Here is a 55,669-nt window from a genome sequence, read left to right as displayed (position 1 = left end):
GCCGCGTCCTGGGCTGCTGGCGCCCCGGCCCAGCGTCAAGGTGCTGCACGACATCTGCTTTTCCATCTGGCCCGGCCAGAGTGTCGGCATCGTCGGGGAGTCCGGCGCGGGCAAATCCACGCTGGCGCGATTGATCATGGCCTTGGAGACTCCCACCAGCGGACGCGTGCGCCTGCTCGGACGCGACCTGCATGCCATGCCTGCCGCGCAGTTGCGGCTGGCGCGCGCTGACTTCCAAATGGTATTTCAGGACCCGTACAGCTCTCTGGATCCGCGCCAGCGCATCTGGCGCATCGTCACCGAGCCGTTGCGCGCATTGGGCCAGCGCGACCATGCGCTGCTGCAGCACAAGGCGGCTGAGATGCTTGAGCGCGTCGGACTGCAGGCGCGTGACCTGCAGCGCTACCCGCACGAGTTCTCCGGCGGGCAGCGCCAGCGCATCGCCATCGCGCGCGCGCTGATCACGCGGCCGCGCCTGATCGTTGCCGACGAGCCCGTCTCCGCGCTGGACGTCACCATCCAGACCCAGGTGCTGGACCTGATGCTGGAACTCAAGCAAACCGTCGGCGTTTCCTTCCTGCTCATCAGCCATGACGTGGCCGTCATCCATCACCTTTGCGAGGAGCTGCTGGTCATGCACCGTGGCCGCATCGTCGAGCGCGGCAGCCCCGCGCAGGTCGTGCAGGCGCCTCGCCACCCCTACACCAAGGCGCTGATCGCCGCCATGCCGCGCATTGGCCAGGGCCGCCGTCACGCCACTACTGCAGAACACGACGATGACCTCATCTGAAACCCTTGCGCCGCTCGGCGACGACCTGTTTGCCCGCGCCGGTCTGGAGCAGCAGCTGCAAATCGGCCCCCAGGCCTGGCTGCTGCGCGGCCTGGCGCTGGCGCACGAGGCCGAGCTGCTGGCTGACCTCGCCACAGTGCTGCAGCAGGCGCCGCTGCGCCACATGGTCACCCGCGGCGGCCGCCGCATGTCGGTGCAGACCAGCAGCTGCGGCGCCTGGGGCTGGACTTCCTCGCCCAATGGCTATGCCTACAGCGCCGTGGACCCGCAATCGGGCCTGCCCTGGCCGGCCATGCCCGATAGCATGCGACAACTGGGCACCATGGCCGCGCAGGCCGCAGGCTTTGCCGGCTTCGCACCCGACTCCTGCCTGATCAACCAGTATCTGCCCGAGAGCAAAATGGGCCTGCATCAGGACCGCGACGAGAGCGATTTCACACAGCCCATCGTCTCTGTCTCGCTGGGCATGTCGGCGCTGTTCATGTGGGGCGGCTTGGCGCGCAGCGACAAGGTGCAAACGGTGCACCTGCACCACGGTGACGTGGTGGTCTGGGGCGGGCAGGACCGGCTGCGCTTTCACGGCGTGCGCCGCCTGCTGGGTCCGGCCCATCCACAGCTGGGCCCGCGCCGCATCAATCTGACACTGCGTCGTGCACGCGGCTGAGAAGCGCTGCGGCACTTCGCTGCAGCGCTTCCCGTACGCTACTTCCACATTCCGTCTCGGTTGCCTCTATGTCCGCCCTGCTGGTTTCCCTCTGGCCGCTGTTTGCATTGATCGTGCTTGGCTACGTGCTCAGGCGCATCGACTTCCCAGGTGATGCATTTTGGTCCGGTGCGGAGCGGCTCAACTACTACATTCTCTTTCCCGCGCTGCTGTTTTCCAGCCTCTCCACGGCGACGCTCAACAGCCCGGCGCTGCCGCGCCTGGCTGCCGCCATTGCGGCCGTGCTTGCGGTCGGCTGGCTGGCGTTGCTGGTAACGCGACGGCTGCGCAATTGGCCCGCCGGGCGCTTTGGCGCACTCACGCAGGGCCTGCTGCGCTTTAACACCTACCTCGGACTTGCCACCGTCAGCAGCCTGTATGGCAACGAGGGCCTGGCCGTTGCGGCATTGCTGCTGGCCGTGAAAGTGCCTGCCATCAACGTACTGTCGGTGTGGGCGCTGTCAGCAAGCTCTGGGCGTGATCTGCGCACCATGCTCGCGCCGGTCATCAAAAATCCGCTCATCCTCTCGTGCCTAATCGGCGCCGCGGCCAATTTCATGGGGCTGCGCCCGACGCTGGGACTGGATCAACTGTTGAAGATGATGGCCGCCACCAGCCTGCCGCTGGGCCTGCTGTGCGTGGGCGCGGCATTGCGTGTGCGCGAAATGGGCGGCGCGCTGGCCCCCCTGGGCTGGAACACGACCCTGCGTCTGCTACTCATGCCCACAGTGGCGCTGTTCATCGCCACGCTGCTGCACCTTCCCACGCTGGAGACGCAAGTGCTGGTGCTGTTCTTTGCGCTGCCCACCGCCCCCAGCGCCTATGTGCTGACGCGCCAGCTCGGTGGCGAGGGCCAGCTCATGGCCGCACTGATCACGGTGCAGACGCTGGCAGCGGCCATCACCCTGCCGCTGATGCTCGCCCTGCTGCTGGGTGGCTGAAATCCTGCGTCGGATGGATCAGTCCTCGGCCAGCGGCGTCGCAAGCCCGAGCTCCCGGGCCAGCCACGACTGGAATACGCCAATGGCATGGGTGCGTCGACTGGCACGCGAATAAGTCAGGTGGTGGCCCGCGTAAAAGATGTCCCGCTCCACGCCCGCCAGCGGCCTGACCAGCCGCCCGCTGGCCAGTTCCCGCTCGGCCAGCAGGGTTGACTCCAGCGCCACCCCCAGGCCATCGACGGCGGCTGCGATAGCCATGAAGCTGCGGTCAAAGCGCGCGCCCTTGAGCACCGGCGGTGGCAGACCCTGCTCGGCAAACCAGCCGGCCCAGCGAATCTGTTTGACATCGCTCTGAATCAGCGGCATGTCGTACAGATCGCTGATGCGCCGGATGCGGCCGGCCAGCGCCGGTGCGCACATCGGCGTGATGAGCTCCTGCGCCAGGGGAATCACCACCTGTGCGTCCGAGCGTGGCTTGCCATAAACGATGTCCAAGTCAAACTCGTTGTACTCAAAACGCACGTAGTCGGTGTTCGCTGCCAGACGCAAGTCGATCTGGGGATGACTCTGGAGAAAGTCTCGCAGGCGCGGCAGCAGCCACTGGGCGGCAAAGCTTGGCGCGGAGTGCAGACGCAAGATGGTGGGCCCCTTGGTGGCGACCTGATCAATGCCCTGGCGCAGTTCGTCAAGCGCGCGGGAGACATGGCCGTACAGCGTCTCGCCGGCAGGGGTGAGCGTGATCGAGCGCGTCGTGCGCTTGAACAGCGACGTGCCCAGACTGTCTTCCAGCCGCCGGATTGCATGACTGACCGCACTGGGCGAGAGAAACAGCTCGCTGGCCGCCGCCCTGAACGAGCCGGTGCGCGCTGCTGCCTCGAAAGTGCGCAGAACGGAAATAGGGAAAGTCCGGATCATTGGTGATATCTACTCATTAATGCATGCAATTATCCCGTTTGTTATCCGGAAGAATAATTCATAGCATTCATCGATCAACGAAATCGGTGACGCATGTGCGTAACGCCGCCAGGCCGTTGCAGCCAGCAGCCGGTGCCCCGCCCCTTGCGGGCGAACCATTGGAGACAAACAGCATGTTGCTCAAGGACAGAATTGCAGTGATTTCCGGCGCGGCCAGCCCCCGCGGCATCGGTCTGGCAACCGCCAGAACATTCGCAGCGCACGGCGCGAAGGTCGTGATCCTGGATCTGGATGCGCAAGCGGCACACACGGCTGCTGCCAGCCTGGAAGGCGCAGGCCACCTCGGGCTGGCCTGCGACGTGACCGACAAGTCCGCCTGCGAACAGGCCGCCGCACAGGTGTTGCAGCACTATCAGCGCATCGACGTGCTGGTCAACAATGCCGGCGTGACGCAGCCGGTCAAGATCATGGAAATCGACCCCGCCAGTTGGGACCGCATCATGGACGTCAACCTGCGCGGCGTGCTGTACCTGAGCCAGGCTTTCATTCCGACGTTCCGCGCGCAGCGCAGTGGCGCCATCGCCTGCATGTCTTCGGTGTCGGCGCAGCGCGGCGGGGGCATTTTCGGCGGGCCGCACTATTCGGCCGCCAAGGCCGGCGTGCTGGGGCTGGCCAAGGCCATGGCGCGCGAGCTGGGGCCGGACAACGTGCGCGTCAACTGCGTCACGCCGGGCCTTATCCAGACCGACATCACGGGCGACAAGCTCACGCCACAGCTGCGTGGCGAGATCCTCAAGGGCATTCCGCTGGCACGCCTGGGTCAGGCGCAGGACGTGGCCAACGCCTACCTCTTTCTGGCCTCGGACCTTTCGTCCTACATCACTGGCGCTGTCATCGATGTCAACGGCGGCATGCTGATCCATGGCTGAAGCAACTGCAAAGGACCATCGCATGACAACCACCACATCCGCCGACAAGCTGGCGCAGCTGCGCGCTGCAGCCTATCGCATCCGCCGCTATGCGCTGCGCATGGGCGAAGTACAGGGCCAGGGCTACATCGGCCAGGCACTGGGTCTGGCCGACATGCTCGCCGTCGCCTATCGCCACGCACTGCGCTACGACCCCACCAATCCGCAGTGGGAACAGCGCGACCGCTTCCTGCTCTCGCACGGCCACTACGCCATTGCCCTCTACGCAGCGCTGCTGGAAGCGGGCATCATCGCGCAGGAAGAACTGGAGAGCTACGGCAGCGACGACAGCCGCCTGCCCATGTCCGGCATGGCCTGCTACACGCCGGGAATGGAGATCTCCGGCGGATCGCTGGGCCAGGGTCTGGCAATTGCCGTGGGCACCGCCCTGGGCCTGCGCCACAAGGGCAATCCGGCATTCGTCTACAACTCGATGTCCGATGGCGAACTTGACGAAGGTGCCGTCTGGGAGGCCGCGCTGTCGGCTGCGCACCATCAGCTGGGCAACCTGATCTGCCTGGTCGACATCAACAACCAGCAGGCCGATGGCCCTTCCAGCCAGGTGCTGGGATTTGAGCCGCTGCAGGACAAGTGGGCCGCATTCGGCTGGCACGTACAGCGCGTCGATGGCAACGACCTGTCCGCACTGGTGCAGGCCTTCGACAGTGCCCGCCAGCATGCTGCGCCGCAGCCGCGCGTGATCCTGCTCGACACGCTGATGGGCAAGGGCGTGCCGTTTCTCGAACAGCGCGAGAAGAACCATTTCATCCGCGTCGAGGAAGCCGAATGGCAACAGGCCATCGCCATTCTCGATGCTGCCTACCAGCAAGGAGAGCCCGCATGAACCAGAGCGCATCCACTTCCGTCAAGCCGCGGCTGAAGACGTCGGCCATGATCGCCTCCATCGCCGGTGATGACCAGCGCACCGAGAACGCGCCCTTCGGTTTTGCCCTCAAGGCGCTGGCCGAACAGCGCCCGGATGTGGTCGGCATGACGGCCGATCTGGCCAAGTACACCGATCTGCACATCTTCGCGCAGGCCTGGCCGGAACGCTTCTTCCAGATGGGCATGGCCGAACAGCTGTTGATGGGCGCAGCCGGCGGCATGGCCAAGGAAGGCTTCACGCCTTTCGTCACCACTTACGCGGTGTTTGCCTCGCGGCGCGCCTATGACTTCATCCACCAGGTCATCGCCGAGGAGAACCTCGACGTCAAGATCGCCTGCGCCCTGCCCGGCCTGACCACCGGCTATGGGCCCAGCCACCAGGCGACCGAGGACGTCGCCATCTTCCGGGGCATTCCCGGCCTGACCATCATCGACCCCTGCGATGCGCTGGACATCCGTGAGGCCGTGCCGGCCATGGCGGCACACCGCGGTCCGGTCTACCTGCGGCTGTTGCGCGGCAAGGTCCCGCTGGTGCTCGACGAATACGATTACCACTTCGAGATCGGCAAGGCCAAACTGCTGCGCGATGGCAATGACGTGCTCATCATTTCCAGCGGACTGCTGACCATGCGTGCACTGGAGGTTGCCAAGCAGCTCGCTGGTGACAGCGTGGATGTCGCCGTGCTGCACTCGCCCACCATCAAGCCGCTGGATGTCAAGACCATTCTCGCCGAGGTGCAGCGCAAGCCCCGGCTGGTCGTCGTGGCCGAAAACCACGCCAGCGTGGGAGGGCTGGGCGAGGCCGTGGCCTATGCGCTGCTCAGCGCCGGCGTACAGCCGACTGGCCCGTTGCGGCACATCGCGCTGCCCGATGCCTTCCTGGATGCCGGCGCCCTGCCGACATTGCACGATCGCTACGGTATCTCGACCGACCGGATGGCCCAAGCGATCAAGGCCTGGCTGTAGCCACGCTGCCGCAGCAGCGTGGGCCGCTTGCCAATATCCTCACACCATAAAAATCTTCAGGAGACAAGCCATGACAGTGACCCGTAGAACCTTTGTTGCCGCCGCCGTAGCCGCGCCGCTGGCGCCTGCATTCCTGCGCTCGGCCAACGCAGCCGTGACGCTGACACTGGGCCACGGCGCAGCGCCAGGCAACCCGCGTGCCCGCGGCGCCGAACTGTTTGCACAGCTGGTGCACGAGAAAACCGCCGGCGCGGTCAAGATCAACATCGCCGGCTCGGAGCAACTGGGCAGCGATGCGGCCATGCTCACCAGCCTGCGCACCGGGGTGCTGGACTTCTGCATCAACAGCCAGGGGGCCAGCGCCGCCGTGTCCCCGGAGCTCAACGCACTGGGCTTGCCGTTTCTTTTTCGGGATGCATCCCACGCCTTCAAGGTGCTGCAGGGCCCGATTGGTGCGCAACTGGCCGACGCCTTCACGAGCAAAGGATTGACGCTGCTGAGCTGGTGGGACAACGGCGTGCGCCACTGCACCAACAGCCGGCGGCCGATCGAGCGCCCTGAGGACCTGCGCGGCATGAAAATCCGCGTACCCGCCGATGCGATGCTCATGGACATCTTCCGCGCGCTGGGTGCCAGCCCCGAACAGATTGCCTTTGGCGAGCTGTATCTCGCGCTGCAACAGGGCGTTGTGGATGGGCAGGAGAACCCGCTGGCGAACATCGACAGTTCCAAGCTGTACGAAGTCAACCCCTATATCAGCCTGACGGGCCATGTGTGGCAATGCAACCCGTTCTTCGTCGCCCGCATGACGCAGGGCAAGGTCGGTCAGCCGGAATTCGAAGCCATCCGCGCCGCCGCCGAGGAAGCCGGTGTACGCCAGCGTCAATGGATGCGAGAAGCCGATCAGCAGTTGCTAACCGAATTCGCCCAGCGCCCCGGTGTGCAAATCAACGAGGTGGATCGCCCCGCCTTCCAGGAAGCGACGGCATCCGTCGGGCAGGCATGGAAGCAAAAGCCATTTGGCAAGCTGGTTGCCAGCTTGATCGACGCGGCAGCCGCTACCTGACATGCGTGGCGCGGACAAGGAGACTGCGATGGTGCATCAACCATCCTGGCGGCACAGGCTTGCAAGCGCAAGCCGCTGTATCGACATTGCGATCAGCGGACTGTGCAAACTGATCATCGGCAGCACCATTGTGGTGTTGCTGGTGGGCCTGGCGTGCAACGTTGCCGTGCGCTACTTTCTGCACGGCGGCAGCATTGACTGGGTAGCGGAACTGCCCGCGCTGCTCTTTCCCTGGATGATTGCCGCAGGCATCGTGCTGGCCGTGCAGAACGGCGGCCACATCAACATCGACCTGGCGGGCCACCATCTGGGCGCGCGTGGGCGCAGCGCACTGACGGCGCTGGTGCACCTGCTGCTGGTCGCCGCCTATGTGGTGCTGTTCAAGGTCATCGTGGAAATGATGCACATCGTCGCCATTGAGCGCAGCCCCATGCTGGCGACACCGTTGAGCTGGCCCTACGCCGCCATCGCATTCGCCGCATGCAGCACCGCGCTGTGCAGTCTGCTCATTGCCCTGCGCGCAGTGCTGGAGGGTGGCTCCGGCCTGGCCGCACCAACCGCTCGTGAGGAGATCGCGCCATGATTGCTGTACTGGTGCTCGCTTTTGTCATCCTATTGCTGCTGTCCGTGCCGATCGGTCATGCGCTGGTGATCGCCGGACTGCTGGCGCTGACCACCAGCGAATTCCTGCCCATGAATCTGGTGGCGCAGCAGATGTTCGCGCCCACGCAGTCCTTCCCGATGCTGGCGCTGCCGTTTTTTATCCTGGCGGGCTCACTGATGATGAGCGGCGAGCTGGGGCGCAACCTGATCGACTTCGCCAAACTGCTGGTGCAGCGTTACCGGGGCGGGCTGGCCTCCGTCACCGTACTGGGTTCGGCAACCGTGGGCGGGGTATCAGGCTCGGCCGTGGCCGACGCCACCGCCATGGGCTCAATCCTCATTCCCTGGCAGACGCGCGAAGGCTATCCAGCGGCATTCAACGCGGCCAACAATGCCGCCACGTCGATGATCGCGGTGCTGATTCCGCCCTCGATACCGTTGATTCTGTATTCGCTCGTCTCGGGAGTCTCCATCGGCGACCTCTTCATCGCCGGCGTGCTTCCCGGACTGACGATTACCGCAGCGTTCATCGCCGTTTGTTATGTCTCGGCGCGCCTGCGCGGCTTCCCCTGTCATCGTGCGCCGTTCGACTGGCGCCGCTTCTGGCCCCTTCTGCTCAAGGCCATTCCTGCCTTGGCTCTGCCCGTCATGATCCTGGTATTGCTGCGCTTTGGCATCGCGACCCCGACCGAGGTCTCCGTGCTGGCCACGCTGTACGCACTCTGCATGGGCCTGTTCGTCTACCGCGACCTGAGCCTTGCGCGCATCAAAGATGCCGTACTGGCGGCCGGCATCTCCACCGGTGTGGTCATGCTGGTCATCATGGGATCGTCCGTGGTTGCCTGGCTGCTGACCTACGCGCAGATTCCCCAGACATTTACCGCCTGGTGCCTGGAAACCCTGCGCGAACCCTGGGCAATCATTTTGGTCATGAACGCCATCATGCTGCTGGTCGGCATGTTCATCGACCTGCCAGCAGCCATCCTGCTGCTCGGGCCGATCTTCGTGCCGCTGGCGCAGCAGATCGGGCTCGACCCCCTGCAACTGGGCATCGTCATGGTGCTCAATCTGAGCATCGGGCTGTACACGCCACCGGCAGGCACTACGCTGTTCATCTCCAGCACCATTGCACGTGTGCCGGTGTTGCGCGTCGTGCGGGAGCTGCTGCCGTTTTATCTGGCAGCCCTGCTGGTGCTGCTGCTGTTCAGTTACGTGCCGGCGTTGACGCTGCGGGTGGGCTGACCTGGCACACCCACATGCCTGTCAGGGCGTGTTCACGCGCTTTTCGTGCGCGGGCGCCAGAGCAGCAACCCCAGCAAGGTCAGCACCAACACTGCAATGGCGGCGGCAGTGACCACCGCAAAGGCGTGGCTGAAGGCGGTGCTGGCCAAGCCGGCCAGTTCCTGCGCCAACGTCAGTGGCAGTGACTCGGCAACCAGGTAGGCTTCATCGATGCTCTCGCGCGCCTGCGGGTAGGACTGCAGGTAATCGGGCAACTGCAGGGTGGAAGCATAGGCGGCCGTCATCAGGCTGCCCATCAGGGCGACGCCAAACGAGCCTCCCAGTTCGTAGGACACCTCCTCAATGGAAGCGGCCATGCCTGCCTTCTCCGCAGGGGCGTTGAACATGATGGCCGAAGACGCGCCTGTCACCGCTGCGCCATACCCCCCACCGAACAGCGCCAGTGCCGCCAGCAAGGGCCAGCCCATGCCCTGGTAGGTTGCCATGATCGCCAGCAATCCGACGATGCTCATCGCAATGCCCGCAAGAATCACGTTGCGCGTGCCGGCGCGCTCCATCCAGCGCCCGGCCACCGGTCCGGCGACGAACGACGCCAGCGCCAAAGGCACCACCTGCAGCCCGGCCTGCAGCGGCGTGAGCTGGCGCACCAGCTGCAGCCATTGCGTGAACACCAGCTGAAAGCCGATGAAGGCCACCGAACACATGACGGCGGCGACCACCCCGACAGTAAAGAAGCGGTCATGCAGCAGCGTGAAATCGATGAGCGGGTGGGCGATGCGCCGCTGGCGACGCATGAACAGTGCCAGCAGCACCACGCCGGCAATCCCGGCCGCGGCTACGCTTGGCCAATCCGCACGGGGCTGCGCCGCCGCCTTGACGGCATAGGTGGCACCCATCAATCCCAGCAGCGCCAGTACGGAGCCCTGCCAGTCCCACTTGCGCGCCTTGTTGCTGCGCGTGGGGGCAATCAGCCAGAGCACCAGCACAATGGTCACCAGCACCACCGGCACGTTGATGAGAAACACCGAGCCCCACCAGAAGTGCATCAGCAGGAACCCGCCGAGCACCGGCCCCAGCGCCGCGCCGCCTGACGCCACCGCAGCCCAGACGCCGATAGCAATGCCCCGTTCCGCACCATCGGTGAAGGTGTGCCGGATGATGGCCAGCGTCGCGGGCATCATCAGCGCGGCGCCCACGGCCAGCGCTGCGCGCGCGGCAATCAGCGACTGCGCAGTCGGTGAGTAGGCGGCCCACAGCGAGGCGATGCCAAACACTGCCAGCCCGGCCAGAAAGGTACGCCTATGCCCATAGCGATCGCCCAGCGTTCCCGCGCCGGGCAGCAGACCCGCCACGACCAGCGGATACATGTTGACGATCCACAGCTTCTGCTTTCCCGTGGCGTGCAGGTCGTGCGTGAGCACCGGCAGGGCTGTGTAAAGCACGGTCATGTCGATGACGATGAGCAGCAGCGCAATAGACACTATCGCCAGCACCAGCCAGCGATTGCCGTCAGCGCGCACGGCGCCTGGAGGGGAAGACCCGGTCGAATACATAGAAAAGCACATCAAGGAAAAAGCGTCCGCGCGCGCCACTGCGACCAGACGCCGCTGGCGGCATTGACCATCCGCTGCAATTGCGCTATATCGCGGCTGAAGCTGCGCCAAACACGTCTTGCGCCTCAGAACCTGTTTACGATCTTTTTATGCACCGCGCAGTCAGGCAAAGGCGCGGCGGGCAAGGCGCCTGCCGCAGCCCAGACTGGGCGTCTGCGCAAGGCGGGCAACGCAGTCCAGTGCGCCTTTGCCTGGCTGCCCTTGGGGTTGCCTCGCCAGACGCACGCTGCGGCGTTGCCAATCCTCGTCGGGCCACCAGCCCGACTGCGGTTTGCGCCTTGCATCGCATCGCCTGGTGAGGCAACGCGGTGCATAAAAAGATCGTAAACAGGTTCTCACTCAGCCTCGCACCACGTATGTCGGCACATCGCATTGCAGTGTCCCGGCCACGCCGGGGCCGCCATCCTATCGCACGGCGAGAGCCCGCACGCCCTTCGGGCATTGGCCTGACATTGCTGGAGAGCATGGTGGCACTGGCCATCGTGGCCATCGCCGCCACGTTGGCATTGCCTTCCTTGCAGCGCATGCTGGACCGCTACCACGTCCGCATGGCCGCCGAAGCCCTGACGGCTACGCTGTACCTGGCGCGCTCGGAAGCCATCCGCCACGCCGGCAACGTCGTGCTGGCCCGCTCAGGGCCTCCAGGTGAAGATTGCACCAGCGCCTTGCCGGCGGGACGCTGGGACTGCGGCTGGCAGCTGTTCATCGATCGCAACAGCAATGGCGTGCGCGATGGGGAGGAGCCGATGCTGCAGCAGGTTGCCGCACAGCGGCATGTGATCGTACAAAGGCGCCCAGTGCAGAACCTGATGCGGTTCGACGGCTGGGGCAACGCCACCGGCCTGGGCGCATTCAGCTTTGCCATTCGCCCGGCCCGGGATGCCGCCGAAGATCCCGAGAACTATGCCAACGCCACCCTGCTGTGCGTCAGCGCCGGTGGCCGCATCCGTGCGGTAAGCGGCAAGCCGCCACCCTGCTGAAGCCGAACCCCGCGCAGCCGGCTCAACGCCAACAATCACTGGCAGACAGTGTGGCGCCCTCAACGTCCTGATGGCCATTGCTGGCCAGCGTCAATGTCCCGCACCTGTCGCCGACCTGTGCATTCTGCGGTTGCGCTTGAAGCGTATAGCTGGTGGTTGTCGCCGTGCCAGCCTTGAAGTCAATGCTGTAACCGCCTGACTCGACCGACTTGAACACGGCAGGCAGCGTCGTCGGATAGCTGCCCGTTGCCGTCATGCCCTGCTCCAGCCACTGCGCAGCCTTCATCAGCACGGCCCGGGCCTCGGCGCGCCGCCCCTTGCGCACGTATTCCTGGTAGCTCGGGATGGCAATGGCAGCGAGGATGCCAATGATGGCCACCACGATCATGACTTCGATCAGTGTGAAGCCGCGCCCCGGCCTTGCGCTGCTTCGCATGGCGTGGCGCGGGTGGAGGGGAAAAGATAGTTGCTGCATGGTGATCAGACAGACACGCCGCCTGCCTTGGCAGCAAGGCGGCTGGGTTGGGCAATGGCGCTTTACTGCACGTGACGCCAGGTCGGGATCAGGCCGGTAAAGCCTTCACCGGGCAGGTTGTCCTCCTTACCAAAGCCTGGCGGAGCGACCGATACATCGCCGCCTTCGCCATCGCTCAAATAGTGCGACAGGCCCTCGGCTGGATCCTCATAAAAGGTGTAAGGATCGCGCTCGCCATTGGGCAGTGGTTTTCGCCAGCTGTTGCCGCTGACCGCGTCGAAGTAGCCCAGGAAGTCCCGCCGCTCGCTGTAGACGGGCTCGCAGCTTTCCTGCTGCGTCTCAACGCCACCTGCGCCGCCTTCGGCCGGAACCTGAAAGCGCACGCGAAAGATCGCCGGATCACGGAACCACTCGACGTTGGCCAGCACCCGTGATTTCACCACTGGAAGATTGATGTACCAGCCCTTGTCCGGCGTGACGGAGACCGTCTCGCCGTTGACCCACTGCTTCGTCGCATAGCTGACCTGCTCGTCGGCATCGTCCGCATCGGTTTTCCAGACGCTATCCTGCGTGGCGTGCGCCAGCAGCGACTTGTTGACCAGATCGTCGCGCTCGACGCGGTTCGCGGCATCGTCCTGCACGCTGGCAATGCCGTTCGAGATCGTCCAGCCGCTGCGGTCGTGGATGCCGTAGATCGTCTGTGGATCGTCCGATCTGCGATCCTCGTTGGTCAGGTTGCGGCCTGTCCCAAAGGTGAGAATCAACCCCGGCTCGCTCGGATGGCGCACAAAACCCGGCGCCGTGGTAATCGGCTGCGGCTGCGGCTGCCCCAGCCCATCCGTAGCCGTGAAAAGCGGCTGACCGGCAAAGCTGACCTTCCACTTGGACTCATCCTTGCTGCTGATGTCAAATTTCCAGAGATTGCCGCTCAAGTCGCCCGCGTACGCCACATCCGGCACGCCGTCGCCGGTCAGGTCCACCAGGCGCGGTGCAGACAGTCCATTGCCCGGCACCTTGCTAGCAGGCTCCGCTGTGAGCTTGCCTAATTGCCCATCCAAATACTGGATCAGCAGCACGGAGTTCTGGTTGACGCTGTTGTAGCCATTGCCCGTCACGAATGCCCACTTCCCGTTGTTGAGCTGGGTCAGCTGCGTTGCGCGGGTGGGCGTGACCTGATCGGTCACCGGCGCGCTGAAGATGTGGCCGATGTCCGCATCAACATCCGCTCCCGTCTTATCCAGCTTGACGTTGGTGGCGGAGAAACTGTCCGGGTCAGTCACATCCAGGATGAAATAGCCCTTGCCACCTGCGCCCAGGGTGCCCACCAGATAGTCGCGCCATTGCGGAGCGTCCTTACTGCCCGCATTCACCTCGGCCACGAAGGGCGAGCCATCGACGAAATAGCGATGCACGTAGTCGGGGCGGATCAGCTCCGCGAGATGGTCGTAGACACCACGCGGCACATAGGCAAAGGCCTCGGAGCCATTGTCCGCATCAAAGGCATGCAGCATGCCGTCGTTGGCGCCCACATACACCATGCGCCGCTGCGCAGCGCCGGTTTTCTTGTTCGGCTTGCGCAGATTGGCCGCATCGCCGTTGTAGTACCAGACTTGGGAGTTGACGATGTCGCCATGGACTGAGCGGCGCTGGCGGTAATTGCCATCAGGGCCGCCGCGCAGATAGTCCACGGTGGCCCGCGAACCGTTCAGCTTCTGGCGTTGCTCGGCGCTCAGTGACTCCCACAGGAAAGACACGCCCGCGACCCCATCGTGCGTGAACACTGCGCGGTTCTCGGCAAACGTTTTCTGCGCATCCTCCCCGACTCCCCGCGCCTCATCCAGCTTGCTCGCGCTATTCCACCCCGACCCTGTGGCAACGGCGCCACTGGCGGCACTGACCTTGTATGCGGACACCGCCCCCGTCCAACTGGACGGATCGTAAGTCGTCACATACATCTGGGACTCCAGGCGCACGGTGCTGGCTGTCAACGCGACAGACGTCGTAGGCGTCGAGTTATCGGAGATGATCTTGTTCAGGATTTTCTGGAACTCCTGCGCCAGCTGGGTTGGCTCATCCACCGGAACGAACGTCCCCCGGCTGTTGATGGCGGCGTGCCACATCTCCGCACGGCGCGCCTCGGATTCGTAGTTACCGCTGGTGCTTTGCTCCAGGTTTGGGTTGCCCCACTCCTTCCTGCCGAGCAACAGACGCTGGTAGTCCACACCATCCCAGGTATGGCTGCCGAACGCAGGCGTCGAAAGCTTGGCGCCAGAGCCGAAACCCACGGTGAACATGGTCATGTGCGGCCAGGTTGCCGGATTGTTCTTGGGATTCCAATACTCTTGAAGACTCATCTGCCTGCCATCGGCAGCAATCTGCTCCACACCACTGAAGGTAATCTGCTGGGGCAACGTGTACTCGCCGTTTCGTTCCCGGATATGGGGCTGCAGATCGGTCGCCCAGTAGTAGAACGCCAAATCTGATAACGTGGGATAGCTCCTGTAACCGGTAACATTTTCTCTGCGGTCAGTGATGGCATTCATTGCGCCGTATTGATCGCGGTAAATCCGTACCTGATCGGAATCGGCGTCGTACGCCACGCCAGAGGGCAGCACGCGGTCCGTCCCGTCCGCATTGCCGATTTCCGCCACTTCCTCGGGCGTCATCAAGTCCCGCAGCCAGCTGGGGCCATAAGTGGCCCTGTTGCCGTCATCCATATCCGGAAAGTTCCAGGAACCGTCCGTTAGAAACACGTTGTAGGAGCGACGGCATCCGAGGTATTCCCCCTCTTCAACACCCGGATTGCTGGCCCACGGGTTGTCGATCCCTGGCGCCCGACGCAGATACTCCCCAGCCCGGTAAAGCATGCGATGCGCGGGCGTTCCGCCCTCCGCATGGAGTCCATCCACCCAGGAGATGAACTGCTGCCGAAGATTGGCATCCAGCACCCGGATACTCGGCTCTTCTGTCCCGCGGCATTGCAGTGAGGAACCCCTCCCCCTGCAGGCATTCATACTCATCCACCCGAGTCGGATGGACCTGTCTGGCACGTTGCTTTCCTTGAAAGTTTCCTTCAGGGCGCTTTTCAGGATGTCGATCTTGGTTTCATTGCTGCCATCGCGCTGCGCCATACTCCCAGAATCATCCACCGAGATGATCACATTCGGCGCTGGCGGGCGATGGGTATTGGTTGCGGGCGCCGTGCTGAAGGCAAGACTGTTTTCCTGCGCTGCCAGCTCTGCGCCATACAGCGCGAGGATGGCCACGCAAAGAACATGCAGCGCGAATCCACCTGAAGACGTTTTGTTCATTGTTGTTGCTCCCGTCACTTGCATCAATGCCACTCTCGATAGGCGTGATCAGCCATCCGCCGCAACCGCCTGCTTGACGAATATGCTCTGCAACACCACCCGCGTGCCCGGCTTGCGCCCCTCGGCCAGGGCGGTGATGCGAAACACAATGCCGGAAGCATTGCCGGCCAGGCTGCCACGGGGCGCGAACCGGCTGGCCGCGTCACTGGCCAGGCTGGCCTCAAACAGCAGCGGCTCGACCCAGTACCAGGCACGCTGGTCGCTGGCGCTGGTGCGGCGCAGCAAGGGATTGCCCTCCCCTTCCGTGCCCGCTTTGGCTTTGGTGTACTGACCGTAGTAGGCACCAGCGGCCTTCATGGCTTCCAGCAGGTCTTCGTCTTCCCAGAAAGGTGGCTCATCCTCATCTTCCGGAATGGCCGTGACACCGAATACACAGATCGCGGCGGCGCAGTCGGTGGACCGCCCCTGAAACTTGGAGATCTTGTCCTCCAACACCACCAGATCGCCGCCATCCTCGTCATCCAGGCTGGCACTGGTGGGGAAGTACACCTTCGCTGCGCCGTTGCCGGTCACATCAACGTTGTCCGGCAGTGCTCGTGGCCGGCAGCGGCCATTCTCTGCGTCCGCCTCACCACAACGCGGCACGGCAGCGCCGCTGGCGGTCATACCAAGAATGTCGAATTCCGCGTCACGCAGCATGGCCTGCGCAGCTTCAAAGGCACGCTGGTAATCAGCATCGTTGCCGGTGACCATTTCGTGCAGCAGCGCGCTGCGGCTGGCCCACAGCACCAGCAGCGAGGTCAGCAGCACGATAATCATGACAATGAACAAGGCCACGCCCCGTTGCGCGCGGCGGTGCCGGGCAGAGGCGATTCGGGCAGCAGCACCATCGATCCATCGCAGTTGCATGGCGACTCCCTCCGTCATGCGCCGCGTACGCGCAGGCTATAGGTGTTGTGGAACACACGGCGAATGCGATCGCCCATTGGCACGGCTTGACCGTCGCAATTGACGTATTTGCCTCCGGCACCGGCGTCCGGCACCGGCTCGTCGCCCTGCAGCTCCAGGCACACCTCCACGGCAGCGACACCGGCGGTGGCCGAGCTTGGCTGTGGCGCCTCGGCAATCTGGAAGCTGTAATTGCCCGCGCCGTTGACCGTGAAATTGCGGTAGCGCACGCGGAAATCCGTGACGTTGCCGATGATGGGCTGCGTCTGCGCGCCATTGCCACATAGCAAGCTGGCGCTATCGGCATCGAACGCAAGCGTGCTCAGAAACTCGCTGGTCATGACCGCGTTGCCCAGGCAGTCGCGCCGCAGCCGCATAGCCATCGGTGTCTGTGTGGCTACGGTGAACGATGCCTCATCGCCCGTCACTACCGCCGAGGTGTAATCCTTGAACGTGATCGCGTCACCGGAACCGAAGCCACCCGTCGCTGCAACGGGTTCATAACTGCCGGCCTGGCGAATCTGCACGCCGATCACGCGCAGCGCATAGGCCGCTGTCTGCTGCAGCTGCGTCAGATCGCTGGTGACCGCGGAGGTCGAGCGCGTCAGCAGCAGCGAGCCCAGCGCTGCCGCGATGACGAGCAGTCCCAACACCATGCCGACGATCAGCTCCAGCAACGTAAAGCCCTGCTGACCGACCGGGGCTGGCCGGCGCGCCGAGTGCTTGCCTTTCCTGATGCTCATCGGTGCTTCTCCCCCCTCATGGCTGCACGTAGATCACATGGCACAACAGATCGTCAGGACATTCCTGATTGCTGGCCTCGACATTGAACCGCTCTATTGAAGAAGCCGGGTCAGTCTCACCGGGCTGGTACTCGCGCAGCGGCCAGCCGATCATGATGCCGAGCTGGCGGCGGTTGCCCGCGTCCTCGGCGGCAGACAGAAAGGTGATCAGCTCGGAACGCGGCGGCAGCAGGTTCAGTGCCGTTCGGGCCCATTGCGACACGTCCCAGGCGGCCATCTGCTGCGCCGTACAACTGGCCGCCGCACAGTCAACGCCGGCCGCAGGCAGGTTGGCGGTATTCGTCCACGCGGACAGCACGTAATCGTCCAGCCGATCAAAACCACCGGGATTGCTTTTGATGCGCTCCGAGAGGTCCTCCATGATGCGGATGGCCTGGGCACGGCGCGCGGTGTTCTGGGTTTCTGCCAATGTTGACAGCTGCACGCCCAGCAGCGCCAAAACGCCCAGCGCCAGCACCAGAATGGCCACCAGGGCTTCCAGCAGCGTCAGGCCTTGCTGCCGACGTGAAGCAGGCATCGCCATGGCGGGCCGGACAACCGGAAAACACTGCGTCATCATGAACATGCGGCCTCCCCAATTGCGCCAGCGGGCTGCAGGTGAAAGGTGCGGGTGGCGGCACTGTTACGCACCGATGTCGCGGTAAAGTCCACACAGCCGCCGGCAAGCCCCCAGCCGTCAAACTGCACGCCGTCATCTGGCAGATCTACCTTCACGGCGGGGCTTGCCGCGCTCTGCTGAATGGAATCTGTGCCGGCGACGATCTTCCAGGCACAGCCCTCATCCGCGTCGCAGGCGCGCAATGCCACCCCACCGCCGCGGCGCAGCGCCTCGGAGCGCGCCAGACCAACGGAGGCGCGCAGGTCCTCGGAGACGACCCGAACCTGGTAGCGCTCGATCTGGCGCTGAAAAGACGGCGCAGCCATGGCTGCCAGAATAGCAATGATGGCGATGGCCACCATCACCTCGATCAGCGTGAAGCCGCCCTGGACGTGGGCCGCACGCACCTCGGGCAGGCTTGGGGAGATGGGCCAGATCTTCTGCATGCACGCATTCTGGCGATCTCTGCGGCGACCGCGTTACATTTTCCGACGAAGCGTTACACCTGGCGGATGAGCGGCAATTGTTGGCAATTTTTTGAAACTGCCTGCCGCGCGGGATCTGCGCCTGCGCAGGGCGGCAGCTCCCTGCTCCAGGGTCAAAAGCTCAGCTGAGCACCACGCTCGATAGCCGGCGGCGATAGCTGGCAACGGTCGGATCCTCCGGCGGAATCTGCCCTTCGGCGACCGGCGGCTTGGGCGGATCGATGATCTCGAGAATGGCGATATAGGTCTTGCGCGCCAGGCCATCTCGCCAGTTGCGATCGCGCATCAGGATTTCCAGCAGCTCATCCATGGCTGCGGTCCACTGGTTGTGCGCCAGCAGCAGCTGGGCGCGCTGGTGGCGCGCCTCGAAATCGCGCTTGTTGGCAGCGATGGCCGCATCCAGGGCTGCCAGGCGGGCATTGGGGTCACCGGCACTTCTGGCCGCTTCGAGCGCGTCCAGCCAGGTCTTGATGGCGCCGTAGCGCACCGAGGTCTCGGCCTGCACGGCCACCGGGGCAAACGCAGCGCGCGCATCGTCTTCCAGCCCCATCTCCAGCAGCTGGCGCAGGTAGGCAAAGCGCGCCTTTTCATCGTCGGGCTGGGCTTCGCTGGCCTGCCTGAGCTTGTCCAGCCGTGTCTGGATGTCGTCCTCCATGCCAGGCATGGGCTGCTGCTCATCCTCCTGGACATCCTGCAACTCGCCTTCCGGCAGATGCTTGTCGAGAAACGCCTTGATCTGCCCTTCGGGCAGCGCGCCCATGAATCCGTCAACGGGCTGGCCCTGCACCATCAGCACGCAGGTCGGGATGCTGCGCACTCCAAACATGCCTGCGAGCTGCTGCTCCTGGTCGGAATCGATTTTGGCGAGCTTGAAGCGTCCGCCGTAGGCGACCTCAAGCTTCTCGAGAATCGGCCCGAGCGTGCGGCATGGACCGCACCAGGGCGCCCAGAAGTCCACCAGAACCGGTGTGTGCATCGACGCCTCTATGACTTCCTGCTCGAAATTCTCGACGGTTACATCAATCATGTGCTGCCTTTCGGATGTGGGGAACAGGGGCGCTGCGGCCAACCGCGTGCAAGCCAGGCGCGAACGCGCCCCCAATGCTGCCTGTGAGTGTAAGGGAGCCTCCGCCGCACTGCTGCCGCAATCCGTACATGCCCGGCACGACGATGGGTCCATGGCAGCGGGCTTTAGAATCGCGCCTTTGCACACACAGGCTTTGCCATGCCAGACATTCAGGTCGGCGTCGTCATGGGCTCCAGCAGCGACTGGGAGACGATGCAGCACGCCGTAGCCATTCTCGAGACGTTTGCCATCCCGCACGAGGCCCGGGTGGTTTCCGCGCACCGCATGCCCGATGACATGTTCGCCTACGCCGAGCAGGCCCAGCCGCGCGGTCTGCGCGCCATCATTGCCGGCGCAGGCGGCGCCGCCCACCTGCCTGGCATGCTGGCGGCCAAGACCATTGTGCCGGTGCTGGGCGTGCCGGTGGCCAGTCGCCATCTGCAGGGAGTGGATTCCCTGCACAGCATCGTCCAGATGCCCAAGGGCGTGCCGGTGGCGACATTTGCGATTGGCGCCGCAGGCGCTGCCAATGCAGCCCTGTTTGCCGTGGCGCTGTTGGCGGCTGGCGATGCGCAGCTGGCCGAGCGCCTGGCCGCCTGGCGCCAGCAGCAGACACAGGCGGCCAGGCAGATGACGCTACCTCCAGTCGGCTGAACCCACAATTTCGAGGAGATGCGAGGATGAGTGCGGCACTATCGAAACCGGAACGACCGGGCAATGTCATCCTGCCTGGCGCGACGCTTGGCGTAATGGGCGGCGGTCAGCTGGGACGCATGTTCGTACATGCTGCACAGGCGATGGGCTATCACACGGTGGTGCTGGATCCCGAAGCAGGCGGGCCAGCCGGACAGGCCAGCGACCGACAGATCGTGGCCCGCTACGACGACGCCCAGGGGCTGGCCGAGCTGGCCAAGGCGGCATCGGCCATCACCACCGAATTCGAGAACGTGCCTGCGCAGGCGCTGACAGCGCTGGCCAAGCTGACTCGCGTGGCACCGACAGCGGTGGCAGTGGCCATCGCGCAGGACCGTGCCGCCGAGAAGATCCACTTCCAGCACCACGGCGTGCCGATCGCCCCGTTTGCCGTGATCGACTCGCCCGAGGCGGTGATCGCTGCAGCGCCCACGCTGTTTCCGGGCATTCTCAAGACCGCGCGCCTTGGCTACGACGGCAAGGGCCAGATGCCCGTCTCCGATGCCCAGTCACTGCCTGCGGCCTGGGAGGCGCTGGGCAAGGTCCCCTGCGTGCTGGAAAAGCGCGTCGATCTCGATTGCGAATGCTCGGTCATCCTCGCGCGCGGTCTCGATGGCAAGGTGGTGCACCTGCCCGTGCAGCGCAACATCCATCGCGATGGCATTCTCGCCACCACAATGGTCTTTGCAGGCAATCTCAAGCCCGAGGTCGAACACCGTGCGCTGCAAGCCGCCCTGCGCATTGCCGAAGCGACCGAATACGTCGGCGTACTGTGCGTGGAATTCTTCGTGCTGCGCGACGGCAGCGTGATCGCCAACGAAATGGCGCCACGCCCACACAACAGCGGCCATTACAGTATCGATGCCTGCGATGTCTCGCAATTCGAGCTGCAGGTGCGCACCCTGGCAGGCCTGCCACTGCCCACGCCACGCCAGCACAGTCCGGCGGTCATGCTCAACGTGCTCGGTGACCTGTGGTTTCGCCACGGCACGGACACGCCATGCACGCCAGACTGGGCTGCCATCCTCGATCTGCCGGGCGTGCACCTGCATCTCTACGGCAAGCGGCAGGCCAGGCCAGGGCGCAAGATGGGCCACATCACCATCACCGCCCCCACCGCGCAGGCAGCGCTGCAGACCGCCTCCCGCGTGGCGGCCCTGCTGGGCCTGCCCCTGGATAGCGATGGCCGCATCGCTGCGCGCCATCCGTTCCTGACCGCGCCCAGCGAGTAACGACGGTCTCCACAATGATCGCCCCCCCCACCCCCGCCTCCATCGCGCACGCCGTGCATGCGCTGCAGCAAGGGCAACTGCTCGGGCTGCCGACGGAGACTGTCTACGGACTGGCCGCCGATGCCTGCAACAGCAAGGCGGTCGATCAGGTCTTCACGCGCAAGGGCAGACCCAAGGGACATCCGCTGATCGTGCACGTCGTCGATGCCGCTGCCGCCATGCACTTTGCCGCCGAGGTCCCGGACTTTGCCGCGCAACTGATGCAGGCCTTCTGGCCCGGCCCGCTGACGGTCATACTGCCGCGGCGGGCAGGGGTGGCCGACGCTGCTGCAGGTGGGCACCCTACCATCGGTCTGCGTTGCCCGTCGCATCCAGTGGCGCAGCAACTGCTTCAAGCGGCACTGGCGGCGCAACCGCCGGTGTACGGCCTTGCCGCGCCCAGTGCCAATCCGTTTGGCCGCATCAGCCCGACCAGCGCCGCCCACGTGGGCGACTCGCTGGGCGAGGACCTGCTGATTCTCGACGGCGGCGATTGCCGCGTCGGCATCGAATCGACCATCGTCGACTGCACCCGCAGCCAGCCCATCATCCTGCGGCCCGGCGCCATCACCGCATCACAGATTGCGCAGGTTACTGGCTGCGCCGCCTGCACGGGCGACCAGCCAGCCGACAGTGCCCCCGCGCCACACGCGCCCGGCACCCTGACAGCGCACTATGCGCCCAATGCCAAGGTGCGCCTGATGGATGGCCCGGCCATCCAGGCGGCGCTGGACGTGCTGGGCAGCGACGCGGGCCATATCGCGCTCTACACCCGCCAGCGCATGCGCGCTGCAGACACGGTCTTGCAGCGCCGCATGCCCGCCCAGCCCGAGGCCGCTGCGCAGCAGCTGTTTCGCACGCTGCGCGAGCTTGACGCGGCTGGCGTTGCACTGATCTGGGTGGAAACGCCCCCTGCCGGCCCCGCCTGGGACGGCGTGCGCGATCGGCTGCAGCGCGCGGCTGCGAGCAACTGAATGACGGCAGCAGGATAAGCCCACCACATGGTCTTTGTTGCATCCTGTCGCACAGGCCGCAAGGACTTCCACAGGCACCACAGGCAGCCACCGCTAAACTAACGGCAGACAACACTTGGAGTAGATGAACATGGCATTTCATTGGAAGCGCTGCATCGGCATGGTGGCAGCGGGCGCAATTGCCCTGGGCCTGGTCGCCTGCGGCTCCAGCTCGGTCGAATCGCAACTGGTCCCGACGCGGGTGATTGCGTTTGGCGATGGCCACAGCGACATCGGCCAGAGCGGCGCGCGCTATACCGTCAACGACGCGAATGCGGACCTTCTGAACTGGACGGAGCAGGTCGCCCGCGACTATGGGCTGGCGCTGAAGCCGGCCAAGGAGGGCGGACTTTCCTATGCACAGGGCAACACCCGGGTTGCAGACCTTGCGCAACAGGTCGCCAGCTTCCTGCAAGGCAACCAGTTCGGAGAAAGCGATCTGGTGCTCATCAGCGCCGGCACCAGCGATCTCATTGCCATTGCCCAGGCCGTTCGCGCAGGCGATATCGCACGCGATGCTGCCCCGGCGCAGGCACGCGATGCCGGACGCGCGCTTGGCCAGCAAGTCAAGGCCATGATCGACCAGGGCGGCCACAACATCGTGGTAGCCGGCACCTATGACCTTGGCAAATCCATCTGGGCTCGAGACATTGGCGAGACCGCGCTGCTGAGCAATCTCTCACGTCAATTCAATGACGGCCTGCTCTACGAGATGGGTGACGACGGCTATGGCAGGCGAGCACTGTACGCGGAGTTCGAACAATTCATCAACTGGGTCATCGAGGAGCCGCGCTACTACTCCATTGACAATATCGATGAGACGGTCTGTACCTCCACGGATGCCGGTTCGGGCATCGGTATCGGAGCAGGCGAAGTCAACGCAGCCCTGTGCACGACTGGGACGCTTCGCAGCACCGAGTACGACCGCTATGCCTTTGCCGACAAGATCCACTTCACGCCACATGTGCACCGCGAGTTAGGTCGCTACGTCTACAACCGCATCCGCGATCGCTGGTAATCCGCGCCGGAACCATCGCCTGCCGCCCGAGCCGCACTGCGCGCCTCGGGCTTTTTCGCGCTGTGATCTGGCCTCACCGCAAGCGCGGCCGCGGCCACGCAAAGTGCTTTTCCCAGTAGGCGATATCCAGCCAGCGCTCGAACTTGCGCCCGACCTGCGTGATGCGCCCCGCCTGCCGAAAGCCCAGCGCCGCGTGCAGCGCCTCGCTGCCGGGATTGGGCACGGCCAGCACCGCAATGACCGCATGGCAGTCGGTCTCGTGCTCCAGATAATCGAGCAAATGCGCGTAGAGCGCCTTGCCAATTCCCTGCCCGGCCCATCCATCGGCCACGTAGATGCTGGGCTCGACCGTGTGTCGGAAACCCGCGCGGCCGTGAAACGCATCGGCATAGGCATAGCCGGCTACCTCGCCCTCTTGCTCGAAGACAAACCAGGCGTAGCGCACCGCAACCTTCTCGATGCGCGCACGCATCTGCGCTATGGTCAACGGCTCCAGCTCGAACGTCGCGGTGGAATGGAGAATGTAGTGGTTGTAGATGGCAACAATGGCCTGGGCATCATGCGGCGTGGCGCGGCGTATCGACATGGTAAAACGAGACGGGTTCGATCGGCGGCTATTATCGGACTGCATGCCCGACATCCCCAAGAAACCTGCCTTGTCAACACGTTCACCTGCCCATTTGCGTCAACGCCCTGTCACCGTTGCCAGGCGTCCCATGTTGATCGCGCTCAATAAGCCGTATGGGGTGCTGACCCAGTTCACCGACGCACAGGGACGTCAAACACTGGCGGACTTTGTCGATGTCCCGGGCGTCTATCCGGCTGGCCGGCTCGATCGCGACAGTGAAGGGCTGCTGCTGCTGACGAACGATGGGCGCCTGCAGGCGCGCATTGCTCATCCCGCCAACAAGCTGGCCAAGACGTATTGGGTCCAGGTCGAGGGTATTGCCAGTCACACCCAGCTGCAGCAGCTCATAGGCGGGATCATGTTGCGCGACGGCCCAGCCCGTGCGACGCATGTCGAACTCTTGCCGCCCGACATCGCGCTGTCACTCTGGCATCGCAACCCACCAATACGTGTTCGCCAAAGCATACCCACCAGCTGGCTGGCGCTGACCATTACCGAGGGCAGAAACCGCCAGGTGCGCCGCATGACAGCTGCAGTGGGCCTACCGACCTTGCGATTGATCCGGCGGCAGATCGGTCGGCTGACCATGCCACCGCTCATGCCCGGGCAGTGGTGTCGTGTCAGTGCTGGCGATTTATGAAAAAGGCGCCTGTGTGGCACCTTTTTCACGATTCTGATCCCTAGTCAGGATCCTGCGACAATCATCAGAACAGCAGCGCAATCAGAATGATGATGGGGATCGGAACCCCTAGCAGAAACAACAGAATCGAACGCATAGCTTCTCCTTGTTAAAACGGGATTGGCGAAACAGGCGAAATCAAGCCTTGTCACGCAGGCGTCCGCCAAACGTCGCCATCAGGGCGGCGGTGAACGCGCCGATCAGCAGCGAGATTGCCACCCACAGCGCCGTATAGGCAGCAGCCTTGCGCGCTGCCTCAGCGGCCTCAAGCGCCTGCTGCTTGGCTTGCTCAAGCTGCTGTTTCGCCTGCGCCATACGCTGTTCGATCTCGACAATTGCCGTATCAATGCGCTCGCGCGCCTCGCTGGCACTTACACCGGTGTAGCGCGCTACAAGCTGAGCGACGTAGTCGCGGTCAGACTCCGAAAACTCACCCCGACGCAGACTGTCGACCACGATAGGGGTAATTTCCTGCGTCAGCCAGGCGGCCTCTTCTGCACGGGTTGCAGGATCCTGCGCAGTCAGTCCACTCTGGGGCACATTCACATCGGACTGGCGAATCAAGGTCCGTACGTAATAGTCAATGAAACCGGGTTGTCCATCATCATCACCGCCAGCGTCCGCGCCTCCTGTGCTGCCTGCCGCAAAGGAAACCACCTGGGCTGCACCGGATGTCACCGAGCTGGCCGCACTGCCGACCAATCCAAGCACAGAGCCGATTGCGCCAGCCAGCAGCACTACGGTGAGAAGCATCGAAACGGCCCAGGCCAGAAATCCGTGCGCCGTATCACGAAAATAAACTTCGTCGGCGTTCGTGGCTGCCCAGCGCGTGCGCAACCGCCCTGCCAGGTAGCCCCCCCGGGCCGGCTGCGATCAGCTGCGTCAGCGTCAGCGTCAGCGTCAGCCAGATGATGGTGGACCAACCAATGGTCTGCCCGCTGGCTCCTTCATCAGACCATGCGGAGACGGAGGAAAGCCCCAGGCCGCTGCCCAGCACGATCAGAAACAGGCTGATGGCGGCAGCACCAACTGCACCGGCAATGATGGCGCCCCAGGAAACGGCGCTGGCACCGGATTCCAAAGTGTGAATCTGACCCTGGCCAGCAGGTGGGTTGGCGTGTAGCGTTGCCATGATGCGCTCCTCTGAAATGAAACAACGTCCATTGTTTCTTTCCGAGACATCACGAGAAGCCGCCAATGGCCGACACCACCGTAGGACGGGGCTGTAGGAATTGCAGGCGACGCCGCTGGCCTACACGCAAGTTGTCGCTGGAATGTTTGCGGCAGCCTGTCAGTCACCTCCAGCGAGACTGCGCGTCATGCCCGCGCGGCAGCAGCAGATGCCCACAACGCGGCACAGACCAACCGCCTTGCCGCAGGCGGCGCCGCACCACTGCCATGGTCAATAGAAAGGGCTACGAGGCCACCCAAGGTGAAGATAGAGAGTGAGGGAGGAGAAGCACCTAGGGAATCGTCAATTGGAGCGGTTCCAAAAGGCCTCGTAACCGGAAATCGGCAATAACTAAAACTATCTGGGCATGTGACCCGGACGTTTCCGAGAAGTTCGCATCCGGCCGGTCAAAAACCGTCTGCATTTTTTTCTATTTGTATCTCGCATCGCCAGGATCGCTGGCCGCTCCGAACTGCCGGGTTGACCAACTTTTGACATTCTGGCCGGGCCATTGTATCCCGTCGGCACATCTCGCACAAATACCCTGTAGTCTGCCTGTACCTTCCTGCCGCCTCGACAGCTTGGCGGGTGCACCGCAATGACTGCGGGCACCACGATACGGCAGGAAAATTACGACAGCCCAGCGGCGGCGCGCAGCGCCTGTGCCTTGTCGGTGGCTTCCCAGGTGAACTCCGGCTCTTCCCGGCCGAAGTGGCCATAGGCGGCCGTCTTCTCGTAGATCGGGCGGCGCAGGTCGAGCATTTCAATGATGCCGCGCGGGCGCAGGTCGAAATGCTCCTGCACCAACTTGGCGATCTGCTCGTCAGGAATCACGCCGGTACCTTCGGTATAGACCGTGACGTTGATCGGCCGCGCCACGCCAATGGCATAGGAGAGCTGAATCTGTGCCTGACGCGCCAGTCCCGCGGCCACGATGTTCTTGGCCACGTAGCGGGCTGCGTAGGCGGCCGAGCGGTCCACCTTGGTCGGATCCTTGCCAGAGAACGCGCCCCCGCCATGTGGGCACGCGCCGCCATAGGTGTCGACGATGATCTTGCGACCGGTCAGGCCGCAGTCACCCTGCGGGCCGCCGATGACGAAGCGCCCGGTTGGGTTGACAAGGTACTTGGTGTCCTTGAGCCATTCCTTGGGCAGCACCGGTTTGATGATTTCCTCAATCACCGCCTCGATGAAACTGTCCTTGAGCTTGGTGGGGGATTCGCTCTGGTCGGGATGGTGCTGGGTGGACAGCACCACCGTGTCGACGCTGTGCGGCTTGCCATCGACATAGCGCATGGTCACCTGGCTCTTGGCATCGGGACGCAGGAAGGGCAGCCTGCCATCGCGGCGCAGCTGGCTCTGGCGCTCGACCAGACGGTGCGCGTAGTAAATCGGCGCAGGCATCAGCTCGGGCGTCTCGTCACAGGCGTAACCGAACATCAGGCCCTGATCGCCGGCACCGATGTTGAGCTCGTCATCACTGGCGCGGTCGACACCTTGCGCGATCTCCTGGCTCTGCTTGTCGTAGGCGACCAGCACCGCGCAGCCCTTATAGTCGATGCCGTAATCGGTGTTGTCGTAGCCAATGCGCTTGATGGTGTCACGCGCGATCTGGATGTAGTCGACCGTCGCGCCGGAGGTGATTTCGCCAGCCAGGACCACCAGCCCCGTGTTGGTCAGCGTCTCGGCAGCCACGCGGCTCATGGGGTCCTGCCGCAGCAGGGCATCTAAAATAGCATCCGAGATCTGGTCGGCAACCTTGTCAGGGTGCCCTTCGGAGACCGATTCGGACGTAAACAGAAAATCATTGGCCATGAAAAAAGCTCCTTCGATAGTTGGCGGGCAAAAGGCGTTGCCCGAAACCATCTATCTGAAGAAGCTCTGGCGAACGCTTTAGCAGTCTTGTTTTGAGTCGCCCTGCAAGTTGCTCTTTAACTCGGCGACTGCGGCGATTCTAGCGCCTTCTTGCATGCACACTTTCCTGCGCCTCTTATCCGTGTTGCCAACCTGGCTGCTGCAAGGCATCGGCTGGCTGCTGGGCTGGGCGGTATTTCTCTGCTCGCCGGCCTACCGGAGACGCTTTCTGACCAACGCACGACAGGCCGGTTACCGCTTTCGCGACGTGCGCGCCGGCGTCGGCCATGCCGGGCGCATGGTGGCGGAGCTGCCCAAGGCATGGGGCCCCTCGATGCCGCCGGTCATCATTGATCCGGCGAGCCGCGCGCTACTGGATGCGGCGTGGCAGCAGCAGCGCGGTGTGCTGTTTCTCACCCCCCACATGGGATGCTTCGAGCTCTCCTCCCAGGCCGTAGCTAGCCACCTGGGCCTTACGGAGGACAGCGCCCGCGGCCCCATGACAGTGCTGTACCGCCCCGCGCGCAAGGCGTTTCTGGCGCGCCTGCTGGAGACGGTACGCAACCGCAGGGGTCAGGTCGCCGTGCCCACCGACATGCGCGGCGTCAAGGCCATGCTCAAGTGCCTGCGCGGCAGCGGCGCCGTGGGGCTTTTGCCCGATCAGGTGCCGCCCTGGGGCATGGGCGAATGGGCCGACTTTCTCGGCAGACCCGCCTACACGATGACGATTGCAGCGCGGCTGATCCAGCAGACTGAGCCCATCGTCATCATCGCTCGCTGCGAGCGGCAGGGCTGGTCACGCTACCGTCTCTACCTGTATCCGCTGGAACTGGACGCCAAGGCGCCACAAACGGCACTCGTGCAGGCCATCAACCGCGCAGTAGAGGCGCAGATCCGCGCCTGCCCCGCGCAGTACATGTGGGGCTATGCACGCTACAAGGCCCCCCGAGGCATGCCCGTGGACGCACCGCACCCTCTGCGCCACGACGACGTGAAGGAGCACGCGCATGACCGATAAACCGACGTTGCGGCAACGCTTGAGCGGCCAGCTCGTCATTGCGCTCATGCACGGACTTGCACGGCTGCCGCTGGGCCTGTTGCGCGCCATGGGCAACGTGCTGGGGCGATTTCTCTACCTTGTCGCCAAGCCGCGGCGGCGCATCGTGCACACCAACCTGCAGCTGTGCTTTCCGGAAGTCAGCAAGGCCGAGCGGCGGCGCTGGGCCAGACAGTCGTTCGTCTACTTCTGCCAGACCTGGCTGGACCGCAGCTGGCTGTGGCTGGCTTCCCCCGAGGTAGTGCGCCGACGGCTGCGCCTGACCGGTCAGGTGCACGAACTGGACGATCCACGCCCGCTCATCCTGCTGGCTCCGCATTTCTATGGGCTGGATGCGGCCGGCGTGGCCATGGCGCTGGGCAGTACGCGCACGGCCGTGAGCATTTACACCAAGCAGCCCAACCCGGTGCTCGATGCCTGGATCAAGGAGCGCCGCGCCCGCTTCGGGCAGGTGCTGCTGTTCAACCGCTCCGAAGGCCTGCGCCCGGTCATCAAGGCCCTGCGCAATGGCGGCGGGCTGTTCTTGCTGCCTGACATGAATTTCGGCCCACGCGAGTCGATCTTCGTGCCGTTTTTCGGTGTGCCCGCTGCCACTGTGTCGTCGCTGTCGCGTTTTGCCGAGATTGGCGGCGCGCGCGTCATCCCGTTGCTTGCCAAGGTCACCCGGCAGGGCTACGAGATCGAGATGCTGCCGCACTGGCAGGACTTCCCGACTGACGACATTGTGGCGGACACCACGCGCATGAACCGCGAGGTCGAAAGCTGGATCCGTACCATGCCTGCCCAGTACTTCTGGGTGCACAAGCGCTTCAAGTCGCGCCCGCCGGGCGAGCCGCCCATTTACTAGGGCGCGTTGAAGCGCGCCTCAGGCAAAGTGATCGAACGACGCCGCGCTCAGGGGCACCGGCTCACCCCGTGCATCCTGCACAATCAGCGCGTCACCCTCTGTGACTTCGCCAATGCGGGTGATGGCCACGCCTAGCTCCTGCCCCAGCTCCGTCAGATAGCTGCGAAACCCTGGGTGGGCGGTAAACAGCAGTTCATAGTCGTCGCCCCCCGCCATCGCAAAGGCAATGCGTTCGGCTTCCGACATGGCATCCAGCTCCGAGGCCATCCACAGGCGCGGCGCTGTCTGCAACAGGGCCGCACCATCAATGCGCGCGCCAACGCCGGAGGCCTTGAGAATGTGTCCGATATCCCCGCACAAGCCATCACTCAGGTCGATCGCGCTACTGGCGACGCCTCTCAGGTGGTGTCCCACTGCCAGCCTTGGAGTGGGCGCTTCCAGACGCCTGAGCAGGTGGGCGCACAGCGCCTCGTTAGCTAGCGACCAGCGCTGCTGCAACAACTGCAGGCCCGCGCGTGCTTCACCGATGGCACCTGTCACAAACACATCGTGCCCAACCCTGGCGCCGCTGCGCAACAGGGCCTGACCCTGCGGGATCTGCCCAAATACTGTCACGTTGATTGCCAAAGGACCCTTGGCAGTATCTCCTCCCACCAACGGACAGTCGCTGGCACGCGCCAGTGCCAGCATGCCTTTGGAGAAGGCGGCCAGCCACGCCTCGTCGGCATGCGGCAGCGTCAGCGACAGAACAAAGCCCAGCGGAGCCGCGCCACAGGCGGCCAGATCACTGAGGCTGACGGCCAGGCATTTATGCCCCAGTCGATAGGCATCGGTGCCGGGCACGAAGTGCCGCCCTTCTACCAGCACATCGCAGGACACCAGCAATTGCGCCCCAGGTGCGGGCTGCAGTACGGCGCAGTCATCGCCAATGCCCACGGCAACCGCAGGGGTCGCCAACGCCCTGGCCGGCTCGGCGAAATGGCGGGCAATCAGTTCGAATTCACCCATGGTGCATCTGCCCTGCTGCAGCCATCAGTGCAGAACGCGCGTGGTGCCCACCGCGTGAAGAATGTCGGCCGCACTGCATACGTCGGCGCTGAGCACAAAGGGCTCGATCGGGCATTCAAACGGCTCGCCCTGCGCCGTCACGCACAGGTAGTGGCCCTGCATCGTGCCGGTTGGGGTACGCAGCTGACAGCCACTGGTGTACTCGTAATGCTCGCCGGGCTGCAGCAGCGGCTGCTCGCCCACCACGCCCAGTCCCCGCACCTGCTCGACATGGCCGTCCGCGTCCTCAATGCGCCAGAAGCGTGCGATGAGCTGCGCCGCCTCCGTACCATGGTTGGCAATGCGGATACGGTAGGCAAAGCGCCACTCGCGCTGCGCCGGGTTGGACTGCTGCGGCAGATACTGGGCCCGCACATCGACATGGAAAGTGTTTTCGCTCATCCGCACATGGTAGCGCCAGGAATCCCGCATCCGCTCGTGCCCGCCGCGGCGAGGGCAAACTTTGCGACAATCGCGCCATGCACAAGCACTACCGAATCGCCCCCTCGATCCTCTCCGCCGACTTCGCCCGCCTTGGCGAGGAGGTCCGCAACGTCATTGCCGCTGGCGCCGACTGGATCCATTTCGATGTGATGGACAACCATTACGTGCCTAACCTGACCTTCGGGCCGATGGTCTGCCAGGCTCTGCGCCCGCACGCGCGCAAGGACGATGGCTCGCCGGTACCCATTGACGTGCATCTGATGGTTTCCCCGGTCGACGCGCTGGCCGCAGCGTTCGCCGATGCCGGTGCGGATCTCATCAGCTTTCACCCCGATGCCAGCGCCCACGTGCACCGCAGCATCCAGGCGATCAAGGCCAAGGGTTGCCAGGTCGGTCTGGTGTTCAATCCGGCCGAATCGCTGGATGTGCTGGACTGGGTGATCGAGGACATTGATCTGATTCTGATCATGAGCGTCAACCCGGGCTTTGGCGGGCAGCGCTTCATCGACGCGGCCCTGCGCAAGGTGGCGCAGGCGCGCGCGCGCATCGATGCATGCGGCAAGGACATTCGCCTGGAGATCGACGGCGGCGTGAAGGCCGACAACATCCGACGCATCGCCGATGCAGGTGCCGACACTTTCGTGGCCGGCAGTGCGATCTTCAACGCCCCGGACTACGCGCAGGTGATCCGTGAGATGCGCCAGGCGCTAAAGCCGCAGTAACACCAGCAGATACCTCCGCTGCCTGCCTCACAGACTCTGCTCCCCCATGGGAGGCATGGGCACGTTGCGCGCCTCGCGCTCGGCCAGCGTCTTGTTCAGTTCCTCTTCGGAAATGTATTCGAATAGCCGCACCACCTTCTCGACACCGCTGACCGCTCTGACGAGCTCCGTGACCCTCTGCGCCTCGCGCTGGGTCACAAGCCCCTGCAGGTAGACGGTGCCTCGCTCGGTGGTAATCTGCAGCGACTTGCTGGGCAAATCGTCAGCCAGCAGGAGCTGGCTGCGTATCTGGCTGGTGATCCACGTATCGTTGGCGCGCTCGGAGAAGCTGCTGGGCGGAGCAATCACGGTTTCATTGAACACGGCGCGCACGTTGTCCGCCTGGCGTGCCAGCTCCGTGGCCTGCGCGCGCATGGCCTCGCTGGCAACCTCCCCGGTCAGCAGCACCTGGCGGTTGTAGCTGTTGATGCTGATATGGTGCGGTGCAGGCAGATGCTCGTTGAGCGCCGTGCGCACCTTGATCTGAATGGCCTGGTCATCCAGCTGGGCTCCGGCAGTGCGGCGGTCAATGGCAACCGACGTGGCCACCGCCGCGCCGCCCACGACCAGAGGTGCGCAGGCGGAAAGGCCGCCAGCCGCAATCAGGGCCGAACACACCGCAGCAGAAAATCTTGTCGAAAACATGGTCATGAACAGGTTCTAGAGAACGAACACGCCCGCGTGGGCATGCCAGCGTAGCGTCATAACATAACATACCCGTTGGCCATACACCTTCCGTCCCACTCACGCCTTATGACCCCCAAGCATCGCAAGGGCATTGTCCTCGCCGGCGGCTCCGGCACCCGGCTGCATCCGGCTACGCTGGCGCTGAGCAAACAACTGCTGCCGGTCTATGACAAGCCGATGATTTACTACCCCTTGAGCACGCTGATGCTCGCGGGCATCGTGGATATTCTCATCATCAGCACCCCGCTGGACCTGCCACGCTTTCAAAGCCTGCTCGGCGACGGCAGCCAGTGGGGGCTGAACCTCTCGTATGCCGCACAGCCATCGCCCGATGGCCTTGCCCAGGCGTTTCTGATCGGCGAGCGTTTTCTGGCCAGCCAGCCCTGCGCGCTGGTTCTGGGAGACAACATCTTCTACGGGCACGACCTGCCAGCGCGGCTGGCTGCCGCACAGACGCGCACATTCGGCGCGACCGTGTTTGCCTACCATGTGCAGGACCCGCAGCGCTACGGCGTGGTCGAGTTCGACGCGCACGGACAGGTGCTGTCGCTGGAGGAAAAGCCCACCGCCCCCAAGTCCAGCTATGCGGTCACGGGGCTGTATTTCTACGACTCTCAGGTCGTGGAGCTGGCCAGGACACTGCGGCCATCAGCGCGCGGCGAGCTGGAAATCACCGACCTGAACCGCCTGTACCTGCAGCAGCAACAGCTGCATGTCGAGCTGATGGGCCGCGGCTTTGCCTGGCTGGATACGGGCACCCACGAGAGCCTGCTGCAGGCGTCGCAGTTCATTGCAACGCTGGAGCTGCGCCAGGGCCTGAAAATTGCCTGCCCGGAGGAAATCGCATGGCGCCGTGGACTGATTGACGATGCCCAGTTGCTGCGCCTGGCCGCGCCACTGTGCAAGAGCGGCTACGGTGCCTACCTCGAACGCCTGCTGCAACATCCCAGAGAACTGCCCTGACCATGGACATCATCGCTAGCCCGATCCCCGATGTGCTGCTGCTCAAACCCCGCGTATTTGGTGATGCCCGGGGCTTCTTCAGCGAAAGCTATAACCAGCGCGCATTCGAACAGGCTGTGGGCACTGCCGTGCAGTTCGTGCAGGATAACCACAGCCGCAGCCGCTACGGCGTGCTGCGCGGCCTGCACTACCAGATCCGACAGCCCCAGGGCAAGCTGGTGCGTGTGGCGCGCGGCCAGGCCTTCGACGTGGCCGTCGACCTGCGGCGCAGCTCGTCCACCTTTGGCCAATGGACCAGCGCCCTGCTGACCGACACCGGCGCAGAACAGCTATGGATTCCGCCCGGGTTCGCGCACGGTTTTCTGGCGCTGTCGGAGATTGTCGATTTTCTCTACAAGACTACCGACTATTACGCACCCGAGCATGAGCGCAGCATCGCCTGGAATGATCCCCAGCTCGCGATCGACTGGCCCCAGATCGACGGGGACCCGATCATTTCTGAAAAGGATGCACGTGCCCAAGCCTTCGCGGTGGCAGAGTGCTTTGAGTGACCAACTGCGAAGGACTGTTTCTCAGGCGCCGCGCGGCGCAGCAGCGGCTGAATCAGCCAGCCGCGTTTTTGGCGGCAGTCTTGCGTGCGGGCGCCTTCTTCGCAGCAGCAGATGCCTTGACCGCCACCGTCTTCGCCGTCTTTTTCGCCGCTACGGGCTTGCTCCCCGCCGCTTTGGCCGACGTTGATGGGGCGGCCGCCTTCTTCGCAGCGGCCTTGGCAGGTCGCTTGACCGCTGGCTTGGCGGTCTGCGCAGCTGCGGCGCCACCGCCATCTGCGTCGGCACTGACCGCAGCCGCTTTCTTGCGCACCGCGGGCTTGCGCACTGGCTTATCGCCCCAGATCTCTTCCAGGCGGTAATAGGCCCGGATGGTCGGCTGCATGATGTGTGCCACGACCGTGCCACAGTCGACAATCACCCACTCGCCGTTGTCCTCGCCCTCCATGCGCGGCTTGTCGAAACCGGCATCCCTGACCTTGTCGCGTACGCTGGCAGCAAGCGCCCTGGTCTGGCGCGAGGAATTGGCCGAGGCGATGATGACCCGTTCAAACAGTGGCGAGAGTTCGGTCGTATCGAATACCTGGATGTCGACGGCCTTGATGTCCTCCAGACCCTCAATAATGGCGGTCTGGAGCTGGGTGATCTGGCGTTTTGCGGCGGTCTCGCTGGTGGTTTTCATGCAATGTGATGGTTGAGCGACGAAAGCGCGGCCAGTTTAACGCAGCCGCTCCTCCATTGCGAACACGCGCAGATCGCTACAGCCAGTCACGACGCACCAGAAAGCGTTCGGTCAGCTCCGCTTCGCGCGACCCGGGCTCGAACGTACGCTGATAAGCCCATGTCGCATGCGGCGGCATGGACAGCAGGATCGACTCCGTGCGCCCGCCTGACTGCAGCCCGAAATGGGTACCGCGGTCAAACACCAGATTGAATTCCACGTAGCGGCCACGCCGGTAACGCTGGAAGTCGCGCTCGCGCTCACCCCAGGGTTCGTCCTTGCGCCTGCGCACGATGGGCAGGTAGGCATCCAGGAAGTGGCCGCCCACCGATTGCATCATTGCAAAGCCCTGCTCGAAGCCCAGCTCCGATACGTCATCGTAAAAGATGCCGCCGATGCCGCGCTGCTCGCCGCGGTGGCGCAGGCAAAAATACTCATCGCACCAAGCCTTGTAGCGCGGATACTTGTCCTCGCCAAAGGGTGCCAGGCTGTCGCGGCAGACCTGGTGGAAGTGGCGCGCATCCTCTTCGTAGGCGTAATAGGGGGTCAAGTCCATGCCACCGCCAAACCAGCTGACCGGTGCGCCACCAGCTGGCGTGGCGGTGAGCATGCGCACATTCATGTGCACCGTCGGCACGTAGGGGTTGAGCGGATGAAACACCAGCGACACCCCCATTGCCTCGAATGGCGCGCCGGCCAGCTCGGGACGGCGCTCGGTGGCCGAAGGCGGCAGGGCCGGCCCCCGCACGTGCGAGAAACCGCAGCCAGCACGCTCGAATACCTTGCCGCCCTCGATGATGCAGGTGATGCCATCGCCCTGCAGCGGCTCGTTGCCGGACTTCTGCCAGGGGTCGCGGATGAACCGGGCCGTGCTGCCGGCCTCGATCTCCAGCTGCTGCAAGGCATCAATGATGCTGGATTGGAGGCCGATCAGCCAGTCACGTACCGGCGCTGAAGGATGTTGCACTTGCGTCATGGGGAAAGCTTTCTGTCATGCCATCAAAACCGCGTACCGGCAGCGGTCCACGCGTTGCAAGGACGCCCGCAAGCCGGAACTCCTGGATGGCAATTATCCTACAGATCGCCCCGAATTTTCAGAATTTCCTGAAATTTGAAAACATTCCTCGGCATCAGTTTCTGATGGCGCGATAACCGATGTCCTTGCGGTATTGCTCGCCGTCGAAGTGCACCTTGCTGGCCACTTCGTAGGCGCGCTGCTGCGCCTGTTTGACGTTGTCGCCCAGCGCAGTGACGCACAGCACGCGCCCGCCACTGGTCTTGATGGCGTCACCGTCCTGCACGGTTCCTGCATGGAACACCATGGCGTCATCGCTGTCAGGCGGCAGATCATGGATCACGTCCCCCTTGCGCGGCGACTCGGGGTAGCCATGCGCGGCCATCACCACCCCCAGCGCCACGCGCCGGTCCCACTGCAGTTCAACCTGATCGAGCTTGCCATCGACGGCAGCACTGAGTACTTCGAACAGATCGCTCTTGAGGCGCATCAGGATTGGTTGGGTCTCCGGGTCGCCCATGCGGCAATTGAATTCCAGCGTCCGCGGCTGTCCCGCCGAGTCGATCATCAACCCGGCATACAGGAAACCGGTGTAGGGGACGCCGTCGCGCTCCATGCCACGCACGGTCGGCACGATGATCTCGCGCATCACTCTGGCGTGCACATCGGCGGTGACCACCGGCGCAGGCGAATAAGCGCCCATGCCGCCCGTGTTGGGGCCCTTGTCGCCATCCAACAGTCGCTTGTGATCCTGGCTGGTGGCCAGTGGCAGCACATTCTTGCCATCGGAGAGGACGATGAAGCTGGCTTCCTCGCCGCTGAGAAATTCCTCGATCACCACCCGCGCCTGGCCCTCGTTGTGCAAGGCACCATAGCGATTGTCCAGCAGCATGTCGTCGACCGCCTGGTAGGCCTGTTCGACGGTCTCTGCCACCACCACGCCCTTGCCGGCCGCCAAGCCATCGGCCTTGACGACAATGGGCGCGCCCAGCTTGTCGATGAAGGCCTTGGCTGCTGCCGCATCGGTGAAGGTGTCAAACGCCGCGGTCGGAATGCCATGACGCTGCATGAACTGCTTGGAAAAGGCCTTGGAGCTCTCCAGCTGCGCGGCCGCCCTGGTGGGCCCGAAGATGCGCAGGCCGTGGGCACGAAACTCGTCGACCACGCCCGCTGCCAGCGGCGCCTCCGGCCCAACCACCGTCAACGCGATCTGTTCGGCCTGTGCCCATTCGCGCAGGGCGGCAGGATCGGTCACGTCGACGTTCTGCAGCCTGCGGTCGCGTGCCGTGCCGCCATTGCCCGGCGCCACGAACACCTGCGTAACGCGCGGCGACTGCGCCAGCTTCCAGGCCAGCGCGTGCTCACGGCCTCCACCCCCAATGACTAGGACTTTCATATTGCATGCACCGCGTTGTGCGGCATCGTGTATCCGTTGAATAAATCGTTGAAACAACTCATGTCATGCCACGTGCACCGTCACAGCTCCGCGTTGTGGTAGATGGCCTGCACGTCATCGAGGTCCTCGAGCACGTCCAGCAGCTTCTGCATGCGCTCGGCGTCCTCGCCTTCGAGTTCGATGGTGTTGTCTGCGCGCATCGAGACCTCGGCCACTTCGGCCTTGAGTCCGGCCGCCTCCAACGCAGCCTGTACGGCCTCGAAATCCGCCGGTTCGGTCAACACCTCGATGGAGCCGTCGTCGCCGCTGATCACGTCGATGGCGCCAGCTTCCAGCGCCACTTCCATGACCTTGTCCTCATCGGTGCCAGGCGCGAAGACAAACTGGCCCACGCGCCTGAACTGAAATGCCACCGAGCCCTCGGTGCCCATGTTGCCGCCCCACTTGCTGAAGGCATGGCGCACTTCGGCCACGGTGCGCTGGCGATTGTCCGTCATGGTGTCGACGATGATCGCTGCGCCGCCAATGCCGTAGCCCTCGTAGCGGATTTCCTCGTAGCTCACGCCCTCGAGGTTGCCGGTGGCCTTGTCGATGTTGCGTTTGATGGTATCGGCCGGCATGTTCGCCGCCTTGGCCTTGTCCACGGCCAGGCGCAGGCGCGGATTGGTCGCGGGATCGCCACCGCCGGCACGCGCTGCCACGATGATTTCGCGGATCAGACGCGTCCAGATGCGGCCACGCTTTTCATCCTGCCGGCCCTTGCGATGCTGAATGTTTGCCCACTTGCTATGTCCTGCCATGCGCGTTCTTCCTCCATGCCGGTGCGCCGCAGCCTGATGCAGCCGCGCCGCCAGGCGGATTTTCCACAAAGTCCGCCATTCTATGCCGAGCACCCTTAGGGCCACTGCCGTGCACAGGCAGCCCGCCCATCGACTGCGCTCGGCGAAGCCCCCTATCTTTGACGTTTTTACAACACGACTGCACCCCTTGCGGGCCCGCAGCAGCGCTGCCTCTCACGCACGGCATGCCGCCCGTTTTGGCAGAATGACGCCATGAACACCATGACCGTCGAAGCCACCATGCACGCGCTGGGCGCGCAGGCGCGCAGTGCCAGCCACCGCATGGCCGTTGCCAGCACACACGAGAAAGCATTGGCGCTGCGCGCACTGGCGCGCCTGCTGCGCGAGCAGTCAGCCAGCCTGCAGGCTGACAATGCCAAGGATGTCGAGCGCGCCATTGCCAGCGGACTGGCAGCACCGATGGTCGACCGCCTGCGACTGACAGACAAAGCGCTGGAAACTGCCGCGCAGGGCTGCGAGCAGCTGGCCGACATGCCCGATGTCATCGGCGAAATCATCGGCCTGCGCCAGCGTCCCAGTGGCATACGGGTGGGCCAGATGCGGGTCCCGCTTGGCGTGTTCGGCATGATCTACGAGAGCCGCCCCAACGTCACCATCGAGGCCGCCAGCCTGGCCATCAAGAGCGGCAATGCCTGCATCCTCCGAGGCGGCTCCGAAGCCATCGAATCGAACAAGGCGCTGGCGGCGCTGGTACGCCAAGCCCTGCAGCATGCCGGCCTGCCGCAGGATGGTGTGCAGCTGGTGCCCACCACCGAGCGCGCCGCCGTTGGATATCTGATCACCATGCCGGAGTACGTGGATGTGGTGATTCCGCGCGGAGGCCGCGGCCTGATCGAGCGCATCAGCCGGGAAGCCAAGGTTCCGGTCATCAAGCATCTGGACGGCATTTGCCACACCTACGTGGACGACCCCTGCGATCTCGCTCAGGCCGTGGTGATCGCCGACAACGCTAAGACGCAAAAGTACAGCCCCTGCAACGCGACGGAGACGCTCTTGGTCGCGCGCGGCGTGGCGGCGGCATTTCTGCCACAGATCGCCCGTGTCTATGCCGACAAGGGCGTGGAGATGCGCGTCACGGATGAGGCCGCGCCGCTGGTACAGATCGCAGGCGCGCACGTTGTGCCGGCCACCGAACAGGACTGGCACACCGAATACCTCGCCCCCATCATCAGCATCAAGCTCGTGGCCGGCCTGGACGAGGCCATTGCGCACATCAACACCTATGGCAGCCACCATACCGATGCCATCATCACCACCGACCACCGCCACGCCCAGCGCTTCCTGCGCGAAGTCGATTCCGCCAGCGTCATGGTCAATGCCAGCACGCGCTTTGCCGATGGCTTCGAGTACGGTCTCGGCGCCGAGATCGGCATCAGCACCGACAAGTTCCATGCGCGCGGCCCCGTTGGTGTCGAAGGGCTGACATCGCTGAAATACGTCGTCCTCGGCGATGGCGAAATTCGCCAGTGACCTCCCTTTCACTTCCCGATCTCCTGCCACACCCTGCCATGTCTCTCGATCTCGCCGCCATCAATGCCGAATACGGCCATGACGCCCAGTCCCTCGTGCGCTGGGCACTCAGCCTCGACAAGAAGGCCATCTGCACCACCAACTTCCGCCCATTCGAGGCCGTGATCCTGCACATAGTCACGCGGGTGCAGCCGGACATCCCCATCGTCTGGATGGACAATGGCTACAACACCGAAGCGACCTACCGCTACGCCGACGAACTCACCCGCAGGCTGCAACTCAACCTGCACATCTACCTGCCACGGCGCTCGCGCGCGCACCGCGAGGCGGTCGACGGGCCCACGCCCGCGCTGGACGATCCGCGCCACGCGGCCTTCACCGAAGAAGTCAAGCTCGAGCCCTTTGCCCGCGCCCTGCGGGAGATGGCGCCACAGGTCTGGTTCACCGCACTACGCGCCAGCGACACTGCGGTGCGCGCGCAGATGGATCCCGTCAGCGTCAACCCCGACGGCCTCCTCAAGGTCGCGCCGCTGTTGCACTGGAGCGCCAAGCAGCTGCACGAATACCTCGTGGCCCACGATCTACCCAACAACTTCGACTACGTCGACCCCACCAAGGGCGAGGAACACCGCGAGTGCGGCCTGCACCTGGCGCATTGATACGCGCTGTTTCCTCGCGGTGCTGCCACTTTTGGGCAGGCCCCTCGCCTAAAATCGCGCCATGTTGAAAATCAAACAGCAATTGCTCCAGGGCCTGGCCCAGACCCTGGAGAGCATCGCCCCTGGCATGGGGGAGAAGGCGGCTTTCGAACAGCCGCGCCAACCCGAACATGGCGATCTGGCCATCACCGCAGCCATGCAGCTGGCCAAGCCGCTGAAGCAGAATCCGCGTGCGCTGGGCGAGCAGATCAAGGCCCGGCTGGAGGCCCTGCCCACCTACCAGCAATGGGTCAGCGCCGTGGAACTGGCCGGCCCAGGCTTTCTCAACCTGCGCCTCAAGCCCGAGGCCAAGCAGCAGGTCGTGCGCGAGGTTCTCGGCGCTGCGGACGGCTACGGTCAGCAACCGGAGCACGGCGAGAAGGTGATTGTCGAATTCGTCTCGGCCAACCCCACCGGGCCGCTGCATGTCGGCCATGGCCGCCAGGCGGCGCTGGGCGACGCCATCTGCAACCTGCTGGCCACGCAGGGCTGGCAGGTACACCGCGAGTTCTATTACAACGACGCAGGCGTGCAGATCGACACGCTCACCAAGAGCGTGCAGGCACGCGCCAAGGGCCTCAAGCCGGGCGATGCCGCCTGGCCCGAGTCGGCCTACAACGGCGACTACATTCAGGACATCGCCGAGGACTTCCTGGCCCGCAAGACCGTCCAGGCCGATGACCGCAGCTTCACCGCCAGCGGCGATGTGGACGACTACGACAACGTGCGCCAGTTCGCCGTCGCCTACCTGCGCAACGAGCAGGACAAGGACTTGCGCGCCTTCAACCTGACGTTCGACCAGTACTATCTGGAGTCGAGCCTGTACGAGAGCGGCCGGGTGGCGCAGACCGTGCAGCGCCTCATCGACCAGGGCAAGACTTACGAACAGGATGGCGCGCTGTGGCTCAGGACCACGGAGTACGGCGACGACAAGGACCGCGTCATGCGCAAGCAGGATGGCACCTACACCTACTTCGTGCCGGATGTGGCCTACCACATCGCCAAGTGGGAGCGGGGTTTTCGCAAGGCCATCAACATCCAGGGCACCGATCACCACGGTACGATCGCGCGTGTGCGCGCCGGCCTGCAGGCCGCCGGCGTGGGCATTCCGCAGGGCTACCCGGACTACGTGCTGCACACCATGGTACGGGTGGTGCGCGGCGGCGAGGAAGTCAAGATCAGCAAGCGCGCGGGCAGCTACGTGACGCTGCGCGACCTGATCGAATGGACCAGCAAGGATGCGGTGCGCTTCTTCCTGCTCAGTCGCAAGCCCGATACCGAGTACACGTTTGACGTTGATCTGGCCGTTGCGCAGAACAACGACAACCCGGTCTACTACGTGCAGTATGCGCACGCGCGCATTTGCAAGATTCTGCGCGACTGGGGCGGCGATGTTGCACGGCTGCCACAGGTCGATCTGACCCCGCTGGCAAGCCCTGCCGCGCAGACCTTGCTGCTGCAGCTGGCCCGCTATCCGGAGATGCTCAGCGGCGCCGCACGCGACTTCGCGCCGCACGACGTGAGTTTCTACCTGCGCGAGCTGGCCGCCAGCTACCACAGCTACTACGATGCCGAACGCATCCTGGTGGATGAGGAGCCGGTGAAGCTGGCCCGCCTGGCGCTGATTGCTGCCACCGCACAGGTGCTGCGCAACGGTCTGGCAATCCTGGGTGTCAGCGCCCCCGAGCGTATGTGAGAATGCAGGCCATGGCAAAACGAACTCCCCGGCGCAAGGCCGGCTCCTCCCAGCGCGGCGGCACGCTTGCCGGCATCCTCATTGGCCTGATCATCGGTTTCGCGGTGTGCATCGCCGTGGCCCTGTACATCTCGCGCATGCCCGTGCCGTTTCTCAACACCGAGGCCAACACGCGCCCCTCGGCACTCGATACCACCGAGCAGGAGCGCAACCGGACCTGGAACCCGAACGCGGCGCTCTCGCCACAGCGCGACGGTCAGGCCACCACGCAGACCTACAGTCAGCCGCAGCTGCCTGCCGCCCCTACTCAGGACGCAGCGCCCCCTGTGGAGCCGGAACCTCCGTCCGAAGTGGTCACCGTCGCACCGCCCACCACTGGCACAGATCCACTCGGCGAACTGGCCGCACAGGTAGGCAGTCGACCGGCCCCCGCCGCTGTCACTCCGCCTCCAGCGCAGGCCGACCCCTACATCTATTTCGTGCAGGCCGGGGCCTTCCGCTCGCAAAGTGACGCCGATGCCCAGCGCGCCCGGCTGGCCATGAATGGCTGGGATGCGCGCATCACCAGCCGCGAGCAGAACGGCCAGACCATCTACCGGGTGCGCGTGGGCCCCTTCAACAGCAGCAGCGACGCGGCCAACATCAAGCGCCAGTTCGACCAGCAGGCCATCGACGCCGCCGTGGTACGCCAGGCCCGCTGATCCGTCGGACGGGCGAAGCCTCGGCAAGGCCCGACCACGCATGCCCCATGCCACATTGGTGCGCCGCAACACCCGCCTGCGCAAACCCATGAAGCGCTGGGAGCCTGCTTAAGCGCCCAGCGTTTGCGCCGTCTTATGCCGCGGCACAATTTGCCGGCAACGCAAGGAGGTCTGCAACATGGAGCATGACGACGCCCCGATCAACCCGCCGCGGATGCGTGGCGCCAGCCTGCTGCGTCACAACGCCGCCGAGTGGCAGCACACACAACCGGTACCACTGCTTGCGCACCTGCAGCGCCTGACCGCCCCCAATGCGGGCATCATGACCGGCCCAGGCACCAACACCTATCTGATCGGTGATCGCGCCAGCGGCTTCATCGTGCTCGACCCCGGGCCCGACGAGCCTCTGCACTTGCAGCGCATCCTCCTTGCCACCGGGGGAGACGTGCGCCACATTGTCTGCACCCACTCGCACCCGGACCACGCCCCAGGAGCTTGGCCCCTGCAGCAGCTGGTACAGCAGGCCGGGCAGGCCGCACCGCGCATTGCCGGCATGGCAAGCGGCCCGCATGCCCGGCCTGACAGTCGCTTCACGCCGCAGCTTGCGCTGCGCACCGGCGACGAGATTCGGGTCATGGGGGCGGGGCAGACATACACGTTGCGCGCCATCCACACGCCGGGACACGCGGCCAACCACCTGTGCTTTCTGCTTGTGGAAGATGCGCTGCTGTTCTCCGGTGACCACATCCTCGGGGGCAGCACCTCGGTGGTGCTGCCCCCTGATGGCAGCATGCAGGACTACCTCGACGCACTGGATACCCTGGATGCCACCTGCGCCGCGCATGCGGTGGCATGCATCCTGCCAGCGCACGGCCATGTGCTGGCCGATGCGCGGGGCGTGATCGCGCAACTCAAGGCCCACCGTCTGGGACGCGAGGCCAGGGTGTTGGCCGCCATCGAGAGCCGACCCGACGGTACAGTGGAGGAGTGGCTTGCCCACGCTTACGCCGATACGCCGCAGGCGCTCTGGCCCGTGGCCCGTTACTCACTGCTGGCACACGTCCAGCGGCTGGCCATCTTGCATCCCGAGCTCGGGTTGCAGAGGGTGGCCATGCCGGCCCTTGCCCCCGATCTGCACTGATCGGCGCACCGACTTGCATCTCTTCAGGCACGACAGCGCTCGGTCAGAACGGGCCGCTCAGGCGCAAGATTGGTTTGCGGCGCCGTCTGACCTCGCCATGCACCGCCTCGACAGTACAACAAGTCCGTAGCCCACTGCGTAAACGCAGCATGCGGCCTGAACGTTACTGACTCATCTTCAATGCCTCAACCCATGCCCGCTATGACCCACCCCTTTCGCCTCGCCTGCCTGGCCGCCGCCCTGTCCACCCTGTGTGCGCAGCCCGTTTCCGCCGCCGCCGACGCTGAAACCAGCAGCGGTGCCGCCGACCGCGAAGCCATTGCCGTGACGATCTACAACGAGTCCCTGGCACTCGTGCGGGAGGAACGGCGCCTGCCCCTGCGCCAGGGTCTCAACCACATTGCACTCAAGGAAGTTTCCGCGCAGATCATGCCGGAGACGGCCAGCCTACGCGCGCTCGACGGCGCAGCGCTGACACTGCTGGAACAGAACTTCGACTTCGACCTGCTCAGCAGCCATGCGCTGCTGGACAAATACGTCGGACGCAGCGTGACGACCATCCACACCAATCCGGCTACCGGCAAGGAAACGCGTGAACAGGCCACCTTGCTGGCCAATAACGACGGGCCTATCCTGCAGTACGCTGACCGCATCGAAACCGGCCTGCCCGCTGGCACGCGCCTGGCGTTCGATGGCGTTCCGGCAAATCTGCGCGACCGTCCGACACTGGTGGTCACGCTGGAAGCTGCGGATGCAGGCACCCGTAACGTCGACCTGTCCTATCTCACAGGGGGGCTTGGCTGGAAGGCCGATTACGTTGCCACCCTCTCGCAGGATGAAAGTACCCTGGACCTGGCCGGCTGGGTGACGCTGACCAACCAGAGCGGCGCCAGCTACGAGAACGCCAGGCTGCAGCTGGTCGCCGGCGACGTGGGCCGTGCCGCGCCCGATGTCAAGGTCATGCGCAGCATGGCTGCCGAGATGGCCATGCCCGCTGCCGCGCCACTGCAGCAGGAAGGGCTGTTCGAGTACCACCTCTACACCCTGCCTCGGCCCACCACCATCGCCGACAACCAGACCAAGCAGGTTGCACTGCTGTCGGCAAAATCAGTGCCCGTGCGCAAGGAGTACCGCATGCAGGGCGCGCAGCATTGGTACTACAACCTGCGGGACGGCGGCAGCAGCCCCGAGCTGGGCGACAAGCGCAAGGTGGATGTTTTCGTCGAGTTCGACAACAAGGACGGCGATCTGGGCGTACCCCTGCCCAAGGGCATCGTGCGCGTCTACAAGGACGACAGCCAGCAGCGCGCCCTGTTTGTCGGTGAAGACCGCATCGACCACACGGCCAAGGATGAGCAAGTGCGCCTCAAGCTCGGCAGCGCCTTCGACCTGAACGGCACCTGGAAGCACACCGACAGCAAGAAGATATCCGACAACGTCTACGAAATGGCCTTCCGCATCGAACTGCGCAACGCCAAGGACGTACCGGCCACCATCAAGGTGGTCGAGCCCATCCCCGGCCGCTGGGAGATTCTGCAAGAAAGCCATCCGCACAGCAAACCGACCGCCCACCTCGCGCAATGGCAGATCGAGGTGCCGGCGGAAGGCCAGGCAGCGCTGGACTACACGGTGCGCATCACCTACTAAAAACCTTCTGGAACGTTCGCAAACAGGCTCTCAGCAAGGCTTGGCCCTGGCACGAATAGCACCTCAAAGGATGGCCTGCAGCGCTTCGAGCGGCCGCGCCAGCATCGTGCCTTTTTCCGTCACCACGAACGGGCGGTTAAGCAGGATCGGATGCTCGGCGATGGTATCCAGCAGTACCTCATCGCTGGCATCGGCAAGGTCCAGCTCCGCATAAAGTGGCTCCTTCGTACGCACGGCCTCGCGTACCTCCAGGCCCGCAGCGGCAATCAGCGCTGCAAGCTGCTGGCGCGTCAGCGGGGTCTTGAGGTATTCGACGATGTGCGGCGCGTAGCCGTGTTCGCGCAACAACTGAAGCGCTTTGCGCGACGTGCTGCAGCGGCTGTTGTGGTAGATCGTTGCGGTCTTGTCTGTCATATAGCGAAGATATTCGTGCGTGAAAACCGGTTGGACATGACGACCAAGCATAGCGCAGCCGTCACTCGCAGCGCCGCTGGCGCTTACACTTCGGATCCAATGTGAGCTCTGGGAGGAAATCATGCGATGGGAAGGAAACCGCCAGTCCCGCAATCTGCAGGATCGCCGCGCCAGTCGAGCGGTAGGAGGACGCGGCGTTGGCATTGGCGCCATCCTCGTTGCCGTGGTGGCAGGCTGGATTTTCGGCATCAACCCGATGACCGTCCTTGGCCTGCTGCAGGGCATGCCGGGCAGCGCGCCGCCCCAGTCAACGGCGGTCAGCGGCCCTCCCTCCGATGAGACCGGGCAGTTCTTTGCCACGGTACTGGCCGATACCGAGGACGTGTGGAACAGCTTGTATACCAACTACCAGGAGCCGCGCATGGTGCTCTACCGCGATGCCACGCAGACCGGTTGTGGCATCGGCCAAGCGGAAATGGGGCCGTTCTACTGCCCGGCTGACCAGACTGTCTATCTCGACGAGCGCTTTTTCGACCAGCTCGCCCGCATGGGGGCCACCGGCGAATTTGCCCAGGCCTATGTGGTCGCGCACGAGGTGGGCCACCACGTTCAGCGCCTGCAGGGCACGACCACCAAGCTCGACCAGTTACGCGGGCGTATCAGCCAGCAGGAATACAACCAGTTGAGCGTGCGGCTGGAACTGCAGGCGGACTGTTATGCCGGCGTATGGGGCCACCACGCCCAGCGCCAGCGCCAGATTCTGGAAAACGGCGACATTGAGGCAGCCATGAATGCTGCCGCGGCGGTCGGGGATGACCAGATCCAGCGCTCTGCCGGGCGCACCGCACGTCCCGAGACTTTCACCCACGGCAGCAGCGCGCAGCGCCAGCGCTGGTTCATGCGGGGCCTGCAGACCGGGGATCCCAACGCCTGCGACACCTTCAACGCGGATCCTCTCTGATGACACCGTCCACTTCTTCTTCCGTGCTTGCGCGTGCGGCGGCCATGGCGATCACCGGCGTGGCCAAGGCGCTGACCGGAGCGCGCAGCGTCTGGCTCGGCTGTGCGCCCGTGCCACGCCAGCGCATCTACTACGCCAACCACTCCAGCCACAGCGACTTCGTGCTGCTGTGGGCCTCGCTGCCGCCGCTGCTGCGCCAGCGCACGCGCCCGGTTGCCGGCGCTGATTACTGGTCCAAGGGGCTGCTGCGCCAGTTCATCATCCACCGCGTGTTTCGTGGCGTTCTGGTGGACCGCTCCGGCAGTGGCAAATCCGGGCAGGACGGCGTTGCTGCCCAGCAAGCAAGTGCCGCTGCCGCTGCGGCCGCACCAGAGGGTGACTCCAGTGCTGAACAGGCTTCAGCGCCTTCTCGCGCAGACGCGCTTGTACCGCTGCGCCAGGCACTGGATGCGGGCGACTCGCTCATCCTCTTTCCCGAGGGCACACGCAACCTGCACGATGAGCTGCTGCCATTCAAGAGCGGGCTCTACCATCTGGCCAGGGCCTATCCCGACGTGGAGATCGTGCCGGTGTGGCTGGGCAACCTCAACCGTGTCATGCCCAAGGGCGCATGGATTCCCCTGCCGCTGCTGTGCACAGTCAGCTTTGGCGCACCGATTGCCGTGCAGGACGGCGAGGACAAAGCTGCCTTTCTCGCACGCGCCCGCCAGGCGCTGATTGATCTGTCGCAGGCCGTGGAGGTGCAGGCATGACGCGCGAAACCTTGATGCTTTCGGCCATCATCGGCGGGCTGATGGTGCTCGCCTCTCTTGTTGGCTTCGCGCTGAAGGCGCGTGTGGGCTTTGCGCCTCATGCAGTGATCGACAACCTCAATGCCCGCATCAAGGCCTGGTGGGTGATGATTCTGGTGCTGGGCGTGGCGTTTGCGCTGGGGCGCGTAGCGGTGATCGTGCTGTTTCTGGGCATCTCCTTCTATGCGCTGCGCGAATTCCTCACGCTCACCCCGACGCGGCGCAGCGACTACTTTGCCTTGCTGGCGGCCTTCTATATCGCCTTGCCGCTGCAGTACTTCTTCATCCTGACTGGCTGGTACGGCATGCTCGCCATCTTCCTGCCCGTCTACGGCTTTCTGCTGCTGCCGATCTTCGCGGCGCTAGGCGGCGACACCACGCGCTTTCTGGAACGCGCCGCATCCACGCAATGGGGCGTGATGATTGCGATCTACTGCATCTCCACCATTCCCGCGCTGGTGCTCATCCCCATCGCCGATTACGAAGGCCGCAACCTGCTGTTGATCGCCTGGCTGGTGCTGGTAGTGCAAGGCTCGGACGTGCTCCAGTACATTTGCGGCAAGCTGTTTGGCAGGCGCAAGGTGGCGCCGGCACTGTCTCCCTCCAAGACATGGGAGGGTCTGATTGGCGGCGTTACCCTGGCCTCGCTGCTGGGCGCGGCGCTGTACTGGATCACACCGTTTGACCTGGTGGACGCATTCTGGATGGCGTTGGTGGTCAACCTCATGGGCTTTGCCGGTGGACTGGTGATGTCGGCCATCAAGCGCGACCGCGGCGTCAAGGACTGGGGCACCATGATCGAAGGTCATGGCGGCATGCTCGACCGACTCGACTCGCTGTGCTTTGCTGCGCCCATCTTCTTTCACCTCGTGCGCTACCTGTGGGGTTTGCCCGCATGACAGGCGCGGGCCTCACCCCTGCCGCCTGCCCGTGCGGCCGCACCGAGTTGCGCGGCAAACGCGTGATGACCATGGCGTTGCACGCCTGCTGCGGCCGCTGGCTGGGCATCGGTCAGACCGCGCAGCCCGCACCCGATGCCGAAGCGCTCATGCGCTCGCGCTACACCGCCTTTGTGCTCGGACACATCGATTACTTGCTGGCGACCTGGCACGCCAGCACACGTCCGGCAACCGTGACGCTGGACGCTGGCGACCGCTGGCTGGGCCTGCAGGTGCGCCGCCACAGCCTGCTGGATGCCACGCGCAGCGAAGTCGAATTCGTCGCCCGCGTGCGCGACGCTACCGGACGCGCACATCGCCTGCATGAAACCAGCCGGTTTGTCTGCGAGCACCAGCAATGGTTTTACGTGGACGGCGATCTGCACTGAGTACGCGCGTCCGTTTCGCTCATACGCCGCGTTGCTGCGCTGCAAGGGTGCCTACGACCTTTGGCCAATCGCGCGCGCCAGGCGGCAACGCCACAATGCACGTTCGTGCAAGTGCCTTTGCGGTCCCACAACCGCCCAGTACATCGCTGCGCTGGGCGCGGCGGCGTCAAGGGGCACTGCCAAAGCAGGCCGTGCAAAGCCTTGCTTGCGCCAGCAGGACCCGGCACGCAGACGGGTCCCACCGAATACCCCCGACCAGAACAAGGAGACAACCCATGAGCGCCTACGATCAGCATCTCGATCGCACCCTTGCCAATCACTCCGCGCTGACGCCGCTGGATTTCATCCGCCGCAGCGCCGAGGTCTACCCGGAACGATTGGCCATTGTGCACGGCAGCCTGCAACGCAACTGGCGCGAAACCTATGCCCGCTGTCGCCAGCTCGCCAGCGCGCTGCACAACGCCGGCATCGGCAAGAACGACACCGTTGCCGTCATCCTGCCCAATACCCCGCCGATGGTCGAAGCCCATTTCGGCGTGCCAATGGCAGGCGCGGTGCTCAACACGCTCAATACCCGGCTTGATCCGCAGACCATCGCCTTCATGCTCGACCACGGCGAGGCCAAGGCGCTGATCGTCGACCCCGAATTCGCGCGCCTCATCGCGCAGGCACTGCCGCTGCGCAGGAGCAACCATCTGCGCACAATCATCACCATCACGGACGAACTGTACGGTCCGGCCGCTGCCGCACTCGAAGGCAGCATCGACTACGAGACATTTCTCGCTGGCGGCGACGCCGCGTTCGAATGGCAGCGCCCGAGCGATGAATGGGACGCCATCGCGCTGAACTACACCAGTGGCACCACGGGAGACCCCAAGGGCGTGGTCTACCACCACCGCGGCGCGGCGCTCAACACCCTGTCGATGATTCTCGAATGGGACATGCCCAAGCACCCGGTCTACCTCTGGACGCTGCCCATGTTCCACTGCAACGGCTGGTGCTTTCCGTGGGTGATGGCCGCGCGTGCCGGCGTCAACGTCTGCCTGCGTCGCGTAGATGCCGAGGCGGTATTCACCGCCATGCGCACGCATGGCGTCACACATTACTGCGGCGCACCGATCGTGCACAGCCTGCTCATCAACGCCCCTGCCGAACTCAAACGGGATCTGCCGACCGGCATCAAGGCCATGGTAGCCGGCGCCGCGCCACCGGCCTCAATGATCGAAGGCATGGAAGCACTGGGCTTCGACCTCACCCACGTATACGGGCTGACCGAAGTCTACGGCCCCGCCACGGTCTGCGCCAAACATGCCGCATGGCAAGCACTTGCCATCGGCGAGCGCGCCCAGCGCAACGCCAGCCAGGGTGTGCGCACGCACCTGCAGGAAGACGCCCGCGTGCTCGACCCCGAAACCATGCAGCCCGTGCCTTGGGACGGCGAGACCATCGGCGAGATCATGTTCCGCGGCAACATCGTGATGAAGGGCTACCTCAAGAACCCCGAAGCCACCGACAAGGCCTTTGCCGGCGGCTGGTTCCACACCGGCGATCTGGCCGTGCAATACCCGGACGGCTACATCAAGATCAAGGACCGCAGCAAGGACATCATCATCTCCGGCGGCGAGAACATCTCCTCCATCGAGGTCGAGGACGTGCTCTACCGCCATCCAGCCGTGCTGGCCGCAGCCGTGGTGGCCAAGCCCGACCCCAAATGGGGCGAGACGCCCTGCGCCTTCGTCGAACTCAAGGAAGGCACTGACCTGTCCGCCGAAGACATCGTCGCGCACTGCAAGAAGTATCTGGCGGGCTTCAAGGTCCCGCGCGCAGTCGTGTTCGGGCCGCTGCCCAAGACGAGCACCGGCAAGATCCAGAAATTCGAACTGCGCAGGCAGGTCGGCTCGGCCCAGGCCATCGACGTGTGACCGACCAGGCCGGGGCACCGCCACGCCGCTCAAGGCAGCCTCCCGCCCAGCCAGACGGCAAAGCTCCGATAATCGGGCCATGTCCGAGACCAATGCCGCCATCCTCGTCGTCGACGACGAACCCGATCTGCGCCTGCTCTACGAGCTGACGCTGATGCGCGAAGGCTACCGGGTGGAATCGGCCGAGACCGTCGCCCAGGCGCGCCAGAAGCTGCAGGCGCGTTTTGACGTGGTACTCACTGACATGCGCCTGCCCGATGGCCAGGGCATGGAGCTGCTGCTGGAACTGCAGGCGGCGGGTCGGCCCGAGCGCTGCATCGTCGTCACTGCCTACGGCTCTGCCGAAAACGCCGTCGAGGCACTGCGCGCTGGCGCCTTCGACTATCTGGCCAAGCCGGTCGAGCTGAGCCAGCTGCGCACCGTCGTCGCCTCCGCCCTGCAGGGACTCCCCGCCACCATGTCGAGCTCCATCGCTACAGCCCCACCGACCGGCGATGGCTCCCCCGCTGCGGTCCACGCACCGGCAACGCCTGCGGACCGTGCGGCGCAGACTGCCGCGTGCGCCGATGCGGCCCAGCCTGCCCCCCACGACACCGCCGCCGGTGCCGCCGCACTGGTCCGCCTGGTGGGACAGTCACCGGCCATGTGCGCCGTCAAGGCGCGCATCGCCAAGGTAGCGCGCAGCATGGCGCCCGTGCATATCCATGGCGAATCCGGCACGGGCAAGGAACTGGTGGCACGCGCCGTACATGCCAACAGCCAGCGCGCGGCGGGCCCGCTGGTGGCAGTCAACTGCGGCGCCATTCCCGAGCACCTGCTGGAGGCCGAATTCTTCGGGGCCAAAAAAGGCGCCTACACCGGCGCCACGCAGGACCGCATCGGTTTCTTTCAGGCCGCCAAGGGCGGCACCCTGTTCCTGGATGAAATCGGGGATCTGCCGCTGGCCATGCAGACCAAGCTGCTGCGCGCCATCCAGGAACGCTGCGTGCGCCCGCTCGGCTCCACCCAGGAGGAACTGGTCGACGTGCGCCTGATCAGTGCCACCCACCGCGATCTGGCCGCTGAAGTCCAACAGGGGCGCTTTCGCCAGGACCTGTACTACCGGCTCAACGTCATCGAGCTGCACATCCCGCCGCTGCGCGAGCGGCTGCAGGATCTCCCCGACCTGGTTCAGGCGCTGCTGACGCGGCTGGCTGCCGACTCCGGCTTTGCCGCCATCCACGTTGAGTCTGACTTTCTGCAAGCCCTGGCTACGCGCACCTTCCCGGGCAACGTGCGCGAGCTGGAAAACCTGCTGCACCGCGCCGTCGCGCTCAGTGAGGACGGCATACTGCGCGCCAGCGCACTGCAGGACGACTCGCCTGCCAGCCCGGTGCCGCAGGCCCCGGTGCCTGCGCCATCGCCTGCACCAGCCACCGCTGCTGCGGCGATAGCGACCGCGCCTGCGGCAACCGGATTCGGCACAAGCTACGCCATCCAGATCCCGATGGCGGTCAGCCCGGCACCGCCCGTGCCACCTCCCGTACCCGCAGCCCCCGCAACTGCCGCCAGCGCGCAGCCAACAGGCGCGGCCATGATCGTGCGTGCACCTGACCGCAGCGCCGACGACGAACCGTTGCCCAGCGACCTGCAGGCATGGCTGGACGCCCAGGAGCGTGCCATACTGATCCGCGCCCTGCGCGCCGTACGCTACAACCGCACTGCCGCAGCAGCGCTGCTGGGGCTGAACCTGCGGCAGATCCGCTACCGCATCGAGCGTCTGAACATTCCGACCGAACCCGATGCCCGCGAATGACAATGGCCCGCTGCCAGCTGCCGAGCACGATCTCCTCGTGCAGGGGCGCTATCGTGAAGCGCTATGGCTGCCATCGCCCAACCACAACGCCCGCCCCGCTGGCGCAGTGATCGATCTGATCGTCGTGCACTCCATCAGCCTGCCACCGGGCTGCTACGGCGGCGACGCCATCGAGCGCCTGTTCACCAACACGCTGGACTGGGACGCACACCCGTACTATCGCAGCATCCGTGGACTGCAGGTCTCTGCACATTTCGTGATCCGGCGTGACGGCAGCGTGCAGCAATACGTCAATACCGAACAGCGCGCCTGGCACGCCGGTGTCTCCTGCTACCGGGGCCGTCACGCCCGTAACGATGACTCCATCGGCATTGAGTTGGAAGGCCTGGAAGATGAAGCCTTCGCGCCAGCGCAGTATCCCGCGCTGGCCAGGCTATGTCTGGCACTGGCGCAGCACTACCCCATCGCTGACATTGCCGGTCACGAAGACATCGCACCAGGGCGCAAACACGACCCCGGCGCCGGCTTCGACTGGGCTCTGCTGCAGCAGCTGCTGCAATGGCCCGTCCGCTACTTCCCGCAGCGTGTGCAACCCCTTTTGCTGCCAGTGCCTCCCCCCAGCCCGATGACTCCCCCGCGGGCTTGAGGCCGATCTGCAGCGACGCGCATCAAGCCATCAATGCCGATGGCGGACCGGCCCCCCATGCCAGCGGGGAGCATGGCGATGCGGTGCTTTCCAGCCGCGGCCATAGCGCGGCGGCGGGCGGTGGAAGGCAGGCGGTGCCACAAACACCGGCGCTGGCGCAACATACACCGGCGGCGGCAATACATACACAGGGCGTGGAGCAACCCAGGGCCGCGCTGGCCTACCCCAACCGTTGCCTACCTGCACCCCCACACCCGGCGGCGTACGATACCCGCCGGAATGCACCCCGATCGACCACTGCACCCCCTGCGCCTGCGCAGGCATGACAGTGCACGCAGCAGCCGCCACCGTCACGGGTATCGCCAAACGCGCGATGCGCGCAGCCAAACACTTCAACACTTGCATGACACCCTCCTAAGCCGTAACCAATACGCTGCAATGGTGTACGCCCAACGCAAAGCCCGCTTATCGCGCAGATGGCGAAATGTTTCCACAGGTAAAGCCAGCTTGACATCTACGTGACGGAAAACGCAACAATGCTTCATCCCTGATCGGGCCCAACACAATCCAACGTGCTGTTCGCTGTCTCCATGTGTCGAAGGGCACCTGCCTGGCCTCACAACCGCAACAAAGCGCTGGTCGGTAGAGGCTACATGGGCGGCGGGGCCACCCATTTTCATGTCCGCGCCGGACATGATGGCCTCATCCTGTACCTGTGACTAAATTCCACTGCTTCCGCACTGAAGCAGATGGCGACTCCTCCACTTGAGCCAATTGGCTTGCAATTGGTCCTGCTACTTATTTCCACTCCGGCTTGGGCATGTGCTCCAGCCCCCTCTCCTTGCGCCACTCTACGCAGGCTGCCCTGTCAAAGTAAAAACTCTGAATGCAAATCGGGCCCTCACTGTTATACCAGCCCCTGTCCTCTATACACAAATAACTTCTTGCCTCATCAAATGAGGAATTTATCGGGTTACCTGACACCGGATCAATCCCGCACTCCCTGAAGTCGTCAAGCTGTTTTTGTATACGTTGCAAAAATCCTTCATTTGTGGACAAATCAAATGTATTGAACTCTTCTTTCAGTCGCTAATTCGCTATCTCGTCCTTGACCGGCTTGAAGCCCTTGAAGCCACATCCCACCAATGTGGCCGTCGTTGCAATCAGCAGCGCCGCCATCAGTGCTTTTTTCATGCTCTTTTTCCTTTGCACAACTGCGCAGCAGCACTCACTTCCACTCCGGCTTGGGCATGTGCTCCAGTCCTCGCTCCTTGCGCCACTCTACACAGGCCGGTTTATCGAATAGCCAATGCTGCGTGCAAATAGGTCCGGCATCTTCATACCAACCTTTATTCTCAATGCACAGATAACCTTCTGCCAAATCATGCCGCGCATCTGTTAACCCATCCACTGGATCAATCCCGCACTCATTGAAGTCGTCAAGCTGTTTTTGCACATAAGCATTAAATCCCTCCTTTGTTAAAATACTGTAAGGATTGAATTCTCTCTTCAGCCGCCAATTCGCCATCTCGTCTTTGACCGGCTTGAAGCCCTTGAAACCACATCCCACCAATGTGGCCGTCGCCACTATCAGCGCCGCCACCGTCATCACCTTGCGCATCTTCTCTCCTTGCCCTTTCATCAATTTCTCCCGGCCACCATCTGCTCTGCGGCCATTAATCCATCTTCTTCCTCTGCAACAGCTCCGGGATGGTTTGGCCGGGGTGCATGATTAACTGACCATCTTCGCTTCTATAACCATCATATTGGCACTGCATGTTTCCAAACCCATAGCAATTGTGCGCTGAGGAGTCTCCTCCGAAGATGTCCAGCGTGTAGCTCCACCAGCTCTTGCCCTTCAGGTTGGTGTCTCCCGTCGCCGGGTTGAGCCCTATCAGCGATCCCACAAAATCCAATGCGCTGTTTTCCAGCACGATGTGCCGTGCGGTCTCGCCCTGCCCCTGCAAATGGCCGAACTTCCTGTCGCTGTTGGCCACGTTGGCTGCCGGCCCTACCATCTTGATGTCCGTCTCCTTGAGCACTCCTTGGGCCCCGGGGCGGCGCTGCAGCTCGCCCAGCGCGTTGGCCACCGTCAGGCTGCCTCGGCTGTGCGCGCCCATGAACAGCCCTTGCTGGCCGTATTGTTCTCCCAGCTCCACGGCCTGTTCTGTCGAGTTGCCCGGCTCTCCCACCAGCCCTTCGAGCATCTTCTGGTAGACCGCCACCATGTTCTCGCCCAGCGTGCTGGCCGCCGGCGGGTTGTTGATCAGGTGGATGTTTTCATACAGCCGGGTGTCCACTTGCCCTCCAGGCTCCGATTGCTGCCCTATGTAGTTTTGCACCGCATATTTCGCCGAGGCCTGGATGTCGTTGAAGATGCCGTTGAACATCACGGCTACCTGCGTCTTCTCTTGCCCCGTGCGCGGGTC

General features: G+C 64.2%; 55 protein-coding genes and 1 pseudogene (1 of these 56 cut by a window edge). 33 read left to right on the top strand and 23 right to left on the bottom strand.

From position 1 onward, the window contains the following. The 3 genes from AAV94_RS01085 to AAV94_RS01075 all read left to right on the top strand — a co-directional run. Nucleotides 1–790 carry the 3' portion of an ABC transporter ATP-binding protein gene (locus AAV94_RS01085; protein ID WP_046740472.1) on the top strand. The gene continues 68 nt to the left of window position 1, outside the view, so only the last 790 of its 858 coding nucleotides appear in the window; its start codon lies off the left edge, out of view; it ends in the stop codon at nt 788–790. After that, nucleotides 777–1,454 carry a DNA oxidative demethylase AlkB gene (alkB, locus tag AAV94_RS01080; RefSeq protein ID WP_046740471.1) on the top strand — a complete coding sequence of 226 codons (678 nt, stop codon included), beginning with the start codon at nt 777–779 and terminating at the stop codon, nt 1,452–1,454. The genes AAV94_RS01085 and alkB overlap by 14 nt, the downstream gene beginning before the upstream one ends. A gap of 68 nt (nt 1,455–1,522) precedes the next feature. Continuing rightward, nucleotides 1,523–2,434 (top strand): AEC family transporter, encoded by a 912-nt coding sequence (locus AAV94_RS01075; RefSeq protein ID WP_046740470.1) that lies wholly within the window; start codon nt 1,523–1,525, stop codon nt 2,432–2,434. A gap of 18 nt (nt 2,435–2,452) precedes the next feature. Here AAV94_RS01075 and AAV94_RS01070 read toward each other — a convergent pair whose 3' ends face one another. Further along, a complete protein-coding gene (locus AAV94_RS01070) occupies nt 2,453–3,349 on the bottom strand; it encodes a LysR substrate-binding domain-containing protein (protein ID WP_046740469.1) in 897 nt (298 codons plus the stop codon). Nucleotides 3,350–3,522: 173 nt separating this feature from the next. On the opposite strand from AAV94_RS01070, the gene AAV94_RS01065 reads away from it, so the two are divergent. The 6 genes from AAV94_RS01065 (at nt 3,523) to AAV94_RS01040 (ending at nt 9,079) form a co-directional block, all read left to right on the top strand. Continuing rightward, nucleotides 3,523–4,278, top strand: a complete 756-nt coding sequence (locus AAV94_RS01065; protein WP_046740468.1) for an SDR family NAD(P)-dependent oxidoreductase — start codon at nt 3,523–3,525, stop codon at nt 4,276–4,278. A 22-nt stretch (nt 4,279–4,300) separates the two neighbouring features. Further along, the gene (locus AAV94_RS01060) at nt 4,301–5,161 is read left to right on the top strand and encodes a transketolase (RefSeq protein ID WP_046740627.1); all 861 of its coding nucleotides are present in this window, start codon (nt 4,301–4,303) and stop codon (nt 5,159–5,161) included. Then, nucleotides 5,158–6,168 carry a transketolase family protein gene (locus AAV94_RS01055; protein ID WP_046740467.1) on the top strand — a complete coding sequence of 337 codons (1,011 nt, stop codon included), beginning with the start codon at nt 5,158–5,160 and terminating at the stop codon, nt 6,166–6,168. The genes AAV94_RS01060 and AAV94_RS01055 overlap by 4 nt, the downstream gene beginning before the upstream one ends. A 70-nt stretch (nt 6,169–6,238) precedes the next feature. Beyond that, the gene (locus AAV94_RS01050) at nt 6,239–7,234 is read left to right on the top strand and encodes a TRAP transporter substrate-binding protein (protein ID WP_046740466.1); all 996 of its coding nucleotides are present in this window, start codon (nt 6,239–6,241) and stop codon (nt 7,232–7,234) included. Between the two features lie 28 nt (nt 7,235–7,262). Then, nucleotides 7,263–7,817, top strand: coding sequence for a TRAP transporter small permease (locus AAV94_RS01045; RefSeq protein WP_197407981.1), 555 nt, complete (start codon nt 7,263–7,265; stop codon nt 7,815–7,817). Then, a complete protein-coding gene (locus tag AAV94_RS01040) occupies nt 7,814–9,079 on the top strand; it encodes a TRAP transporter large permease (RefSeq protein WP_046740465.1) in 1,266 nt (421 codons plus the stop codon). The genes AAV94_RS01045 and AAV94_RS01040 overlap by 4 nt, the downstream gene beginning before the upstream one ends. Nucleotides 9,080–9,111: 32 nt before the next feature. Here AAV94_RS01040 and AAV94_RS01035 read toward each other — a convergent pair whose 3' ends face one another. Then, nucleotides 9,112–10,599, bottom strand: coding sequence for an MFS transporter (locus tag AAV94_RS01035; RefSeq protein ID WP_331396715.1), 1,488 nt, complete (start codon nt 10,597–10,599; stop codon nt 9,112–9,114). Between the two features lie 470 nt (nt 10,600–11,069). Here AAV94_RS01035 and AAV94_RS14320 point away from each other — a divergent pair, with 470 nt between their 5' ends. Beyond that, complete coding sequence (locus tag AAV94_RS14320; protein ID WP_197407980.1) at nt 11,070–11,672, top strand: GspH/FimT family protein; 603 nt, start codon at nt 11,070–11,072, stop codon at nt 11,670–11,672. A gap of 22 nt (nt 11,673–11,694) precedes the next feature. On the opposite strand, the gene AAV94_RS01025 is transcribed toward AAV94_RS14320, so the two are convergent. From AAV94_RS01025 to trxA, 7 genes are all read right to left on the bottom strand, one after another. Further along, nucleotides 11,695–12,147 (bottom strand): type IV pilin protein, encoded by a 453-nt coding sequence (locus tag AAV94_RS01025; RefSeq protein WP_407927296.1) that lies wholly within the window; start codon nt 12,145–12,147, stop codon nt 11,695–11,697. A gap of 62 nt (nt 12,148–12,209) precedes the next feature. Beyond that, entirely contained in the window at nt 12,210–15,458 is a 3,249-nt protein-coding gene (locus tag AAV94_RS01020; RefSeq protein WP_197407979.1) for a PilC/PilY family type IV pilus protein, read from the bottom strand. A 48-nt stretch (nt 15,459–15,506) separates the two neighbouring features. Further along, nucleotides 15,507–16,367, bottom strand: coding sequence for a pilus assembly PilX family protein (locus AAV94_RS15010; protein WP_197407978.1), 861 nt, complete (start codon nt 16,365–16,367; stop codon nt 15,507–15,509). A 14-nt stretch (nt 16,368–16,381) separates the two neighbouring features. Further along, nucleotides 16,382–17,149 (bottom strand): PilW family protein, encoded by a 768-nt coding sequence (locus AAV94_RS01010; RefSeq protein WP_046740460.1) that lies wholly within the window; start codon nt 17,147–17,149, stop codon nt 16,382–16,384. Between the two features lie 16 nt (nt 17,150–17,165). Next, a complete protein-coding gene (gene pilV / locus AAV94_RS01005) occupies nt 17,166–17,774 on the bottom strand; it encodes a type IV pilus modification protein PilV (protein ID WP_052754850.1) in 609 nt (202 codons plus the stop codon). Continuing rightward, the gene (locus tag AAV94_RS01000) at nt 17,765–18,253 is read right to left on the bottom strand and encodes a GspH/FimT family pseudopilin (protein WP_052754849.1); all 489 of its coding nucleotides are present in this window, start codon (nt 18,251–18,253) and stop codon (nt 17,765–17,767) included. The genes pilV and AAV94_RS01000 overlap by 10 nt, the downstream gene beginning before the upstream one ends. A 160-nt stretch (nt 18,254–18,413) precedes the next feature. Beyond that, the gene (trxA, locus tag AAV94_RS00995; protein WP_046740459.1) at nt 18,414–19,319 is read right to left on the bottom strand and encodes a thioredoxin; all 906 of its coding nucleotides are present in this window, start codon (nt 19,317–19,319) and stop codon (nt 18,414–18,416) included. Between the two features lie 198 nt (nt 19,320–19,517). Here trxA and purE point away from each other — a divergent pair, with 198 nt between their 5' ends. From purE to AAV94_RS00975, 4 genes are all read left to right on the top strand, one after another. Next, nucleotides 19,518–20,012, top strand: coding sequence for a 5-(carboxyamino)imidazole ribonucleotide mutase (gene purE, locus AAV94_RS00990; RefSeq protein WP_046740458.1), 495 nt, complete (start codon nt 19,518–19,520; stop codon nt 20,010–20,012). Between the two features lie 26 nt (nt 20,013–20,038). Beyond that, on the top strand, nt 20,039–21,283 hold the full coding sequence (locus tag AAV94_RS00985) for a 5-(carboxyamino)imidazole ribonucleotide synthase (RefSeq protein WP_046740457.1): 1,245 nt from the start codon (nt 20,039–20,041) through the stop codon (nt 21,281–21,283). A 14-nt stretch (nt 21,284–21,297) separates the two neighbouring features. Next, the gene (locus tag AAV94_RS00980) at nt 21,298–22,296 is read left to right on the top strand and encodes an L-threonylcarbamoyladenylate synthase (RefSeq protein ID WP_046740456.1); all 999 of its coding nucleotides are present in this window, start codon (nt 21,298–21,300) and stop codon (nt 22,294–22,296) included. 130 nt (nt 22,297–22,426) lie between these two features. Then, complete coding sequence (locus AAV94_RS00975) at nt 22,427–23,353, top strand: SGNH/GDSL hydrolase family protein (protein ID WP_046740622.1); 927 nt, start codon at nt 22,427–22,429, stop codon at nt 23,351–23,353. A gap of 73 nt (nt 23,354–23,426) precedes the next feature. Here AAV94_RS00975 and AAV94_RS00970 read toward each other — a convergent pair whose 3' ends face one another. After that, nucleotides 23,427–23,939, bottom strand: coding sequence for a GNAT family N-acetyltransferase (locus AAV94_RS00970; RefSeq protein WP_046740455.1), 513 nt, complete (start codon nt 23,937–23,939; stop codon nt 23,427–23,429). A 43-nt stretch (nt 23,940–23,982) separates the two neighbouring features. Here AAV94_RS00970 and AAV94_RS00965 point away from each other — a divergent pair, with 43 nt between their 5' ends. Then, complete coding sequence (locus AAV94_RS00965; RefSeq protein WP_084824655.1) at nt 23,983–24,621, top strand: pseudouridine synthase; 639 nt, start codon at nt 23,983–23,985, stop codon at nt 24,619–24,621. Nucleotides 24,622–24,798: 177 nt separating this feature from the next. Here AAV94_RS00965 and AAV94_RS15135 read toward each other — a convergent pair whose 3' ends face one another. The 3 genes from AAV94_RS15135 to metK all read right to left on the bottom strand — a co-directional run bounded on the left by AAV94_RS15135 (nt 24,799) and on the right by metK (nt 27,646). Beyond that, nucleotides 24,799–25,413, bottom strand: coding sequence for a hypothetical protein (locus AAV94_RS15135; protein WP_052754847.1), 615 nt, complete (start codon nt 25,411–25,413; stop codon nt 24,799–24,801). 34 nt (nt 25,414–25,447) lie between these two features. Continuing rightward, entirely contained in the window at nt 25,448–25,792 is a 345-nt protein-coding gene (locus AAV94_RS15130; protein ID WP_052754846.1) for a hypothetical protein, read from the bottom strand. Nucleotides 25,793–26,461: 669 nt separating this feature from the next. Continuing rightward, nucleotides 26,462–27,646 carry a methionine adenosyltransferase gene (gene metK / locus AAV94_RS00955; RefSeq protein WP_046740453.1) on the bottom strand — a complete coding sequence of 395 codons (1,185 nt, stop codon included), beginning with the start codon at nt 27,644–27,646 and terminating at the stop codon, nt 26,462–26,464. A gap of 154 nt (nt 27,647–27,800) precedes the next feature. Here metK and AAV94_RS00950 point away from each other — a divergent pair, with 154 nt between their 5' ends. Continuing rightward, on the top strand, nt 27,801–28,703 hold the full coding sequence (locus AAV94_RS00950; protein ID WP_046740452.1) for an LpxL/LpxP family acyltransferase: 903 nt from the start codon (nt 27,801–27,803) through the stop codon (nt 28,701–28,703). Beyond that, entirely contained in the window at nt 28,693–29,589 is an 897-nt protein-coding gene (locus AAV94_RS00945; RefSeq protein ID WP_046740451.1) for a lysophospholipid acyltransferase family protein, read from the top strand. The genes AAV94_RS00950 and AAV94_RS00945 overlap by 11 nt, the downstream gene beginning before the upstream one ends. An 18-nt stretch (nt 29,590–29,607) precedes the next feature. Here the strand turns inward: AAV94_RS00945 and thiL are convergent, their stop codons facing one another. Together thiL and apaG are read right to left on the bottom strand one after the other, a co-directional pair. After that, entirely contained in the window at nt 29,608–30,597 is a 990-nt protein-coding gene (gene thiL / locus AAV94_RS00940; RefSeq protein WP_046740450.1) for a thiamine-phosphate kinase, read from the bottom strand. Between the two features lie 24 nt (nt 30,598–30,621). Then, nucleotides 30,622–31,038: a Co2+/Mg2+ efflux protein ApaG gene (apaG, locus tag AAV94_RS00935; RefSeq protein ID WP_046740621.1), complete on the bottom strand. Its 417-nt coding sequence runs from the start codon at nt 31,036–31,038 to the stop codon at nt 30,622–30,624. A gap of 77 nt (nt 31,039–31,115) precedes the next feature. Between apaG and rpe the strand changes: the two genes are divergently transcribed. Continuing rightward, a complete protein-coding gene (gene rpe / locus AAV94_RS00930; RefSeq protein WP_046740449.1) occupies nt 31,116–31,802 on the top strand; it encodes a ribulose-phosphate 3-epimerase in 687 nt (228 codons plus the stop codon). A 27-nt stretch (nt 31,803–31,829) separates the two neighbouring features. Here rpe and AAV94_RS00925 read toward each other — a convergent pair whose 3' ends face one another. After that, nucleotides 31,830–32,486 carry a BON domain-containing protein gene (locus AAV94_RS00925; protein WP_084824673.1) on the bottom strand — a complete coding sequence of 219 codons (657 nt, stop codon included), beginning with the start codon at nt 32,484–32,486 and terminating at the stop codon, nt 31,830–31,832. Nucleotides 32,487–32,594: 108 nt separating this feature from the next. Between AAV94_RS00925 and rfbA the strand changes: the two genes are divergently transcribed. Both rfbA and rfbC read left to right on the top strand, forming a co-directional pair. Next, nucleotides 32,595–33,491 carry a glucose-1-phosphate thymidylyltransferase RfbA gene (gene rfbA, locus AAV94_RS00920; protein WP_046740447.1) on the top strand — a complete coding sequence of 299 codons (897 nt, stop codon included), beginning with the start codon at nt 32,595–32,597 and terminating at the stop codon, nt 33,489–33,491. 2 nt (nt 33,492–33,493) lie between these two features. After that, nucleotides 33,494–34,042 carry a dTDP-4-dehydrorhamnose 3,5-epimerase gene (gene rfbC, locus AAV94_RS00915; protein WP_046740446.1) on the top strand — a complete coding sequence of 183 codons (549 nt, stop codon included), beginning with the start codon at nt 33,494–33,496 and terminating at the stop codon, nt 34,040–34,042. Nucleotides 34,043–34,094: 52 nt separating this feature from the next. Here the strand turns inward: rfbC and rsfS are convergent, their stop codons facing one another. The 4 genes from rsfS to AAV94_RS00895 all read right to left on the bottom strand — a co-directional run bounded on the left by rsfS (nt 34,095) and on the right by AAV94_RS00895 (nt 37,971). Further along, a complete protein-coding gene (gene rsfS / locus AAV94_RS00910; protein ID WP_046740445.1) occupies nt 34,095–34,721 on the bottom strand; it encodes a ribosome silencing factor in 627 nt (208 codons plus the stop codon). 76 nt (nt 34,722–34,797) lie between these two features. Beyond that, on the bottom strand, nt 34,798–35,736 hold the full coding sequence (gene hemF, locus AAV94_RS00905; RefSeq protein ID WP_046740444.1) for an oxygen-dependent coproporphyrinogen oxidase: 939 nt from the start codon (nt 35,734–35,736) through the stop codon (nt 34,798–34,800). A 154-nt stretch (nt 35,737–35,890) separates the two neighbouring features. Further along, on the bottom strand, nt 35,891–37,171 hold the full coding sequence (purD, locus tag AAV94_RS00900; protein ID WP_046740443.1) for a phosphoribosylamine--glycine ligase: 1,281 nt from the start codon (nt 37,169–37,171) through the stop codon (nt 35,891–35,893). A gap of 80 nt (nt 37,172–37,251) precedes the next feature. Further along, on the bottom strand, nt 37,252–37,971 hold the full coding sequence (locus AAV94_RS00895) for a YebC/PmpR family DNA-binding transcriptional regulator (protein ID WP_046740442.1): 720 nt from the start codon (nt 37,969–37,971) through the stop codon (nt 37,252–37,254). 252 nt (nt 37,972–38,223) lie between these two features. On the opposite strand from AAV94_RS00895, the gene AAV94_RS00890 reads away from it, so the two are divergent. The 6 genes and pseudogenes from AAV94_RS00890 to AAV94_RS00865 all read left to right on the top strand — a co-directional run bounded on the left by AAV94_RS00890 (nt 38,224) and on the right by AAV94_RS00865 (nt 45,384). Further along, nucleotides 38,224–39,501: a glutamate-5-semialdehyde dehydrogenase gene (locus AAV94_RS00890; RefSeq protein WP_046740441.1), complete on the top strand. Its 1,278-nt coding sequence runs from the start codon at nt 38,224–38,226 to the stop codon at nt 39,499–39,501. A 38-nt stretch (nt 39,502–39,539) separates the two neighbouring features. After that, the gene (locus AAV94_RS00885) at nt 39,540–40,160 is read left to right on the top strand and encodes a phosphoadenosine phosphosulfate reductase domain-containing protein (RefSeq protein ID WP_046740440.1); all 621 of its coding nucleotides are present in this window, start codon (nt 39,540–39,542) and stop codon (nt 40,158–40,160) included. A gap of 61 nt (nt 40,161–40,221) precedes the next feature. Further along, a complete protein-coding gene (gene argS, locus AAV94_RS00880) occupies nt 40,222–41,895 on the top strand; it encodes an arginine--tRNA ligase (protein WP_046740439.1) in 1,674 nt (557 codons plus the stop codon). An 11-nt stretch (nt 41,896–41,906) separates the two neighbouring features. Beyond that, nucleotides 41,907–42,596 carry an SPOR domain-containing protein gene (locus AAV94_RS00875; protein WP_046740620.1) on the top strand — a complete coding sequence of 230 codons (690 nt, stop codon included), beginning with the start codon at nt 41,907–41,909 and terminating at the stop codon, nt 42,594–42,596. Nucleotides 42,597–42,846: 250 nt separating this feature from the next. Beyond that, nucleotides 42,847–43,737: pseudogene (locus AAV94_RS00870) on the top strand (MBL fold metallo-hydrolase); the annotation flags it as partial. 192 nt (nt 43,738–43,929) lie between these two features. Continuing rightward, nucleotides 43,930–45,384 (top strand): DUF4139 domain-containing protein, encoded by a 1,455-nt coding sequence (locus tag AAV94_RS00865; protein ID WP_046740438.1) that lies wholly within the window; start codon nt 43,930–43,932, stop codon nt 45,382–45,384. A gap of 63 nt (nt 45,385–45,447) precedes the next feature. Here AAV94_RS00865 and arsC read toward each other — a convergent pair whose 3' ends face one another. Next, entirely contained in the window at nt 45,448–45,798 is a 351-nt protein-coding gene (gene arsC, locus AAV94_RS00860; RefSeq protein ID WP_046740437.1) for an arsenate reductase (glutaredoxin), read from the bottom strand. Between the two features lie 121 nt (nt 45,799–45,919). On the opposite strand from arsC, the gene ypfJ reads away from it, so the two are divergent. The 7 genes from ypfJ to ampD all read left to right on the top strand — a co-directional run bounded on the left by ypfJ (nt 45,920) and on the right by ampD (nt 53,240). Further along, nucleotides 45,920–46,759, top strand: a complete 840-nt coding sequence (gene ypfJ, locus AAV94_RS00855; protein WP_046740436.1) for a KPN_02809 family neutral zinc metallopeptidase — start codon at nt 45,920–45,922, stop codon at nt 46,757–46,759. Next, nucleotides 46,759–47,511 carry a lysophospholipid acyltransferase family protein gene (locus AAV94_RS00850; RefSeq protein WP_156167877.1) on the top strand — a complete coding sequence of 251 codons (753 nt, stop codon included), beginning with the start codon at nt 46,759–46,761 and terminating at the stop codon, nt 47,509–47,511. Before ypfJ ends, AAV94_RS00850 begins: the two co-directional genes overlap by 1 nt. Continuing rightward, nucleotides 47,508–48,449, top strand: a complete 942-nt coding sequence (locus tag AAV94_RS00845) for a phosphatidate cytidylyltransferase (RefSeq protein WP_046740435.1) — start codon at nt 47,508–47,510, stop codon at nt 48,447–48,449. Before AAV94_RS00850 ends, AAV94_RS00845 begins: the two co-directional genes overlap by 4 nt. A 71-nt stretch (nt 48,450–48,520) precedes the next feature. After that, the gene (locus AAV94_RS00840; RefSeq protein ID WP_331396713.1) at nt 48,521–48,877 is read left to right on the top strand and encodes a YchJ family protein; all 357 of its coding nucleotides are present in this window, start codon (nt 48,521–48,523) and stop codon (nt 48,875–48,877) included. Nucleotides 48,878–49,152: 275 nt separating this feature from the next. After that, a complete protein-coding gene (locus AAV94_RS00835; protein ID WP_046740433.1) occupies nt 49,153–50,799 on the top strand; it encodes an acyl-CoA synthetase in 1,647 nt (548 codons plus the stop codon). A gap of 79 nt (nt 50,800–50,878) precedes the next feature. Next, the gene (locus AAV94_RS00830; RefSeq protein ID WP_046740432.1) at nt 50,879–52,594 is read left to right on the top strand and encodes a sigma-54-dependent transcriptional regulator; all 1,716 of its coding nucleotides are present in this window, start codon (nt 50,879–50,881) and stop codon (nt 52,592–52,594) included. Next, nucleotides 52,581–53,240 carry a 1,6-anhydro-N-acetylmuramyl-L-alanine amidase AmpD gene (ampD, locus tag AAV94_RS00825; RefSeq protein WP_046740431.1) on the top strand — a complete coding sequence of 220 codons (660 nt, stop codon included), beginning with the start codon at nt 52,581–52,583 and terminating at the stop codon, nt 53,238–53,240. Before AAV94_RS00830 ends, ampD begins: the two co-directional genes overlap by 14 nt. 1,228 nt (nt 53,241–54,468) lie before the next feature. On the opposite strand, the gene AAV94_RS15005 is transcribed toward ampD, so the two are convergent. Continuing rightward, nucleotides 54,469–54,882, bottom strand: coding sequence for an LptM family lipoprotein (locus AAV94_RS15005; protein WP_197407977.1), 414 nt, complete (start codon nt 54,880–54,882; stop codon nt 54,469–54,471). Nucleotides 54,883–54,916: 34 nt separating this feature from the next. Next, on the bottom strand, nt 54,917–55,669 hold a 753-nt coding region (locus tag AAV94_RS15000; protein ID WP_046740430.1), incomplete at its 5' end, for a hypothetical protein.

Origin of the sequence: Lampropedia cohaerens, assembly GCF_001005215.1 — a bacterium.
Classification (GTDB): Bacteria; Pseudomonadota; Gammaproteobacteria; order Burkholderiales; family Burkholderiaceae_C; genus Lampropedia; species Lampropedia cohaerens.
The sequence above is the reverse complement of the archived record's forward strand: the minus strand, read 5'-3'. Positions and strand labels throughout refer to the sequence as shown.

Coding starts and splice junctions, on each gene's coding strand:
- alkB (WP_046740471.1), top strand. CDS start 777: ATGACCTCATCTGAAACCCTTGCGCCGCTCGGCGACGACCTGTTTGCC.
- AAV94_RS01075 (WP_046740470.1), top strand. CDS start 1,523: ATGTCCGCCCTGCTGGTTTCCCTCTGGCCGCTGTTTGCATTGATCGTG.
- AAV94_RS01070 (WP_046740469.1), bottom strand. CDS start 3,349: ATGATCCGGACTTTCCCTATTTCCGTTCTGCGCACTTTCGAGGCAGCA.
- AAV94_RS01065 (WP_046740468.1), top strand. CDS start 3,523: ATGTTGCTCAAGGACAGAATTGCAGTGATTTCCGGCGCGGCCAGCCCC.
- AAV94_RS01060 (WP_046740627.1), top strand. CDS start 4,301: ATGACAACCACCACATCCGCCGACAAGCTGGCGCAGCTGCGCGCTGCA.
- AAV94_RS01055 (WP_046740467.1), top strand. CDS start 5,158: ATGAACCAGAGCGCATCCACTTCCGTCAAGCCGCGGCTGAAGACGTCG.
- AAV94_RS01050 (WP_046740466.1), top strand. CDS start 6,239: ATGACAGTGACCCGTAGAACCTTTGTTGCCGCCGCCGTAGCCGCGCCG.
- AAV94_RS01045 (WP_197407981.1), top strand. CDS start 7,263: ATGGTGCATCAACCATCCTGGCGGCACAGGCTTGCAAGCGCAAGCCGC.
- AAV94_RS01040 (WP_046740465.1), top strand. CDS start 7,814: ATGATTGCTGTACTGGTGCTCGCTTTTGTCATCCTATTGCTGCTGTCC.
- AAV94_RS01025 (WP_407927296.1), bottom strand. CDS start 12,147: ATGCAGCAACTATCTTTTCCCCTCCACCCGCGCCACGCCATGCGAAGC.
- AAV94_RS01020 (WP_197407979.1), bottom strand. CDS start 15,458: ATGAACAAAACGTCTTCAGGTGGATTCGCGCTGCATGTTCTTTGCGTG.
- AAV94_RS15010 (WP_197407978.1), bottom strand. CDS start 16,367: ATGCAACTGCGATGGATCGATGGTGCTGCTGCCCGAATCGCCTCTGCC.
- AAV94_RS01010 (WP_046740460.1), bottom strand. CDS start 17,149: ATGAGCATCAGGAAAGGCAAGCACTCGGCGCGCCGGCCAGCCCCGGTC.
- pilV (WP_052754850.1), bottom strand. CDS start 17,774: ATGTTCATGATGACGCAGTGTTTTCCGGTTGTCCGGCCCGCCATGGCG.
- AAV94_RS01000 (WP_052754849.1), bottom strand. CDS start 18,253: ATGCAGAAGATCTGGCCCATCTCCCCAAGCCTGCCCGAGGTGCGTGCG.
- trxA (WP_046740459.1), bottom strand. CDS start 19,319: ATGATTGATGTAACCGTCGAGAATTTCGAGCAGGAAGTCATAGAGGCG.
- purE (WP_046740458.1), top strand. CDS start 19,518: ATGCCAGACATTCAGGTCGGCGTCGTCATGGGCTCCAGCAGCGACTGG.
- AAV94_RS00985 (WP_046740457.1), top strand. CDS start 20,039: ATGAGTGCGGCACTATCGAAACCGGAACGACCGGGCAATGTCATCCTG.
- AAV94_RS00980 (WP_046740456.1), top strand. CDS start 21,298: ATGATCGCCCCCCCCACCCCCGCCTCCATCGCGCACGCCGTGCATGCG.
- AAV94_RS00975 (WP_046740622.1), top strand. CDS start 22,427: ATGGCATTTCATTGGAAGCGCTGCATCGGCATGGTGGCAGCGGGCGCA.
- AAV94_RS00970 (WP_046740455.1), bottom strand. CDS start 23,939: ATGTCGATACGCCGCGCCACGCCGCATGATGCCCAGGCCATTGTTGCC.
- AAV94_RS00965 (WP_084824655.1), top strand. CDS start 23,983: ATGCCCGACATCCCCAAGAAACCTGCCTTGTCAACACGTTCACCTGCC.
- AAV94_RS15135 (WP_052754847.1), bottom strand. CDS start 25,413: ATGCTTCTCACCGTAGTGCTGCTGGCTGGCGCAATCGGCTCTGTGCTT.
- AAV94_RS15130 (WP_052754846.1), bottom strand. CDS start 25,792: ATGGCAACGCTACACGCCAACCCACCTGCTGGCCAGGGTCAGATTCAC.
- metK (WP_046740453.1), bottom strand. CDS start 27,646: ATGGCCAATGATTTTCTGTTTACGTCCGAATCGGTCTCCGAAGGGCAC.
- AAV94_RS00950 (WP_046740452.1), top strand. CDS start 27,801: ATGCACACTTTCCTGCGCCTCTTATCCGTGTTGCCAACCTGGCTGCTG.
- AAV94_RS00945 (WP_046740451.1), top strand. CDS start 28,693: ATGACCGATAAACCGACGTTGCGGCAACGCTTGAGCGGCCAGCTCGTC.
- thiL (WP_046740450.1), bottom strand. CDS start 30,597: ATGGGTGAATTCGAACTGATTGCCCGCCATTTCGCCGAGCCGGCCAGG.
- apaG (WP_046740621.1), bottom strand. CDS start 31,038: ATGAGCGAAAACACTTTCCATGTCGATGTGCGGGCCCAGTATCTGCCG.
- rpe (WP_046740449.1), top strand. CDS start 31,116: ATGCACAAGCACTACCGAATCGCCCCCTCGATCCTCTCCGCCGACTTC.
- AAV94_RS00925 (WP_084824673.1), bottom strand. CDS start 32,486: ATGTTTTCGACAAGATTTTCTGCTGCGGTGTGTTCGGCCCTGATTGCG.
- rfbA (WP_046740447.1), top strand. CDS start 32,595: ATGACCCCCAAGCATCGCAAGGGCATTGTCCTCGCCGGCGGCTCCGGC.
- rfbC (WP_046740446.1), top strand. CDS start 33,494: ATGGACATCATCGCTAGCCCGATCCCCGATGTGCTGCTGCTCAAACCC.
- rsfS (WP_046740445.1), bottom strand. CDS start 34,721: ATGAAAACCACCAGCGAGACCGCCGCAAAACGCCAGATCACCCAGCTC.
- hemF (WP_046740444.1), bottom strand. CDS start 35,736: ATGACGCAAGTGCAACATCCTTCAGCGCCGGTACGTGACTGGCTGATC.
- purD (WP_046740443.1), bottom strand. CDS start 37,171: ATGAAAGTCCTAGTCATTGGGGGTGGAGGCCGTGAGCACGCGCTGGCC.
- AAV94_RS00895 (WP_046740442.1), bottom strand. CDS start 37,971: ATGGCAGGACATAGCAAGTGGGCAAACATTCAGCATCGCAAGGGCCGG.
- AAV94_RS00890 (WP_046740441.1), top strand. CDS start 38,224: ATGAACACCATGACCGTCGAAGCCACCATGCACGCGCTGGGCGCGCAG.
- AAV94_RS00885 (WP_046740440.1), top strand. CDS start 39,540: ATGTCTCTCGATCTCGCCGCCATCAATGCCGAATACGGCCATGACGCC.
- argS (WP_046740439.1), top strand. CDS start 40,222: ATGTTGAAAATCAAACAGCAATTGCTCCAGGGCCTGGCCCAGACCCTG.
- AAV94_RS00875 (WP_046740620.1), top strand. CDS start 41,907: ATGGCAAAACGAACTCCCCGGCGCAAGGCCGGCTCCTCCCAGCGCGGC.
- AAV94_RS00865 (WP_046740438.1), top strand. CDS start 43,930: ATGCCCGCTATGACCCACCCCTTTCGCCTCGCCTGCCTGGCCGCCGCC.
- arsC (WP_046740437.1), bottom strand. CDS start 45,798: ATGACAGACAAGACCGCAACGATCTACCACAACAGCCGCTGCAGCACG.
- ypfJ (WP_046740436.1), top strand. CDS start 45,920: ATGCGATGGGAAGGAAACCGCCAGTCCCGCAATCTGCAGGATCGCCGC.
- AAV94_RS00850 (WP_156167877.1), top strand. CDS start 46,759: ATGACACCGTCCACTTCTTCTTCCGTGCTTGCGCGTGCGGCGGCCATG.
- AAV94_RS00845 (WP_046740435.1), top strand. CDS start 47,508: ATGACGCGCGAAACCTTGATGCTTTCGGCCATCATCGGCGGGCTGATG.
- AAV94_RS00840 (WP_331396713.1), top strand. CDS start 48,521: ATGGCGTTGCACGCCTGCTGCGGCCGCTGGCTGGGCATCGGTCAGACC.
- AAV94_RS00835 (WP_046740433.1), top strand. CDS start 49,153: ATGAGCGCCTACGATCAGCATCTCGATCGCACCCTTGCCAATCACTCC.
- AAV94_RS00830 (WP_046740432.1), top strand. CDS start 50,879: ATGTCCGAGACCAATGCCGCCATCCTCGTCGTCGACGACGAACCCGAT.
- ampD (WP_046740431.1), top strand. CDS start 52,581: ATGCCCGCGAATGACAATGGCCCGCTGCCAGCTGCCGAGCACGATCTC.
- AAV94_RS15005 (WP_197407977.1), bottom strand. CDS start 54,882: ATGAAAGGGCAAGGAGAGAAGATGCGCAAGGTGATGACGGTGGCGGCG.